We start from the raw sequence: 55298 nt of genomic DNA, 5'->3' as shown, positions 1-55298 counted from the left end.
ACGGCGAATCCGCGTACCAGAACGGTTCGGCCAGCCGCCCCGAGTCGACCTGCTCGTGCACCGCCGGGTCGGTCGCCGCGCGGGTCAGGATGTCCAACCGGCGCTCGCGCTGGTCGTCGTCCTGCGGCACCAGGAAGTCCATCGTGGCCGTGGTGACCGCCGCGTTCTCGGTGGCCGCCGCGTGCCGCTCGGTGTGGTAGCTCTCCAGCAGGTCCTCGTCGGCCTGACCGCGCAGGACCCAGGCGAGCTTCCAGGCCGCGTTCTCGGCGTCGGCGACGCCCGAGTTGAGCCCTCGCGCCCCGAACGGCGCCACCAGGTGCGCGCAGTCCCCGGCCAGCAGCACGCGCCCGACGCGCATCCGGTCGACGAGCCGCGTGTGGAAGCGGTACACCGAGCGCCAGACGACCTCGTAGGGCCGGTCGCCGATGATCGCCCGGATCCGGTGGTCGAGGGCGCCGCCGGTCTCCTCGGCCGTGAGGTCGTAGTCGTCGGGGACCTGCCAGTCGATGCGGAACTGCGAGCCCGGGCACGGGTGGATCAGCACCTGCCGCCCCGGGTTCCACGGCGGGTCGAAGTAGAAGCGGCGCTCGGCCGCCCACCCCGGCAGGTCCGCCCGGATGTCGCAGATCAGGAACAGGTCGCGGAAGGAGAACCCGCCCAGGTGCTGGCCCAGCGCTCGCCGCACGGTGTCGCCGCGCGAGCCCGCGCACGCGATCGCGTACTCGGCCTCGATCCGGCGTGGCCCGTCCCTGGTCTCGCACTCGACCACGACGCAGCCGGGCTGGGTCACGCCGGTGACGCGGTGCCCGCGGCGGACGTCGATCAGCGGCTGCGCCGCGATCAGCTCGTCGAGCACCTCCTCGACGCGCGCCTGCGAGATGTTGACGAACGGCGGCAGCGCCGACCCGCCGTCGGGCAGCTTCAGCGAGAACAGCTCCGTGTCGTGGTGGAACGTCCGGGCGGTCGTCCAGGTGAGGCCTTCTTCGGCGAGACAGCCGGCGCCGAGCGACGCCCAGACGTCCAAAGTGTCCCGTTGCTGGCAGATGGCCTTGGACCCCACGGGATCGCGCACCTCGTGCTCGTCGACGAGCACCACGGGCACGCCCCAGCGCGCGAGCAGCAGCGCGGCGGTCTGGCCGACCGGGCCGCTGCCGAGGACGGCGACCGTCATCCCTGCAGCTGGTCCCAGACTTCGCGGTCGCGCTCGGCGGTCCACACCACCGGCCGCTCGATGCCGCCCAGCTCGTCCCACAGGCGCGAGACGTCGAAGGGCAGGCAGTGCTCGAAGATCGGCCAGTGCCCGTACTGGTCGTTCAGCGCCGCGTGGGTGCGGTCGAAGGCGTCCTTGAGCGTGCCGCCGGCGTCGCGGACCGCGCCGACCTCGCGGATCATCGTGTCCAGGAAGTGCCGGGTCTGCGCGATGGCGGCGTCGACGGCCTCCCGGCCCCGGCTCACCCCGCCGCGACCGCCGATCAACGTCTCGGCGCCGAACTCGCCGACGCGGTCCAAAGTGGACGAAGCCCAGTCGCGGTGGAACGCGTCGCCGGTGTACAGCGCGGCTTCGGCTTCCACGAGATCGCCGGCGTAGAGGATCTTCCGGCGCGGCAGCCACGCGACGATGTCGCCTTCGGTGTGCCCGCGCCCGCAGTACTGGAGCACGAGGTCACCGCGGTCGCCGCCGAGGTCGATAGTGAGGCGGTCGGAGAAGGTGAGCGTCGGCCAGGTCAGGCCGGGCACCGAGTCGGCGCCCTTGGCCAGCCGCGGCATCCGGCCGAACTCGCTGGCCCAGTCCTCCTTGCCGCGCTCGGCGACCAGCGCCCGGGTGTTCTCGTGCGCGACGATCACTTCGGCGTCGAAGGCGGACGCGCCGAGCACGCGGACCGCGTGGTAGTGGCTGAGCACGAGGTAGCGGACGGGTTTGTCGGTGTGCTCACGCAGTTTCGCGAGCCATTCGGCGGCCGCGACCGGCGTGGCCAGCGCTTCGAAGCAGACGAGGAAGTCCTCGCCTTCGACGGCGCCGATGTTGGGGTCGCCCTCGGCGGTCAGCGCGTAGACGCCGTCGTCCAGGACTTCCAGGGTCTGAGCTTTTTCCGCCAGGTCGGCCGAAGAGGCGAAGGCTTTCTTCGTCACGGCGAGCGCTCCTTCTGATCGTCAAAGGTTTGACTATCTGCTCGTCAGGTTAGCCCGCCGGGCCGCCGCTGGGAACCCCTCTTCGCCTAATCTGAGGCGCATGACCGACCGACCGGCCGAAGAGCTCGACTACCTTTCGTTCGTCGACTACGCGATCGGGAAGACGAAGGCGGAGCTGCCGGACACCGACCCGGTGGCGATGCGCCTCGGCCTCACCCTGCACCGGTTGGCGGGCGCGCTGGTCTACGACTGGGAGTCGACGGTGCACCGCCCGCGCGGCCTGAGCTGGGGCGGGTTCCGCGTGCTGTTCGTGCTGTGGCTGGCGGGCCCGCTGGAGTCCCGCCACGCGGCCCGGCTGGCCGGGATGAGCCGCGCGGCGGTGTCGGCGCTGGTCAAGACGCTCGAGCGGGACGGCCTGGTGACCCGCACGCAGGTCCCCCGCGATCGCCGGGCGGTCGAGCTCGCGCTGACGGAGGCGGGCCACACGGCGGTGACGGACGCGTACCAGGCGCACAACACGCGCGAGCAGGCGTGGTCGGCGTCGCTGACCCCGGCGGAGCAGACGGTCCTGATCGGACTGCTGGAGAAGCTGACGACGGGCCCCGCCGCGGCGGCGGCCCAGCGCCTGGCCTAGCTGGCGAGCCCGGGCAGCGTGTGCCCGGTCTGCTCGGCCTTGGCGCGCAGGTACCGGACGTTGTCCCCGGTGGCGAACACCCCGGTCGGCACCTGACCCCGCACCCGGATCCCGGCTTCCTTGAGCTGCGCGGCCTTGTCGGGGTTGTTGGAGAGCAGATCGACCTCTTGGACGCCAAGCGCCCCGAGCATCTGCGCGGCGACGGTGTAGTCGCGCGCGTCTTCGGGCAGCCCGAGCGCGGCGTTGGCGGCATAGGTGTCGAGGCCGCCGTCTTGGAGGGCGTAGGCGTCGAGCTTGTTGTACAGCCCGATCCCCCGGCCTTCTTGCCGCAGGTAGAGCAGGTACCCACCAACCTCGGAGATCTTCTCGACGGCTTCGGCGAGCTGGGGTCCGCAGTCGCAGCGCGCGGACCCGAAGACGTCCCCGGTGAGACATTCGGAGTGCGGCCGCACGAGCGGCACGTCACCGGGCGTGCCGAGCACGAGGGCGAGGTGCTCACCGCCATCGGCAAGGCCCCGGAAGGTGACGGCCTCGGCGTCGACGGAGAGGCCACCGTGGAGCCGCAGGGGAATCCGCACCCGCGTCCGCACCTCAGCCGTCATGCCCTCGCCCCTGGAGTCACCCACAAGATCGACCCTACCGGAAGTTCACTTGGGAGCATTCCGCTCGGGTCCGCCGTCACAGTGGGGGCAACAGCGGAGGTCTGGTGGTTCTTCCCGGGTGGTGTGTGGGGGGTGTCGCAGGGTTGGTGGCCGGCACGCGCGGTGGTGGTTCGGACACGTATTTGCCCCGAGCCGCTCCCTAGCACTGCCACCTCGGAAGCGCCCGGTTTGGCCATGGTTCCTGGGCGGCGGCATCCTGATGTCGGCGATGATCCTGGGCGCCGCGATCATCGTCGTGTCCGGCACCGGAAGCAGCCACAGCAGTCCGCCGACGCCTGCCCCCACGTCCACCGGCGCGCCCGCGACTTCTTCGGGCTGGAGCAATCCGGCGGGGCTCTCGCGCACCGCGCTGCCCGACATGATCCGCTCACACGTTCCGGCAGTCGCCACCGTTTCGGACGTCGACCTGCTCGGTATCGCGGACTCCTACTGTTCGGCGTGGAGCCGGGAGGCCGACCCGAAGACGATCTTCCAGAAAGGTGTCGAATCCGGCTTCAGCCAGGAGGACGCGCAGCTGCTGATGTCACTCTCGACCGGTGCGCTCTGCCCCCAGTTCAACGACCGCGTCACCTACGACGCCGTCGGCTGGCACCCTGGCGGCGCCACCTCCGCTCCCCCCGCCCCGGCCGCACCGGCCACCAGCGTCGGCGAGGGCACCTACAAGGTCGGCGAGGACCTGGAGCCGGGCAGCTACAAAGCCGACTGTGTCGGCCACGGCTACTGGGCGCGGCTGCGCGACGACTCCGGCACCGACATCATCGCGAACGACCTCAAAGCCAACGGCGGCCCGATGCGCTTCACCGCGAAGAAGGGCGAATACGTCGAGATCTCCGGCGGCTGCACCTTCACCAAGATCAAGTGACAGCCGACCGGGAAAACCGGTGGCCACCCCCTCCTATCCTCGAGCCATGATCCCCGGTGCCACGGCCGCGTCCTTCCTCCTCGTCGTCATCCTCGGCGCCATGTCCCCCGGCCCCGACTTCGTCGTGGTCACCCGGACCTCGATCTCCGGAGGAAGAAGGGCCGGCATAGCCGCCGGCGCCGGGATCGCGCTCGGCGTCTTCGCCTGGGTTGTCGCCATCGCCTTCGGGGTTGCCGCCGTGCTCACCGCGTCCGCCGTGGCCTTCACCGTCGTCAAGCTCGTCGGGGCCGCTTACCTCGTCTTCCTCGGGGTCAAGGCCTGGCTGGCCGTGCGCCGCGGTGAGTACCGGGATCTCGGCGAAGCCCGGGACGTCAAGCCGCTGGACGCCGGGGCCGCCTTCCGGCAAGGCCTCTTCACCAACCTGCTCAACCCCAAGGTCGCCGTCTACTTCCTGGCGCTGCTCCCCCAGTTCCTCCCCGCCGACGGCTCCACCCTGCAGACACTGGAGCTCGCCGTCATCGCCACCCTCGGCACCGTCCTGTGGTTCGCCGCCCTCGCGCTCGTCGTCGGCGCCCTGAAGCGGTTCTTCAGGGACAGCCGGGTCCGGCGGGGCCTCGACGCCGTGCTCGGCAGCGTCCTCGTCGCCCTGGGGCTGAAGGTCGCCGCCGAGACGGCGTGACTCCGCTCAGAGGCTCTCGGACGCCAGCCGCGTGCCCTCCACCCGTGCGGTGATCTTGGCGAACGCCAGGTCGCGCGACGTCGACGTGTCGTCGGCGAACGGGGAGAACCCGCAGTCGTCGCACGTGCCGAGGCGGTCCGCCGGCAGGTGCTTCGCCGCGGCCAGCACCCGGTCGCGGACCTCCTCCGCCGTCTCCACCCGCGGGTCGATCGGGTCGATGACGCCGACGAAGACGCGCTGGTCCGCCTTGAGGTGCTCGGCGATGGTGCGCAGCACCCGGTCCGGCTCGGGTTCGCTCGCCAGCTGGACGAAGAACTTGCCCGCCTTGAGCGAGAACAGCGTCGGCAGCAGGTCCGCGTAGTCGACGTCGAGGCTGTGCGCCGAGTCCTGGTCGCCACCCGGGCAGGTATGGACGCCGATCTTCGCGCGTTCCTCCGCAGTGAACCGGTCGAGGACGGCGTTGTTGAGGTCGACGAACTGCCGCAGCAGCCCGCCGGACGGGTCGAGCTTCAGCGAAAGCCGCCCCTCGGTGAAGTCGAGCTGCACGCTGTCCGCGCCGGCTTCGAGGCTGCGGCGGATGTCCGCCTCGGCCTCGTTCACCAGGTCGGCGACGAACTGCTCCTGCGAGTACCCGTCGATGCCGTCGCCCGGGTAGATCAGCGACAGCGCGGACGCGGCGATCACGGCCTGCTTGACCGGCTTGTCCGTGAGCGCCTTCGCGCGCGTCAGGTAGGCGTCGGCGTGGGTGGCGTAGCGGAACGGGCCCGCCGTCAGCCGCGGCAGCTGCCGGGTGTGCCCGTCGGCGAAGGGGATGACGACGCCGTCCGGCGCCAGCGCGGTCAGCCCGGCCAGCGGGTACGTCGCGAAGCTCGGCTTGCTCTGCTCACCGTCCGACAGCACCGGCGAGCCGGTCTCCTCGAACCGGCCGATCGTGTCGGCGAGCGCCCGGCTCTCCAGCTCGGCCAGCGCGGCGGCGTCGAGGCGCCCGGCCGCGAACGCGCCGAGCCCTTCGACGAGGTAGTCCGGCCGCGGAATGCTGCCGATCGGTTCGGTGGGCAGGGTCATCGATGTTCCTCCGGTTGTGCGAAGGGAGCCGTCACCGGCCGCGTGCGGAAGGGAACGTAACGTGTCCCCCGGCGGTCACTGAGCGCCGATCACCCGGTCGGCGCAACGAAAAAGCACGAAATGAGAAGGCGTTCGGCGGTTCGCCGGAGGGACGATTGGGTATTCGCTCTGCGATACGGCGGGTACGGCGCCGAAGGAGTACCCCGATGCTCAGTCACCACGATCGCACCGAGCTGGAGAAGATCGAGCGGAGCCTCGAGCTCACCGATCCCGGGCTGGCCGCCGCCCTCCGCGACGGCAAGCGCCCGAAGTCGCGCGCGCTGCGGAGCACGCTGCTGATCGCCGTCGACGTCATCGCCGTGACCCTGCTGGTCCTGGGGCTGATCCTGCCCGACCCGGGGGTCACGCTCTGCGGGATCCTCGCGCTGACCGGCACGGTCTGGACCCACGTGGCGCGGCACAAGATCTGAGGCAGACTGGGCCCGTGAAGTGGGTCCTGCACGTCGACCTCGACCAGTTCATCGCCGCGGTCGAGATCGCCCGCCACCCCGAGCTGGCCGGCAAGCCGGTGGTCGTCGGCGGCAACGGCGACCCCACCGAGCGCGCGGTCGTCGCGACCGCGTCGTACGAGGCCCGCGAGTTCGGGATCCAGTCCGGCATGCCGCTGCGGATCGCCGCGAAACGCTGTCCCGACGCGGTTTTCCTGCCCTCGGACCAGCCCGCGTACCTCGAGGTGTCCGAGCACGTGATGGCCGTGGTGCGGGAGTTCCCGGTCGTGGTGCAGGTGCTCGGCTGGGACGAGGCGTTCGTCGGGGCGGACACCGAAGACCCCGAAGCCCTGGCCGCCGAGATCCGGGCCGCCGTCGCGCGCGAAACCGGGCTGTCGTGCGCGGTCGGCATCGGGGACAACAAGCTGCGGGCCAAGCTCGCCACCGGGTTCGGCAAGCCGGGCGGGATCTACCGGCTCACGCAGGAGAACTGGTGGGCCGTGATGGCGCAGCGCCCCACCGACGCGCTGTGGGGCATCGGCGGCAAGACGGCGAAGAAGCTGGCGGAGGCGGGCGTCCACACGGTCCTCGACCTGGCGGGCGCGGACCCGGCGGCGCTGGCGGCTCGGTTCGGCCCCAAGACCGGTCCCTGGCTGCGCCTGCTCGGCGGCGGCATCAGCGACGCCGACGTCAGCGCGACGCCCTACGTCGCTCGCTCGCGCAGCCGGGAGACGACGTTCCAGCGCGACCTGGCGGACCCGGCGGAGATGGCGGCGGAGGTGTCGGCGCTGGCCCGGCGCGTCGCCGAGGACGTGCTGGCGGAGGGCCGCCCGGCGGCGCGGGTCGCGGTGAAGGTCCGGTTCGTGCCGTTCCTGACCCACACGCACAGCATCACGCTGCCGGAGCCGACGTCGGACGCGGCGGAGATCGACCGGGCGGCGCGCGAGGTGCTGGGCATGTTCGAGCTGACCCGCGCGGTGCGGCTGCTCGGAGTGCGGGCGGAGTTCCCCCGCGAAGACGGCTAAAGCGCGTCCGGCAGGGGCAGCGGCCGGTCCGGGTCCAGCGCCACCCCACCGGCCTGGAGCGTGTGGTCCAGCATCGCCCAGATCGTGCCGGTCAGCTGGGCCGTCAGCTGGGCCAGGGAAAGCGTGCCGGGGTGGTCCAGCCAGCGGGTCGTCGCCGATTCGACGTAGCCGACCAGGCCGAACGCGATCGTGTCCGCCGGCGCGGGGTCGAGGCCGAACGCTGTCAGGTAACCCGTGAACAAGGCGCTCAGGTGGCGGGCGATCGCGCCGCGGACGTCCGTGCTCGCCTCCGGGCGGCCCGGCAGCGTGCGGACCAGGTACCGGTGCAGGTGGGCGTGCTCGGTCAGCCAGCGCAGGTGGGTCGAGATGACCGTCGCGATCATCTCGTTCGGCGAGCCCTCCGGGTGCCACAGCGGCGCCAGCTCCGCCGTCACCAGCTCGGCCGCCCGTTCCGCGATCGCCCGCTGGAGGTCCGCCGCGCCGTCGAAGTGGCGGTAGAGCCGGGTGCGGGCGACGCCGGCGCGCTCGGCGATCTGCTCGGTCGAGACGTCCGGGCCGTGTTCGGCGATGGCGGCGAGCGCGGCGTCGACGAACTCGGCGCGCCGCCGTTCCTGCTGGCCCGCCCAGCGCGCCGCCCGCCCGTCGACCTTGGTCACGGCGAAAGCCTACTCACCGGTCGCAAGGCGGTGTACGCTCCCGAAGTAGCTAGTACAACGTGTACCCCTTACTTTCCGGAGGTCGCCATGGGCGTCGAGGCCCAGGACCGGGACGTCACCGCCGCTCGCCTGCTCAAGAGCTCCGCGAAGAACTCCTACGACCCGTACGTCGACATCGACTGGGCCGCGCCGCTCGCCGACGGCAAGGCGTACATGCCCCTGGAGCGCGTCTCCCTCTACGGCACCGAGCTCTGGGAAAAGCTGACGCCGGAGCAGCGGATCGAGCTGTCCAAGCACGAGATCGCCAGCATCATGAGCGTCGGCCTGTGGTTCGAGATCGTCCTCATGCAGCTGCTCGCCCGCTACGTCTTCGACCTCGACGCGCGCACCGAGCACGCGCAGTACGCGATGACCGAGATCGGCGACGAGACCCGCCACTCGGTGATGTTCGCCCGCACCGCCGACCGGCTCGGCGTCCCCCGCTACGGCGTCCCGAAGGTTGTGCACCGCGCCGCGAAGGTGTTCGGCGCGACCGCGGCCGGCCCGTCGATGTTCGCCAGCGTGCTGGTCGCCGAGGAGACCACCGACCGGCTGCAGCGCTCGATGATGGACGACGACGGCATCCAGCCGCTGATCCGCTCGGTCAACCGCATTCACGTCGTCGAGGAGGCCCGGCACGTCCGGTTCGCCAAGGAAGAGGTGCTGCGCGAGACGCCGAAGCTGTCGAAGGCGGCGCTGCAGCGGCACCGGATGCGGACCGCGCTGGTCGCCTTCGGCGTCATCGACAGCATGGTCGACCCGCGGATCTACCGCAGCGTCGGGATCGCTCCCCGCGAAGGCCGGGCCGCGGCGCTCGCCAACCCCCACTTCCACGAGACGCGGCGCTGGATGGCGGAGAAGATCGTGCCGTTCCTGCGCGAGGCGGGGCTGATCGGCGGCCGGTCGGAAGGCATCTGGCGGCGCGCCCACCTCGTCTGAGAAAACACCTTCCCGAGACGGCCCGGAGTGCGCCACTATGCCCCGGTGACCGAGGGCCTCTCGCAGGAATTCCCCGGCGGACCGCCGCCGCCACAGCCGCCGCAGTACCCGGCACCCCGGCCGCCGCTCGCGCGGCCCATGATCGCCGGCCTCCTCGGCGTGCTCGTGGGCGCGTTCCTGGTCGGTGTGCCGTGGCTGGTGCTGAGCCTCTGGGGCGACACGCCGAGCGGCCGCTCGCTGACCGCGCCGGCGAACCTCGGCGGGCTCGGCCGGGCCCAGGACGCGATCGCGAAGGTCGACGCCCAGCGCGGCAAGCCCCAGATCGACCGCATCGACAAGACCGACCGGGAGACCGGCGCCCGCGTGTCGGCGGCCTACGGCGGCGCGGCCGCGGTGGTCCAGGACTACCAGGACGACCGGCTGCTGCGGTCCTTCCAGCTGATCGCCGTGCGCGCGTCCTCGCCGGAGCTGTTCGCCCCGTTCGAGGACGTCCAGGCCCTCGGCGTGGCCAAGCCGAGCACCGAGCTGGTGCGCGTCGGCGACGTCGCGTGCCTGCTGCACAACGACCCGGCCGCGCCCGGCTCCACCCCGGACCCGGACCGCTCCTTCGTGCTGAGCTGCCAGCGCACCGGTCCCGGCCTGACCGTCACGGTGCGGAGCCTGGCCACCGAAGGCAACCGCGATCCCCAGGAGCTCGCCGGGATCGTCGAGCAGGCGTGGAAGGAGCTCGGGTGATCACCCTCCGGACCGCCCGCGCCGACGACGAACCCGCGCTGGCGACGCTCGACCGACGCACCTGGACGACGGCGGTCTCCCCCGCTCCCGCGCCCCCACCCGGCACCCCGTTCTTCGACGACGGCGACGACCCCGAAGACTTCCTCGTCGCCGAGCACGACGGCGTGGTCGCCGGTTACGTCCGCCTCGCCGCCGGGTTCCCCATCGCCGCCCACGACCACGTCCGGGTCATCGGCGGGCTCGCCGTCGACCCGGACCGGCGCCGGCTCGGCATCGCCCGCCGGCTCGTCGACGCCGCCGTGGCCGAAGCGCGGCAGCGCGGCGCACGCAAGGTGACGCTGCGCGTGCTCGGTCACAACACCGCCGCCCGCCGTGTCTACGAGAGCTGCGGCTTCGTCGTGGAAGGCGTGCTGCGCGGAGAGTTCCGCGTCGATGGAGCCGACGTCGACGACGTGCTCATGGCCGTCCGGCTCGCTTGACAGCTTCGCGGCGGCTTTGCCATCCTGGTTCCGGGTCGAGAGGCGCTGCGACGGAACTCTTTCCGCCACGCTCGGCCCGGACCACGACTCCAAGGGCGCCTCCCGCGAGGGAGGTGCCCTTCTTTTGGTTGCCGGGGACATCCGTGCCGCCTCCCGAGCGTTCCGCAAACGAGCTCCGGAGTGCACCGAGACATGAGCGAGAAACTGCAGACCCGAAACGGCCTCGACTTCGCCGTCGCCGACCTCGCGCTGGCCGAGGCCGGGCGCACCCAGCTGCGGCTGGCCGAGCACGAGATGCCCGGCCTGATGGCGATCCGCGAGGAGTACGCCGCCGCGCAGCCGCTGCGTGGCGCCCGCATCGCCGGCTCGCTGCACATGACCGTGCAGACCGCCGTGCTCATCGAAACCCTCGTCGCGCTCGGCGCCGAGGTGCGCTGGGTGTCCTGCAACATCTTCTCCACCCAGGACGAGGCCGCCGCCGCGGTCGTCGTCGGGCCGGCGGGCTCGGTCGACGCGCCGGCCGGCACCTCGGTCTTCGCGTGGAAGGGCGAGACGCTCGAGGAGTACTGGTGGTGCACCGACCGGCTCTTCGCCTTCCCCGGCGGCCAGGCGCCGAACATGATCCTCGACGACGGCGGCGACGCCACCTTGCTCGTGCACAAGGGCGTCGAGTTCGAGGCCGCGGGCGCGGTGCCGCAACCGTCCGAAGAGGACCCGGAGGAGTACCGGATCATCCTCGAGACCCTGCGCGCCAGCCTGGGCCGTGACGGCGACCGCTTCACCCGGATGGCCAAGGAGATCCGCGGCGTCACCGAGGAGACGACCAACGGCGTCAAGCGGCTCTACAAGCTCGCCAAGGACGGCGAGCTGCTCTTCCCCGCGATGAACGTCAACGACTCCGTGACGAAGTCCAAGTTCGACAACAAGTACGGCATCCGGCACTCCCTTGTGGACGGACTCAACCGCGCCACGGACGTGATGATCGGCGGCAAGCGCGTGGTCGTCTGCGGCTACGGCGACGTCGGCAAGGGCGCGGTCGAGGCGCTGCGCGGCCAGGGCGCCCGGGTCTCGGTCACCGAGATCGACCCGATCTGCGCGCTCCAGGCGGCGATGGACGGGCTCGACGTCGTCGAGCTCGACGACGTCGTGGCCCACGGTGACATCTTCATCACCACCACCGGGAACTTCGGCATCATCTCCGCGGACCAGATGAGCCGGATGAAGCACAACGCGATCGTCGCCAACGTCGGGCATTTCGACAACGAGATCGACATGGCCGGCCTGGCGAAGCTGCCCGGCGTGGTCAAGAAGGAGATCAAGCCGCAGGTGCACGAGTGGACCTTCGCCGACGGCCACGCCATCATCGTGCTCTCCGAAGGCCGCCTGATGAACCTCGGCAACGCGACCGGCCACCCGTCGTTCGTGATGTCGAACTCGTTCACCAACCAGGCCATCGCGCAGATCGAGCTGTTCGCCAAGCCCGGCGAGTACGCCACCGACGTCCACCGGCTGCCCAAGCACCTCGACGAGAAGGTGGCCCGGCTGCACCTGGCGGCCCTCGGCGTGAAGCTCACCAAGCTCACGAAGGAGCAGGCCGACTACATCGGCGTCGACGTCGAAGGTCCGTACAAGCTCGATCACTACCGGTACTGATCCGAGATTGCTCCGTTTGACGCAGTTTGCCGCACCGGGAAAGTGGCCATCCTCCCCGTGACAGCGCATCCGCCCGGCCGGCATGCCGGACGGGTCCCATGCGAAGGAGTGTGTGTCAAAGTGATCGTTCTCGGTGTAATTCTCCTCATCATCGGGTTCATCGTGGGAATCCCGGTGCTTTACACCATCGGCATCATTCTCGCGGTGGCCGGCGTGGCACTGGCCATCCTGGGCGGCACCGGCCGTCGGATCGGTGGGCGTGCGCACTGGTACTGATCCACTAGCCCGCTAGTGGCCAACGGCCTGGCACGGCGTCAGCAGCAATGCTCGCCGCGCCAGGCCGTTCGGCCTTCTTTCACCGCCACGGCGGCGATGGCGAGGGCGACCAGCGGGTCGGCCCACCACCAGCCCAGCGCGGCGTTGAGCAGCAACCCGGCCAGCAGGACCGCGGAAAGGTAAGTGCAGAGCAAAGTCTGCCGCGAATCCGCGACCGCGCTGGCCGATCCCAATTCCCGCCCCGCCCGTCGTTGTGCGGCGGACAAGGCGGGCATCACCGCGAGCGAAACCGCCGCGAGCACGATTCCCGTGCGGGAGCTTTCCGGTGCGACACCGGAAAAGAACGTGCCGACGGCTTCGGCCGTCACGTAGGCCGCGAGCGCGAAGAACGACAACGCGATCGCCCGCAGCGCCCGCCGTTCACGAGCTTCCGGGTCACGACCCGAGAACTGCCACGCGACCGCGAGCGCCGAGGCGACCTCGATCACCGAGTCCAGCCCGAAGCCGATCAGCGCGCCCGAGGACGCCTCGGTCCCGGCCGCCAGCGCGACGACCGCCTCGACGACGTTGTAGGTGATGGTCGCCGCCACGAGCAGCCGGACGCGGCGCACGAGCACCGCCCGGCGGTCCGGCGGGACCGGGACCGGCGCGCAGCAGCCGTCCGCACAGGCGCCGGTCATGCCGGCTCGCATTCGTCGCGTGGTTCGACCGCCAGCACGACCTGGACGAGCTCGCGCAGCGCACGGGCCAAGTGGGCATCGGCGATCTCGTAACGCACCTGACGGCCCTCGTAGCCGGCCACGACGAGCCCGCAGCCCCGCAGGCACGACAGGTGGTTCGAGACGTTGGAGCGGCTCAGCCCGAGTTCGGTCGCGAGCCGTCCGGGATAGGCGGGTCCGTCGAGCAGCGCGGTCAGGATCCGGCAGCGGGTCGGGTCCGCGAGCGCCCGGCCGATCCGGGCCAGCGCCGACTCACGCGTCTCACAGGTCACCATGGGCTGAACTGTACAGCAGTGGCTGACCTACTGAGTGCGGGCACGAAAAAGGGTCCTCCGGCTCCGAGGGGGAGGGAGAGCCGAAGGACCCCCGTAAGTGTTAGCACATCGCCAAGCCCGTGTACACAGCTGCATACACGATCGTGTTACGTCCATACCCCGATAGACACCGTGAAGGCCTCCCCGGCCGAGGACGGGAAGGCCTTCACGGATCCTGGCGGGAGGCTCAGGAAGCTTTTTGCAGCACGGGTTTTCCGGGCGCCGCGGCGCAGGCGCACCCGGTGCCGAGCGCTTGGCAGTCGACGATCAGGCCGTGCCGGACCCGGTCACCGTCCGAACAGGTCGCGTCGGTGCACTCGGTGAACCCGCCTTCCGGGTGCACCACCAGCGTGCCGTGGCAGTGGTCGATGCCCGCATCGCACGAAGCGCATTCCATCTTCCCTTGGTACCACCGGGAAGCACGCGGAGGCGGGACGGCGACGGCGGCGTGTCGCCACCACCACCCGTCCGGGGCTCAGGCCGACTTCGGCGCCCGCTTGCGCGCGGCCGGCTTCTTCGCCGCCGGCTTCGCGTCCTCATCGGACGCTTCGGCGTCTTCCGAAGTGGACTGCCGCGACTTCTTCGCCGCGTCGACGCTCGCCTGCAGCGCCGCCATCAGGTCGACGACGTCGGCCTTGGCGGTGACCGCCGCGGGCTTGGTCGTCTCGTCGCCCGCCACCTTGGCCTCGATCATCTCCTCGAGGGCCTCGCGGTAGTGGTCCTTGTACTTCTCCGGCTCGAACACCGGCTCGGCGAGCGAGTCGATCAGCGACCCGGCCATGGTCAGCTCCTGCGGCCGGATCTGCGGCGGGTCGTCGCGCAGGAACGGGAAGTCGGGCTCGCGGACCTCGTCCGGCCACAGCATCGTCGTCATCACCAGCACGTCGGCGTGCACCCGCAGCACCGCCATGCTCTCCCGCTGCCGCACGGCGACCTTCGCGATGGCCACCTGGCTCGACTTGTGCAGTGCGTCCCGCAGCACGAGGTAGGGCTTCACCGCGTTCTTCTGCGGCTCCAGGTAGTAGGTCCGGTCGTACTGGATCGGGTCGATCGACTCCAGCGGCACGAACTCCAGCACGTCGATCGTGCGCTGGGTGGGCAGCGGCAGGTCGGCCATCTCGGTGTCGGTGATGACGACCATCTCGCCGTCGGGCAGCTCGTAGCCCTTGGCGATCTCGGCGTAGGGCACCTCGGCGCCGTCGATCGTGCAGAACCGCTTGTACTGGATGCGGCCGCCGTCGGCCTCGTGCACCTGGCGCAGCGAGACGTTCTTGTTCTCGGTGGCCGCGTACAACTGGATCGGGATGCTGACCAGCCCGAACGACACCGAGCCCTTCCACATCGCCCGCATGCCACGTACCTCCGGGTCGCCTTCACGCTACGTGACCACCGTAGCCCGAAACGTCCCCCGGCGACAGTCTGATCTAGACCTCTGCCAGGTACTTCTCCGCCAGCACGGGGTCCATGAACCAGTTCTCGAAGTCCGTCGGATCGGTGAAGCCGTTCGCGAACCGCCTGGCCACGGCCGGCTTCTCCGCCGCCGCGCCGAGGATCTGGAGCACGTGCGGGGGCGGCGGCTGGAGCAGCGCGTTCGTCCATTCGGTGACGTGCCGGGCATACGCCCAGTAGCGCTCGAACGTGGCCGTCATCCACGCCGCGTCGAACGGCCGCTCCCCGTGCTCGAGGATCGCGTCCAAGTAGGTCGCCGCGCAGTGGCTCGCGTTGTTCGAGCCCTGGCCGGTGATCGGGTCGTTCGCCACGACGACGTCGGCCATGCCGAGCACGATCGCGCCGGCCGGCAGGGCGCCGACGGGGTTGCGGACCACCGGGGTGTACCCGCCGGAGAGGGTCGCCTTCGCGTCGGTCAGCTCGGCGTCGCGGCTGCGCTCGTACTCCCACGGCACGAACCGCTTCATCAGGTCGAGGATGCGCGCGAAGTGGTCGGCCGGGCCCGGGTGGTCGTCGAAGCAGTCGAGCGGGCCGCCGGGGATGCCTTCGAAGAACAGGATGTCGCAGTTCCCGGACACGGTGTAGGCCGGGATCATGAACAGCTCGCCGACCCCGGGGACGATGTTGAAGCGCACCGCCATCTTGTCCGGGTGCTCCGGGCGCGGACGCACACCGTGGGCGTAGGCCAGCGAAAGCGCGCGCATCGGCTTCGTGTACGGCGACCGCTCGGGGATCCGGTCGAACAGCTGGACCAGCTCGCCCTTGCCGGCCGAGATGATCACCAGGTCGTAGAGCCGGGCCAGGGCGTCCAGTTCGGACGTCATCACGCCGTGGATGACGAGCTTGCCGCCGCGGTCCTCGAACAGCTCGAGCCAGCCGGCCATCTTGACCCGCTGGTCGACCGACTGCGCGATGTGGTCCAGCTCGGCGAACCAGTCGAGCGCGCGGTCGCCGTCGGGCGTCGCGACGGACACGCCGAGGCCCTCGACGTTCACGGTCTCGGCTTCCCACTGGTTGATGCCGAGATCCCGTTCGTGCTGCAGCGCGTCGTGGAACATGCACTGCGTCGACATCACGCGCCCGTACCGGATCTCCTCCGGCGTCCGCGCGGACATCACCGTGACGTCGTAGTCCTTCGCCAGCAGCCCGAGGGCCAGCTGCAACCCGGACTGCCCGGCGCCCACGATCAGGACCTTGCGCATGAAGCTCTTCTCTCCTCGGTCAGGCCTGGGGAACGCTGCCGGCCAGCTCACGCGGGCCGGACAGCACGGCGAGCGACAGCGTGTGGCTGACCAGCTCGGTGAGGGTGGCGATGGTCGACGCGCGGTCGCGGGCGTCGCAGGTGACCAGCGGGACGCTCGGGTCGAGCGCGAGCGCGTCACGCACCTCTTCGAGGTCGTGCACCGGCATGCCCTCGAACTGGTTGACCGCCACGACGAACGGCAGCTCCGAGTCGTTCTCGAAGTAGTTGATCGCCGCGAACGACTCGTCGATCCGGCTGGTGTCGACCAGCACGACCGCGCCGAGCGCGCCCCGGCTCAGGTCGTCCCAGAGGAACCAGAACCGCGCCTGCCCCGGCGTGCCGAACAGGTACAGCAGCAGGTCCGGGCGCAACGTGATCCGGCCGAAGTCCATCGCGACGGTCGTGGTCGACTTGCCGCCGGGCGGGATCTCGTCGACGCCTTCGCCGGCTTCGGTCATCCACGCCTCGTTGCTCATCGGGGGCACCTCCGAGACCGCCCCGACGAACGTCGTCTTGCCGACACCGAAGCCCCCGGCGACGACGATCTTCGCGGAGATCGTCAGCAGATCGCCCTCAGGCGGGGAGCCGCTTGAGCCCATCAAGGATCCTCTCGAGGACGTTGGTGTCGTGGTGGTAGGCGTGCGCGGTCGGGTGGACGAACACCGCGCCCTGGGTGGCGAGGTCGCCGATGAGCACCCGCACCACCCCCAGCGGCAGGTCCAGCCCGACCGACAGCTCGGCGATCGAGCACCGCACGCGGGCGCGTTCGTAGAGCGAGCGCGACTCCGGCATGAGCGTGTCGCTCAGCGACGGGTCGTACCGCGGCACCGACACCAGCGTCTCCACCAGCAGCTGGTGGCGGGTGCTGGTGCGGCCGCCGGTGAGCGCGTACGCGCGGATCCGGCGGCTCCGCCGCGGCAACGGGGTGTCCGATTTGGACACGGGGCTACCTTCCTTGTCGGCCACGCCATCACACCCTGGGGCGGCGCGCGGTGAGCACCTGGCGCAGTTCGGCGCGCACCTCGGGGGTGAGCGCGTGGCCGGCGTTGGTGATGAACTGGGTCATCTCGTAGGCGACCACCTTCATGTCCGCCTCATTCGAGGTCAGCACCGCGAGCCCGGCACCGGAACCGATGCCCATGAACAGGAAGTAGCCGTGGGTGAGCCGGATGATGATCTGCTCGCAGGCGCCCTTCCCGAACAGCGCCGCGCTGTTGCCGGCCAGGGAGAGCAGGCCGCTGGCGATCGCCGCGAGCTGCTCGGCCTCGGCCTCGCCGACCGAGTCCGAGGCGGTGAGGGGGAAGCCGTCCACGCTCATGATCAGCGCGTGGCTGACGCCGTGGACCTTGCGCACGAAGTCGTCGAGCAGCCAGGCGAAGTTCGCCGGCGTCGGGTGGGTGGCGCTCACGAGGGGGATCCTCCGGGCGTCTCGTCGTGCGGGGAGTGGTTCTCGGCCCGCGCGGCCGCCTCGCCATCGGCGAACGCGCCGAGGTCCGCGAGCAGCTGCTCGTGGCCGGAGCCGGAGGTTTCGGGAGCCGGCGGTGGCGGTGGTGGTTCGGGAGCGGCGCCGCGGATGCTGCCGGGCACCCGGCGCGGGAGGCCGTTGGCCGTGGTGCCGCCGGTGACCTGGCGGGCGGCGCGGGGCCGGGGGCTGGGCTTGCGCGGCATCGGCGTGACCGGCTCCTCTCGCGGGAAGGCGCCCGGACGCCGGCGCGGGAGCCCGCCGACGGCGACCGGCTCGTCGGCGGCCGGCGCCTCGACCGGCTCGGCGGTCACGGTGCGAGTGCCCGACCAGGCGTTTTCCGAGAGCTCGGTGACGACGCCGGTGGGCAGCAGCACGGTGGCGACCGTGCCGTGCGGGCTGCGGCGGTCGAGGCGGACCGTGACGTCGTGCCGCGCGGCGAGGCGGGCGACCACGGCCAGGCCCATGTGCCGCGCCGCGGCGTCGTCGAGGTCGCCGCCGGCGGCGAGGCGGGCGTTGAGGCCGTCGACGCGGTCGGCGGGGATGCCGATGCCCTCGTCCTCGATCCGGACGAGCACGCTGCCCTGTTCGGTCAGGTGCGCGCTGACGTGCACCGGCGAGCTCGGGGACGACTGGTTGGCGGCGTTGTCGAACAGCTCCGCGAGCACCCGGCCCAGGTCTTCCGCGGCGAAGCCGACGACACCGAGGTTCACCACGCGCCCGATGGTGATCCGGGCGTAGTGGTCGATCGAGGACATCGCCTCGCGCATGAGGTCCAGCACCGACGTGGCGCGGGCGGCGTCGTCGGCGGTGTCCTGCCCGGCCAGCACCCGCAGGTTCTCCGCGTTGCGCCGCAGCCGGGTCGCGAGGTGGTCGAGCTGGTAGAGCTCGGCGAGGCGGTGGTGGTCCTCCTCCCCCGCCTCGAGCTCTTCCAAGCGGGCCAGCAGCTGGTCGACCAGGTTGAGGTCACGCAGGGCGACACTGGCGCAGATCTCCGCGAGCACGGCCTCGTCGGCGGGCGGCGCGGGCGCGGGCTCCGGGGGCAGCTGCGTGAGCGCCGGGCCGGCGACGGGCGCGGGCTCGCCGAGCGGGTGCTTCGGCGGCGCGGTGAGGTACTGCGCGGCCGCGACCCGCGAGCGGTCCAGCAGGACGCGTGATCGATCCAGGAGTTCCCGGGCCCGGCTCGCCATGTGGTCCCACTTCTTTCCTGCTCAGGTTTCGGACTCGGTGCAACGTGCCGACCCCCGGCGGCGACGTCGGACATGCAAGCAGAAAGGCTTGTTACGTGTCCACAACCCGTCCCCGGATGATCGCGGGGAGTGAGCTACGATTCCCGGCGTCGCGCCTGGTGAGCGCAGTGGACTAGGCCGTTCGGCTCAATTTTGCAAATTGCGTGCCGCAACAGAGCGCACACGCCTCCCGATACCGCAGGTCGCCCGGGTCCGCACGACGGATTCCGACGACTGTCCGATTCGCCCTAATTTTTGCGGGCCGCGCACTTTTTTGCGTGCCCCGCAACTTTTTCGCTACACTCGGTCCGTGCCACCGGAAGAACCACCGAAGCTCACGCTCCGGGAACGCAAGAAACGCGAGGCCCGCCGGGCGCTCGCGCAGGCCGCCGTGCGGCTCGCGCTGGACCGCGGCCTGGAGAACGTACGCGTCGAAGACATCGCCACCGAGGTGGGCGTCTCTCCCCGCACCTTCAACAACTACTTCTCCAGCAAGGAGCAGGCGGTCTGCTCGGTCGTCGTCGACCGCCACGAGGGGATGCGCGAGGCCCTGCTCGCCCGGCCCGAGGGCGAACCGCTCTGGGAGTCGGTCAAGCAGGCCCTGATCGAGCAATATTCACGTGAAGGCGAGCCGGATCGCGAGTACGTTACGCGGTTCCGGGAGCTGATGGGCCAGCTCATGCTGCGCGGCGAGTTCCTCAACGCCCACGCGGCGGTCGAACGCGTCCTCGCCGAGACCATCGCGAAGCGGGCGGGCGGGGCGGACCGGCTGCTGTGCTGGCTGATGGCCTCGTCGGTGGAAAGCGCCGTCCGCGTCGCCTTCGTCAACTGGTTCATGAGCGACGACGAGCCGTTCCTGCCGACCCTGGAACGGCTGCTCGACGAGCTGGCCACGGGGTTGCCCACCCTGACCGGCGGCACCACCCCGAATCCCGCACCGAACACCACCACACTGGGGGAACCGAGTTGCTAGTCAAGCTCCTGCGCAGTCACCTGCGTCCGTACCGGAGCGCGTTGTGGGCGGTCGTGCTGCTGCAGCTGGTGCAGACGATCGCGATGCTCTACCTGCCGACGCTGAACGCCGACATCGTCGACAACGGCCTGATCAAGGGCGACATGGGCTACATCCTGCGCGTCGGCGCGGTGATGCTCGCCGTGACGCTCGCCCAGATCGTCGGCTCGATCGGCGCGGTGTACTTCGGCGCCCGCACGGCGATGGCGATCGGCCGTGACATCCGCGCCGGCGTCTTCCACCGCGTGCAGGACTTCTCCGCGCGCGAGGTCGGCCAGTTCGGCACGCCGTCGCTGATCACCCGGACCACCAACGACGTCCAGCAGATCCAGATGCTGGTGGTCATGACGCTGACGCTGATGGTGTCGGCGCCGATCATGTGCGTCGGCGGCATCGTCCTCGCCCTCAACCTCGACGTGCCGCTGTCGTCGCTGCTGCTGGTGATCGTGCCGGTGCTGGCGATCTCGGTCAGCACGATCATCGCCAAGATGCGCCCGGCGTTCCGGCTGATGCAGGTCCGCATCGACCGGATCAACCAGATCCTGCGCGAGCAGATCATGGGCATCCGCGTGATCCGCGCGTTCGTCCGCGACACCCACGAGCGCCGCCGCTTCGACGTCGCCAACGACGAGCTGCTCACCGTGTCCCTGCGGGTCGGGCGGCTGATGGCGTGGATGTGGCCGCTCGTCACGCTGGTGACGAACGTGTCCAGCGTCGCGGTGCTCTGGTTCGGCGGTCAGCGCATCGACTCCGGCAGCATGCAGATCGGCGCCATGACGGCGTTCCTGTCCTACCTGCTGCAGATCCTGATGTCGGTCATGATGGCCACCTTCATGTTCATGATGGTGCCGCGCGCCGAAGTCAGCGCCGAGCGGATCAGCGAGGTGCTCGACACGGAGTCGAGCGTCCGCCCGCCGGTGACGCCGATCCGGCCCGGCGCGGTGCGCGGGCACCTGGACCTGTCCGGGGTGGAGTTCCGCTACCCCGGCGCGGAAAGGCCGGTGCTGCAGGACATCTCGCTGATCGGGCGGCCCGGGGAGACCACCGCCGTCATCGGGTCGACGGGCACCGGGAAGACCACGCTGCTCAACCTGATCCCCCGGCTGATGGACGCCACGGCCGGCACGGTGAAGATCGACGGTGTCGACGTGCGCGACCTCGACCCCGCGGCGCTCGCCGACGCCGTCGGGATCGTGCCCCAGAAGCCGTACCTGTTCGCCGGCACGGTGGCGAGCAACCTGCGGTACGGCAACCCGGACGCGACCGACGAACAGCTGTGGCGCGCGCTGGAAGTGGCGCAGGGCAAGGACTTCGTCGAGGCGATGTCCGAAGGTCTGGACGCGCCGATCGCCCAGGGCGGCACGAACGTCTCGGGTGGCCAGCGGCAGCGGCTCGCGATCGCCCGGATGCTGGTGCACAAGCCGGAGATCTACCTGTTCGACGACTCGTTCTCGGCCCTGGACTACGCGACCGACGCGGCGCTGCGCCGCGCGCTGGAGTCGGAGACCGCCGACGCGACGGTGGTCATCGTCGCCCAGCGCGTCAGCACCATCCGCAACGCCGACCGCATCATCGTCCTCGACGAGGGCCGCGTCGTCGGCACCGGCACCCACCACGAACTCTTCGACGGCAACGAAACCTACCGGGAGATCGTGCTGTCCCAGCTCACCGAACAGGAGGCGGCGTGAGCACCACGAACGCATCCGCCGACGCCGCCGTCACCGAAGCCGGGGAACGGCCGACCGCCGCGCGCAACCGCAACGCCGGAGGCGCCTCCGTCGGTCCCGGCCGGGTCATGGGCGGCGGGCCGGCGGAAAAGGCCCTCGACTTCAAGGGTTCCCTCAAGCGGCTGTTCCGGCTGCTGCGCCCGCAGCGCGCCGCGCTCGCCGGGGTCGGCGTCTTCGGCGCGGTGAGCGTCGCGCTGACCGTGATCGGGCCGAAGATCCTCGGCCAGGCCACCGACACCATCCTCGCCGGCGTGCTCGGCAAGCAGGTGCCGCCGGGGGTCACCAAGGAGCAGATCGTCGACGGGCTGCGGGCCCGCGGCGACGGCACGCTCGCCGACATCTACAGCCGCGTCGACCTCGTGCCCGGCGTCGGCGTCGACTTCGCCAAGGTCGCCCAGATCCTCATGGTCGTGCTGGCGCTGTTCGTCATCGCGTCGTTCTTCGTGCTGATCCAGGCCCGGCTGACCACGACGCTCGTGCAGCGCGCGGTGTACCAGCTGCGGGAAGAGGTCGAGGCGAAGTTCGCGCGGCTGCCGCTGAAGTACTTCGACCGCCAGCCGCGCGGCGAGGTGCTGTCCCGCGTCACCAACGACATCGACAACCTGGCGCAGTCACTGCAGCAGACGCTCTCGCAGATCGTCTCGTCGCTGCTGACGGTCGTCGGCGTGCTCGTCATGATGTTCCTGATCTCGCCGCTGCTGGCGCTGATCGCGTTGCTGACCGTGCCGCTTTCGGCGTTCGTGGCGGCGAAGGTCGGGAAGCGGGCCCAGCCGAACTTCATCAAGCAGTGGGCGACGACCGGCAAGCTCAACGCGCACGTCGAGGAGATGTACACCGGCCACTCGCTGGTCAAGGTGTTCGGCCGCCGCGACGAGTCCGCGGCGCTGTTCGACAAGCAGAACGAGACGCTGTACCAGGCGAGCTTCAAGGCGCAGTTCATCTCCGGGATGATCCAGCCGGCGATGATGTTCATCGGCAACCTGAGCTACGTGCTGGTCGCGGTGATCGGCGCGCTGCGCGTCGCGTCGGGCAGCCTGACCCTCGGCGAGGTGCAGGCGTTCATCCAGTACTCGCGCCAGTTCAGCCAGCCGGTCACGCAGATCGCCAGCATGGCGAACCTGCTGCAGTCCGGGGTCGCGTCGGCGGAGCGGGTGTTCGCGCTGCTGGACGCCGAGGAGCAGGCGCCGGAGCCGGCCGACCCGGCCCGGCCGGCGCAGGTCCGCGGGCGCGTCGAGTTCCAGGACGTCTCGTTCCGGTACACGCCGGACAAGCCGCTGATCGACGACCTGTCGCTGAGCGTGGAGCCGGGCCAGACGGTGGCGATCGTCGGCCCGACCGGCGCGGGCAAGACGACGCTGGTCAACCTCCTGATGCGGTTCTACGAGCTCGACGGCGGCCGGATCACCCTCGACGGCGTCGACATCGCGAAGATGAACCGTGAGGAGCTGCGCGACCAGACGGGCATGGTCCTGCAGGACGCGTGGCTGTTCGGCGGCACGATCGCGGAGAACATCGCCTACGGCGCGGACAACCCGAGCCATGAGGAGATCGTCGAAGCGGCAAAGGCGACGCACGTGGACCGGTTCGTCCGCACGCTGCCGGACGGCTACGAAACAGTGCTGGACGACGAGGGCGGCACGGTCAGCGCGGGCGAGAAGCAGCTGATCACCGTGGCCCGGGCGTTCCTGGCCAAGCCGGTGATCCTGATCCTCGACGAGGCGACGAGCTCGGTGGACACCCGCACGGAGGTCCTCATCCAGCGGGCGATGAACTCCCTGCGCACCGGCCGCACGAGCTTCGTGATCGCGCACCGCCTGTCGACGATCCGCGACGCCGACGTGATCCTGGTGATGGAGCACGGCCGGATCGTGGAACAGGGCGACCACGAAACGCTGCTGCACAGCGGCGGCGCGTACGCGCGGCTGTACGCGGCGCAGTTCGCGGAAGCCATGGCCGAGACGGACTGACCTCGTCGCCCCGGTACCCTGGACGCTCGTCGAGCGGAAGGGGCACCGGGGCGGCGATGGCGGACAAGCTCACCGAGTACCGCGGCAAACGCGGCAAGGACCGCACCCCCGAACCCTGGCCCGACGGGCCACCCACCCCCGGGGACGACGACCTCTTCGTCATCCAGGAACACCACGCCACCCGGCTGCACTGGGACTTCCGGCTCGAGCGCGACGGCGTGCTCGTGTCGTGGGCCGTGCCCAAGGGCCTGCCGCTCGCGCCCGGGGTCAACCGGCTCGCCGTGCACACCGAAGACCACCCCATGGAGTACCTCACCTTCGAGGGCGAGATCCCGGCGGGCGAGTACGGCGGTGGCCGGATGACCGTGTGGGACACCGGGAAGTACGAGACGCTGCACTGGAACGACCACAAGGTCGAGGTCGTCTTCCACGGCGAGCGGGCGCGCGGCAAGTACGTCTTCCTCAACCGCCACAACCCCGAGGACGACCGCGACTGGATGCTCCGGCGCGTCGACCCGGCCGAGCCCGGGCACGAGGACGCGCCGGAGTTCCTCGAGCCGATGACAGCCATCCCGGGTGCGCTGCCCCCGGACGACGACGAGTGGGCCTACGAGTTCGCCTGGGGTGGCCTGCGCACCATGCTGCTCGTCTCCGGCGGGCACGTCACCGCGCACGACGGCACCGGCGCCGACGTCACCGGCCGCTATCCCGAGCTGCACAAGCTCGGCGAAGAGCTGGGCTCGACCGAAGTGCTGCTGGACGGCGAAGTCGTGGTGGTGAAGAACGGCAAGCCCCACCCCGAAGGCCTCGAAGAGCGCAGGCGGGCCGATGGCGCCGCCGCGAAACGGCTCAAGGTGCACTGCCCCGTCTTCTACTTCGCCTCGGACGTGCTGCACCTCGACGGGAAGCCGACGCTCGGGCTGCCCTACACCGAACGCCGCGAGCTGCTGGCCGGCCTGGCCGTGGCCGACCGGCACTGGCAGGTGCCCAGCCACTTCCTGGGCGGCGGCGAGGACGTCCTCGGCGCGAGCCGGCAGCACGGGCTGCCCGGCGTCGTCGCCAAGCGGGCGGATTCGCCCTACCGGCCGGGCGACGACTCGGGTGACTGGCTGTTCATCGCGAACTGAGGGCCACGCCCGCCACGACGACCACCGCGCCGGCGACGACATTGCCCACCAGCGCCGCCGTCGACGGTGTGGTTTCCCCGGCGTGGCGCAGCAACCACGGCGAGACCGCCGCCCACGCGCCGAGCACGGGCACGACCCAGCCGAGCAGCCGCACCCGGCGCGTCGCGGCGCGGGCGATCGCCACCGCGATCAGGACCAGCCCGACGACGGTGTCGCTCAGGGCGAGCACCGCCGCCCCGCCGAAGCCGGCGATCCAGGGCGCGAGCACGAGGTAGAGACCGGCCAGCAGGACGAATCCCGCCGCGGCGCCGAGCACCGCGGTGCGGCCGGCCGGTGCGCTGGGAGAAGACATCTTCGCGGATACCCGGCCGGCGTGGCCGGTAACCGGGCCTGCCCGCAGCCCTCGAGGCGGGCAGGCGCCGGTCCGTCAGCAGCCGCAGGTGTAGTACGTGATGTCCCAATGGTTGCCCTCGTCGCAGTAGAGGTTGCCGGAGCCGGCCTTCCACTGCGGGTAGCCGTCACCACGAAGGCCGATGTAGCTGAAGCTGTTCTTGATGTAGGCGTCGATGCAGCTGTTGTGCGAGATGTCGACCTTGTAGCCGTTGTAGTGGCTGTAGGTGCCCGAGGCGTGCCCCACCTCGGTGCCGCCGGTGATGTTGATGGCGCAGCCGCTCGCCCGCTTGAGCGTGATCACGCCGGTGACCGTGGTCTGGTTGATCTGCTCGTACGACGTGCAGGTCGAGTTCGACCTGGTCGTGCAGCCCCCGCTCGACGAGTGCGTGACCCCGGCGGCCGACAGCTGCGACGCCGCGGCCGACTGGCTGAGCTTGGTGACCTCGACACTCGCCGACGCGGTGCCGATGGTCGCGAACACCACCGTCGCGGCCGAAGCGGTCAGCCCCGCCGCCACGCGCGCGAGCATCCGTTGTCCCGGCATGCCTTGTCTCCTTCTCCTGCGACGATCCGACGTCGGCAGCCAAAACGGGCGGGCCATAACTTCGCCAAACACGGTGCCCGGCAGTAGGGGCCGGGGCGAGGTCAGGCCCTGATCTTCGTCAAGACTTCACGAGTCCGGTCGCGGACCGGGGAATCACTGGTCGTGGCGGTCAGCTCGCGCAGGGCCCGCAGCTCCCAGAGCGGAAACCCGAGCTCCCGGAACAGCTCGGCCGACGTCCGCAGCAGCCGCACCGCCTCGGGCCCGCCGCCTTCGGCCGCCTGCGTCCGGCCGAGGCTGAGCAGGGCGTACCCGGCGCCGCGGCGGTCGTGCAGCTCTCGGAAGACCCCCATCGCGGCGAGCAGGTGCGTTCGCGCGCCCGCCGGGTCGCCGGCGCGGCGGCGGGCTTCGGCCAGGCTGCGGTGGGTGTAGGCGGCGGCGTGCCGGTGGCCGATCTGCTCGAACAGCGCCAGCGAACGCGTCAGGCAGCGCTCGCCGTCGCCGAGCTCCCCCGCCTCGGTGTGCAGGTCGCCGAGGCTGCGCAGGACGTGCGCCTCCCAATGGAGCTCCCGGGTCCGGACGGCGCCGCCGAGCGCGCCGGTGAGCAGGTCGGCCGCCTGGTCGCAGCCACCGTGCCGGCGCAGGACGTCGGCGTAGCGCTTCGCGGCCTGGTCGTGCCCGCGGCCGTCGTCGGACTCGCGGGCCAGCAGCATGCTCACCTCGAAGCTCTGGACGGCCCGCCGCACGTCGCCGACGTCTTCGGCGAGTGACCCGAGCTGCGCCGCCGCGGCCGCCTGCCCGCGCCGGTCTCCGCACTCGCGCAGCAGGTCGAGGGCTTCGCGCAGTTCGGCTTCCGCCGCGGCGGGGTCACCGCCGTCGAGGTGGACGTCGGCGAGCGCGGCGAGCACCGCGCCGGTGCCCCGCGGGTCACCGAGGCGCCGGAAGCGGGCTTCGGCCATCGCGAAGTAGGTCCGCGCCTGACTCGCGCGGCCGTGCTGCCAGTGCACCGAACCGAGGTTGTGGAGCTTCGCGGCTTCGGCCCGGGGATCTTGCCGCCGCCGGGCCGCGACGAGCCCGAGCACCGACACCGAGCGCGCGGCGTGCCCGAGCCAGGGAGTGCCCGCGAGTTCGGTGCAGGCGTCGGCGAGCCGTTCGGTGAGCTGGTGCCAGCCGTGCGCCCCGGCGACCCGCACGGCGGCGGCGAGGAACACGATGTCCTCGGCTTCCGGACGGACGCGAGCCGACCGGGCGTGGTCCAGGGCCGCCTCGCAAGCCCGGCGCAAGGCGACCGCGTCGGTCGCCGGCGGCGGGTTCTCCCCCACCACGAGCCGGACGAACGGCGGCACCGCCCACCGCGTCCCGGCCGGTTCCAGCACGTGCCCCCCGACGAGGGCATCCAGCCGGGCACGCGCTTGCGCCACCGGCCGGTCCAGCACCGCCGCCACGCACCAGTCCGGCACCGGCGCGTCGAACGCGGCCAGCAGCCGTAGCAGGCACCGGTCCGGCGCGGGCCGTTCCCGCAGCGCCGACGTGACCACTGCCCGCACGCTCAGGTCACCGGCCCGGAACTCGTCGAGCCGGTCCGCGAGCCGGTCCGCGAGGTCCGCCACGCGCCGGTCCGGCCGGGCCGCGAGCTTGACCCCGGCGATCCGGACGGCCAGCGCCAACCCCGCGCACCGGCCGAGAAGGTGTTGCGTCGCTTCGGGTTCCGCACGCAGCCGCGACTCCCCCGCGATCGCCGCGAGCAGCGCCCAGGCGTCCGCTGTGGACAGTCGCGGCACCTCGAGCGGCCGGGCGCCGCACAAGCCGGGCAGCTCGCGGCGCGTGGTCACCAGCGTGGCGCAGCCGGGCCCGCTCGGGAGCAGCGCGCGCACCTGCGCCTCGGAGCCGGCGTCTTCGAGCAGCACCAGCAGCCGCCGGTCGGCGGTGTAGCTCTGCCAGAGTCCCGGCAGGCCCGCGCGGTCGGCCAGCTCGGCGGGCGTGGCGCCGAGCAGGCGCAGGAAGCCAGTCAGCACGGTCGCCGGATCGGTCGCCGCGCCCAGCGACGCGGTCAGCTGGCCATCCGGGAACCGGCGGCGGGCCCGCCACGCGGCCTGGACCGCCAGCGCGGACTTCCCGGCCCCGGCCGCCCCGTGCAGCACGACCGGCGCCGGGCCGCGCAGCGCGCGACCGAGTTCGGCGAGCTCGGCCACGCGGCCGGTGAAGTCGGGCACCGCGGGCGGCAGCTGCGCGGGCGGCCCCGGCGTCGTCCACTCCGTCCCGGCGATCCGCCGGTAGACGGCGACCAGATCGTCGCCCGGCCACACGCCCGCCTCTTCCCACAACGCCCGCCGCGTCCGGCGGAGGACCTCCAGCGCGGACTCGCGCCGGCCCACGGCGCCGAGCGCGGACGCGAGCCGGGCGGCGAACCGCTCGTCGGCCGGCCGGGCCGCGACGACCGGGGCGAGCCGCTCGACCACGGCCCGGCCGTCGCCGTCGGCCAGTTCGAGCTCGACCAGCTGCAACAGCGCCGCCGAACGCCGATCCTCCAGCCACAGCTTGTGCGCCTCCAGCAGCGGGCCGCCGGCGACGTCGGCGAACGCGTCACCGCGCCAGCAGGCCAGCGCCCGTTCGAGCGCGCGGCGGCGCTGGGCGCGGTCGTCGGCGCCCGCGGACAGCAACGTCAGGAAGTCGTCGGCGTCCAGCTCCCCCGGCTCGACGGCCAGCGTGTACCCGCGTGGCCCCGACCGCAGGCGCTGCCCGGCCTCGGCGGCGCCGAGACCGGGCGAGAGCGTCTTGCGTAGCTTGGACACGGTGACCTGCACGATCGCCGCGGCGCTCGACGGCGCGCCGTCCGGCCACAGCTCGTCGACCAGGGTGTCGCGGCCGACGCACTGGCCTGCCTTCGCGAGCAGGACGGCGAGCAGCCGCCGCGGCTGGGCGGCCGACGGCAGCCCGACGGTGGCCGTCATCGGGCCGAGCACCTGGAACCGCACGGCTACACCCCACCCGCGAGATCACCTGATCGAGCGAGCTGAATCTAACCGTCCGGCGCCGGGCTGGTCCGTCGATCACCCGGATGGCCGACGACGTTGGTTCAGGCGTTTGCCAACAGTTTGCCCAGGAGCTCCGGGTGATCGGCCAGCCCGGCCCGCAGGGTGTGCTCGCGCAGCGGTTTGAGGTCGCCGTAGGGCTGGTTCGCCCAGTCCAGGCGGCCCTGCGGCGGCTCCGGGTCGTACTCGATGACGAACTGGATGTTCGTCGCGACCTGCCGTCCGGCCAGCCGTTCCACCAGGTGCAACGCGAGGTCGATGCCCGCGGAGACACCCGCCGCGGTGATCACCCCGCCGTCTTCGACCCAGCGCTCGGCGACCGGCGTCGCACCGAGGCCGGTCAGCAGGTCGCGGAACATCCAGTGCGTCGTCGCCCGCTTGCCTTCGAGCAGCCCGGCCGCGCCGAGGACCATCGAGCCGGTGCAGACCGACGTCACCAGCTCGGCGCCGGCGGCCGCGGCACGCAGCCAGGCGAGCAGGCGCTCGTCCGCCATCGCGCGCAGCGTCGGCACGGTGCCGCCCGGCACCAGCACCGCGTACGGCGCCGGCACTTCGTCGAAGGTGTGGCTCGGCGCGACGCTCAGCGGCGTGTCGGTGCCGATGGTGTCCTTCGTGGCGCCCACGACGACGGTCCGGTAACCCGGGTCGATCTGCGCCAAAGCGCTCAGCACCTGGAGCGGGCCCACCAGGTCCAGCGGCGTCAGGCCCGGGTAGACGACGAAGGCGAGGGTCTTCTGCTCAGCGGTCATGGGCTCGACCTTGGCGGCCGGCCCGGGCCGGCGTGACGTGGATGTCCGAAATCCTGCGAACCGCGTCCGAAGGCCGGTCCGGCTGCTAGCGTGCGATCATGGCAGGCTCACCCAGACGGGTCACGATCGTCGGCTTTCCCGACGTCGAGCTGCTGGACGTCGCCTGCCCCGCCGACGTCCTCGACGCCGCCAACCGCCACGGCGCGCGCCCGCCGTACGAAATCCGGCTCGCCACCGTCGACGGCCAGGCCATCCGCACCTGCTCCGGGCTGACCCTGCAGCCGCACCTGCGGCTCGACCAGGTGGCGGGCGAGCTCGACACGCTGGTCGTCGCGGGTGGCTGGGGCTCCGCGACGGCGGCGTCGGACGAGCGAGTGCTGGCCCACATCCGGCGGCTGGCGCAGACGAGCCGCCGGGTGGCGTCGGTCTGCACGGGCGCGGAGGTGCTGGCCGCGGCGGGCCTGCTCAACGGCCGCCGCGCGACGACCCACTGGCGCTGGGCGGCGCGGCTCGCGGAGAGCTACCCGGCCGTCACGGTGGACCCGGTGCCGCTCTACATCCAGCACGGCAACGTCTACACCGCGGCCGGGGTGACCAGCGGGCTCGACCTGACGATGGCGCTGGTGGAGGCCGACCACGGGCCGACGCTCGCCCGCGAGGTGGCCCGGTCCCTCGTGACGTACCTGCAGCGGCCCGGCAACCAGGCCCAGGTGAGCCTGTTCCTGGCCGGCCCGCCGCCGGAGCACCGCGAGGTCCGCGACCTGACGGCGTACATCGCCGAGCACCTCGACGCCGACCTGGGCACACCCGCGCTGGCGACCCGCGCCGGCCTCAGCACCCGCCAGCTCACCCGCCTGTTCGACGCCCACCTCGGCACCACACCGGGCAAGTACGTCCGCACGGTCCGCACCGAGCACGCGGCACGCCTGCTGTCGGGCACGGACCTCCCCCTGGCGACGATTGCCCGCCGCTGCGGCTTCGGTTCGACGGAGACGTTGCGCCAGGCCTTCCTCGACCACTTCGACACCCCGCCGTCGGCCTACCGGCGCGTCCACGTCCGCCAGTCCTACGGCTGACGCCGTGTCGACCCCGCAATCACGCGTGTCGACCCGCTGATCACGCGTGTCGACCTCCGGAGCACGCGAACTGCCGTGCGAGTTCGGTCGACACACGTGTCTGGAGGGTCGACACGCGTGATTGGCGGGACGACACGACGCATCCGGACGAACCGGGCCGTCGGCGGCCCCTCGCGGAGTGACGGGATCCCCGCTGTCAGGATGTGCGCGTGGACCGCCCCGACACCGATGACGACGCAACCGGCCCGATTCGCCGGATCACGGACGAGGTGTCCCCTTCGCCGGCGCGCGGTGTGCCCGGAACGCCGGGTACGCCCCGGAAGCCGGCTCGTCGCACGCCTCCCGATGGCGCGCGCCGCGCCGCCGACCCCGCTCGCCGTCGCACCGACACCGGACCGCAGCGCATCCCGGGCAACGGGGCTTCGCGCGCCAACGGTGACAAGCGGGCCGACACCGGAACCCAGCGGGCCGCTCGCCGTGGCGACACCGGGCCGCAGCGGACCGCCGAACCCGCGGCTCGCGCCAACCCGGCCGACCCCGAACCCCGCCGCCGCCCCGCTCGCGCGGCCAAGCCAGCCGACGAACCCGCCGGCCACGGTCATGGGCACGGTCACGGACACGGCCCCGCCGCCCCGGCGTCGAAACGGGTCCGGCTGCTGCTGATCTGGCTGCTGGCCCCGCTCGCGCTGGCCACGGTCGTCGGCATGATCGTGCTCTACCCCTGGGGCAAGCCGGACCCGACGAGCGTGGTCCCCCAGGGCCAGCCCGTGGCCGCGAACATCACCGCGACGAACACCGGCCCCTGCCTCGCCCAAGGGCAGGTCCAGGTCGGCGACCAGTCCGACCCGAACGCGAAGCCCTGCCTGACCGTCGACCTCACCATGACCGACGGCCCGGCCGGCGGGAAGCAGCTGAAGCTGACCGTCCCGATCGAGCCCAGCACGCCGCGGTTCGCCGCGGGTGACGCCGTCGTGCTCGCCTACAACGGCGGGAACGCCGGCGACCCGGCGAGCTTCCAGCTGGTCGACTTCCAGCGCGGCACGCCGCTGCTCGTGCTGGCCGCGCTGTTCGCCATCGCCGTCCTGGTGCTCGGCCGCTGGCAGGGCCTGGCCGCGCTCGTCGCGCTCGCCTTGTCGTTCGTCGTGATCGCGCTGTTCATCCTCCCGGCCATCCTCGCCGGGGAGAACCCGCTGGTCGTCGCCATCGCCGGCGCCGGGGCGATCATGTTCATCGCGCTCTACCTGACCCACGGGCTGTCGGCGAGAACGTCCGCGGCCGTGCTCGGGACGCTCGTCAGCCTCGCCCTGATCGGCGTCCTGTCGGCGATCTTCTCCGCCGCCGCCTCGCTGACCGGGCTCGACGACAGCACCTCGACGTTGATCGGCTCGCTCGGCCACGGCATCGACGCGCGCGGGCTGCTGCTCGCCGGCGTCGTGATCGGCGCCCTCGGTGTGCTCGACGACGTCACGGTCACCCAGACCAGCGCCGTCTGGGAGCTGCGCCGCGCCAACCCGGACCTGAGCTGGCAGGAGCTCTACCGCTCGGGCCTGCGCATCGGCCGCGACCACGTCGGCTCGGCCGTGAACACGCTCGTGATGGCCTACGCCGGGGCCGCGCTGCCGGTGCTGCTGTACTCGTCGATCTCCGGCGTCGGGCTCGGCTCGCTGCTCGGCAGCGAGGAGATCGCGCAGGAGATCATCCGGACGCTCGCGGGCAGCGTCGGCATCGTCGCGGCCGTCCCGGTCACGACGATCCTGGCCGCGTTGATCGCTTCGCGGGAACCCGCGACGCACCTCAGCAGCACCACGAAACCCGTTCCGTCCCACCCGTGACCCGACGCGCGGAAGCGGCGGGAACGCGGTAGGAAGACTGCACCGAGCCGGGAGGTGCCATGTTCGTGCTGGACGGACCGCGGTGCCTCGTCCGGGGCGCGCTGCGGGTGATCACCGGCACCGTCCAGGCCTTCGAATCGCTGCCCCGCGTCGCCGCTGCTCTCGACGACGTCCACGCCTCGCTGCGCCGGCTGCGCGAGGACGACCTCAATCGAGAGTCGCCACGAACCGGCTGACGGCCTCCATCGTGAACCGCTGCACGTACTTGCCGGACGGCGCCACCGACGCCAGCCGGTAGAGCGGGCGGTCGGCCACCCCCGAGCCGCGGGCCTCGGCCCTGAGCTCGGCGACCAGCAGCTCCCCGAACACCAGGCCGTTCGCCTCGGTGTTGTTCATCAGCGCGTTCGCGAGCTTCCGCAGCTGCAGGACGCCCAGCTCGCGGCCGCCGGTGCCGGAGAACACCGCGAGGTCGACCTTCGCGACCTTCCGCCGCTGGCCGGCGTTGACCAGCAGGCTCACCGTGCGGCTGCCCCGGACGTCGCCGACCACGAGGTCGAGGCGGGTGGCCGCGACCAGGTCGACCCGGCGCAGGCCCCAGGTGCGCACGATCAGCGTCGAGCCCTCCAGCCAGACGCGGCGGCGGATGCTGACCGCCATGACGTAGAGCAGCGGCAGGGCGATCACGAGCGCGACCACCAGCCCGGTGACCGTGCCGCCGATCAGGCCGGCGACACCGCCGAAGGCCGCGGCGACGATGACCACGCCGACCAGTCCCGAGATGCCACGCCGGCGACGGCCCTTCGGGTCCTCCTCGAACAGCGCCAGCCGCTCGGTGGTCTCCTCGGCCATGCTCACGCCCCCGTCCCGGCGAGGAACGGGTTGCCCGCGCGTTCCCGGCCGATCGTCGTCGCCGGGCCGTGGCCCGGCAGCACCACCGTGTCGTCCGGCAGGTCCGCCAGCAGCGCCCGCACCGCCCCGGCGTCGGCGCCGCGGCCGACCGAGCCGGCGAACAGCGTGTCACCGGTCAGGGCGAGCCGCCCGCCCTCGGCCGTCTCGAGACCCAGCACCACCGAGCCCGGGGTGTGCCCGGGCACGTGCCGGACGTCGAGGGCCAGCCCGGCGAACGTGCCCGCCTCGAGCGGGACGCTGTCGCCGTCGTAGCGCGGGGCGTCGCCGGGGTGCAGGTGCACCGGGACGCCGTGCTCGGCGGCCAGCGACGCGGCCGAAGCGACGTGGTCGGCGTGCCCGTGGGTGGCCACGAGCGCCGCCGGGACCAGCCGGTGCTCGGCGAGCGCGGCGGCCAGCGGAGCGGCCACCTCCTGCCCCGGATCCACCACGACGCACGGCCCGCCGGCGGCCTCCGCCAGCAGGTAGCAGTTGGCCTGCAGCGGGCCGCTGCCGAACCCGACGACGAGCACCGAACCCCTCCCGGACATCCGCGCCGGATGGCGCCGATCACGATCGGGTTGAGACTAGCGGGCCCTGTACATGGTCCTCACAGGCTGTGCCCATACACTGCCGCTACCTCAGACGTGTGACACGAGCGGAAACCTGGAGGGTACGGGGTGGCGACCAACCAGCAGCGCCGCGAAGCTGCGAAGCGCAAGCTCGAGCGACAGCTCGATCGCCGGAAAGAGCAGCAGAAGCGGCGCCGGCGGATCGGAGCTGGTGTGGTCGGCGTGGCCGTGCTCGTCGTGGCCGGCGTCGTGGTGTGGATCGTGAGCGCCAACGGTGGCGACAGCACGGACACCGCGGCCTCTTCCTCGGCCGCCCCGCCGCCGACCGATCTCCAGATCCCGACGCAGCGCACCGCGCTGCCGAAGCGGACGACGGCGCTGCCGAACCCGACGACGTGCGACTTCAAGACCGACACGACGGGCAAGGCGCCGAAGAAGGTGAACCTGCCCGACGGCAAGAACGTCGCCTCGACCGGCACGGTGAACGTGACGCTGAAGAGCACTGCGGGCGACATCCCGCTGACGCTCGACCGGGCGCTCGCGCCCTGCGCGGTGCAGAGCTTCCTCAGCCTCGCCAAGCAGAACTTCTACAACGACACCATGTGCCACCGGCTCGGCACCGAAGGCCTGCAGATGCTGCAGTGCGGTGACCCGGCGGCCACCGGCGACCCGACGCAGGACGGTCAGGGCGGCCCCGGCTACACGATGCCGGACGAGGCGTTCCCGGAGATCAAGTACGGCCGCGGCATCCTCGCCATGGCGAAGACGTCCGCCCCGAACTCCGGCGGCAGCCAGTTCTTCATGGTCTACGGCAACGCCGACGGCCTCCCGGCGGACTACTCGGTGTTCGGCAGCATCAGCGACGAGGGCCTGAAGGTGCTCGACGCGGTCGCCAAGGCGGGCATCGCGAACCCGAACCCGCAGGACGGCACCGGGGCGCCCACCAAGCAGGTGAAGTTCACGGGCGTGACCGTCCAGTAGTGGCGGCGCGTTTCGAGCTGAACGGGGACCCGCTCGGCCCGGGCGCCCTCGTCGCGGCGATGACCTCCTACGGTCACTTCACCGCGATGCAGGTCCGGGACGGGCGGGTCCGCGGGCTCGCCCACCACCTCGACCGGCTGGTCACGAGCACCCGCCTGCTGTTCGACGCCGATCTCGACCCCGACTTCGTCCGGTTCTGCGTCCGGCGGGCGCTCGGGGACGAACCCGCGCTTTCCCTGCGGGTCATGGTGCTCACGCGCTCGCTGGCCGAGCCGATGACGCCGGAGATCCTGGTCCGCACGCTCCCGCCGCACCCGGTCGACCCGGCGCCGCTGCGCCTGGGCACCGTGCGGTACGAGCGGGATCTGCCGCGGGTGAAGCACCTGGGCACGTTCGGCCTGATCCACCACTCCCGCCAGGCGCGGCTGGCCGGGTTCGACGACGCGCTCTTCGTCGACCACGCCGGCCGCATCAGCGAGGCGTCGATCTGGAACGCCGGGTTCCTCGACGGCGACACGGTGGTCTGGCCGGACGCCGAAGTGCTGCCCGGGATCACGATGCTGGTGCAGCGGGAAGCGTTGCGGCGCCTGGGTGTCGCGCAGGAGACCCGTGAAGTCCGCCCGGCCGACCTGGGCGGTTACGACGCGATGTTCCTGACGAACTCCGAGACTCCGGGCCGCGGGGTGGTCTCGGTCGACGACTTCGTGCTGCCGCCCGCGGACCGCGCGGTGGAGCTGCTCGCGTCGGCCTACGAAACCGTGCCCTGGGACAAGATCTAGCTCCGAAAACGGCTGAGGTCGCCGACCGTCCGGGCCCCTGACCGCGCCACGATCCAGCAGCACATCCGGTGCCGGGCCGGTCGGCTCGTGCGCCCGCATGCCCCGCCGCACGACGCCCTGCCCCGGACAAGATCTGAACCACGTCCGCACCCGCCCCGTGTACCAGGGCGACACCGGAACCCGCGGGGGTCACCGGGGAGAGGGTGCCGACGATGGTCGAGAACCGGGTTGCCGCGCTGCGTCGCGTGCTCGGGCGGGCCGGCCAGGCCGGCGCCGCCGGTGTCCTCTTCGCCGTGCTCGTCGGCGGGCCCGCGCTCGCGCAGGACACCCCGGCGCCACCGCCGCCGGTGAAGTACTACATCGTTCCGCACGCCGACAACCCCGACGACATCACGCTGTTCAAGATCGCCGAACGCGCGCTCGGCGACGGCAACCGCTTCCCCGAGATCTTCCGGCTCAACCAGGGCCGGCCGCGGCCCGACGGGACGCCGTTCACCGACGCCACGCAGATCGAGCCCGGCCAGGTGCTGCAGCTGCCCGAGGACGCGAAGGACCCGGCCGTGCAGTTCGGCCCGCTGCCGCCGATGCCCGCGACCGCGCCACCGGCGCCGGTCGCGGAGCCCGCCCGGGAGGCCTCCGGGCTCGGCGTCGGGCTCGCGTCGGCCGTCAGCGGCACCGGGGGCCTGCTGACCGGCCTCATCGCCGGGCTCTGGTGGCGGCGCCGGCCGCGGCTCGTGCCGCCCCCGCCGTTCGCACCGGAAGGCCCCGAAGCCGACGACGGCTCCGGCTCGGTCAGCGGGACGCTGCCGATCCCGCTGGTGCCCGAGCTGCTGCGGCAGGAGCCCATCACCGCCGAACACTCGATCATCGTGCTCGACACGGCCGAGACCCAGGTGATCGCCGCCGTCCGGCCCGGCTCGCGGTTCCACTTCCGGCTCGGCGGGAAGCCGGACTTCGCCGACGACTCCACCGTGCTCGTCGTCGACCAGGACGACCCGCGCCCCTGAGTACCGGCCGCGTCACTCTGCGCTGAACGGCTCAACCGGCCGCCGAACTCTGGCGCCGGCCCACCCGTGCCGCAATAGTCGAACGATGACCAGCGATCTCCCCCAGGCGCTGTGGATCGGCGGCGCCCCCTGGACCGGCAAGTCCACCGTCGCCCGGCTGCTGGCGACCCGGCACGGGCTCACCACCTACCACCACGACGACCGCACCTCGCCCGACGACGTCCCGGCGGGTGACGAGCTGGCCGCGGTGCTGCGGCAGCGGTTCGAGCGGGCCCTGGCCGACCTGCGCGCGCTGGACTCCCCGCGGCCGATCGTCGCCGAGGGCTGGGGGCTGCGGCCGGAGCTCGTCGCGCCGCTGGTGGACTCGCCGAGCCGGATGGTCGTGCTGGTGCCGACCGAGCTGTTCCGCCAGCACCAGCTGCGGCACCGGCCCGACGAGCCGGCGATCCCGCGGCAGCGCACCCGGCTGACCCGCGACCGGATGCTCGCCGCGCAGGCCGTGCGGTCGGCGCGGGAGCTGGGCATCCGCGTCATCGAGATCGACGGCCGGCTCGACCCGGCCGGAGTGACCGACGTCGTCGCCGAGCACTTCCACGTCTACCTGGACGCCTGAGCCGCCGGTGAAGCCCTTCACCGCGGGGCTCGCGCTCGCCCTGGCCACTACGCTTGTCACCACGATGCCCGCCGATGCCGCCGACCGCTGGACCATCAGCCTGACCGGTGCGGTGACCGCCGCGGTCGCCCGCACCGGCGACGGCGGCCTGACCTTCGAAGTCACCCGGGGCGCGACGACCGTGCTCGCCCCGGCCCCGCTGGGCTTGCGCACGAAGGCCGCCGACCTGACCAGGGGCCTGCGGCTCGTCCGCCGCACCGAACGGGTCGTCGACGAGCACTACGCGATGACCACCGGCAAGCGCCTGCGGCGGCACGCAAGGGCCGCGGAGACGACGTTGTCCTTCCTCGGGGACCACGGCACCCGCCTCGAGGTCGTCGTGCGTGCGGCGGCCGACGGTGTCGCCTACCGCTACGTCCTGCCGGCCGGCGGGACGATCACCGGCGAGGCGTCGTCGTTCACACCGCCTGCGTCCGCGCCGGCCTGGCTGCTGCCCTACTCCCCCAACTACGAGAAGGTCCGCGTCGAGACCACCGCGAGCGGTGCCCCGGCGGGCGACTACGGCTTCCCGTCGCTGTTCGACACCGGCGGCGGGAGCTACACGCTGCTCACCGAGTCCGATGTGGACGGACGGTACTCCGGTGCCCGGCTGACCCACCGGGCCGGGACACCGGGCTACGCGATCAAGCTCGCCGACGCGACCGTCGCCGGCCGCGGCCCGTTCGCGACGCCCTGGCGGGTCGCGATCACCGGCGACCTGGCGACGGTCACGGAGTCCACTTTGGTCGACGACCTCGCCCCGCCGTCGAAGCTCGAGGACACCTCGTGGGTCCGGCCGGGCAAGGTGGCCTGGTCGTGGCTGTCCGAACACGACAGTCCCGCCGATCCGGCGCGGCAGCGGCAGTACGCGGACTTCGCGGCGCGCAACGGCTGGCCGTACCTGCTCATCGACGAGGGCTGGGCCGCGTCCTGGGTGCCGGACGTCATCCGCTACGCCCGTGCCCGCGGCGTCGAGGTGATCCTCTGGTTCCGCTGGACCGACCTCGACTCGGCCGCCGAGCGCGCGAAGTGGCTGCCGCTGGTCAAGGCGTGGGGCGCGGCCGGGATCAAGGTCGACTTCATGGACTCCGACACGCAGGCGCGGTTCGGGTTCTACGACGACGTGGCGGCGGCGACCGCCCGGCAGCGGCTGATGCTCAACTTCCACGGCGCGACCATCCCGCGTGGCTTCCAGCGGACCTGGCCGCACGTGCTGAGCTTCGAGGCCGTGCGCGGCGCGGAGCAGTTCAAGACGCGGGCCGCGACGAACACGATGTTCCCCTTCACCCGCAACGTCGTCGGCAGCATGGACTACACGCCGACCGCGTTCGTGGTGTCCGATCGGGACACCACCGACGCGCACGAGGTGGCGACGTTCTTCGTCTACGAGTCGGGCTGGCAGCACGGCGCGGACAAGCCGGAGAACTACGAGGCCCGCCCGGAAGCCCTGCACACGCTGAACCAGCTGCCGACGGTGTGGGACGAGACCCGGCTGCTGGCCGGGCGGCCGGGCCGCGAAGCGGTGTTCGCGCGCCGCTCCGGCGAACGCTGGTTCGTCGGCGGCATCTCCGCGAGCCCGGCGAAGACCATCGACGTGCCGCTGGAGTTCCTGGGCCACGGTCTCTGGCTCGCCGACACCCTCCGCGACGGCCCGTCCGGGCTGCTGCGGGAGCAGTCGACGGTGCCGGCGGACGGGCGGCTGAGGGTGCCGGTGGCGAACAACGGCGGGTTCGTCACGCTCCTCACCCGGCGGTGAGACCGGCCGGCCTCAGCGGTGGGTGAAGTTCGGCGGGCGCCGCTCGAGGAACGCCGCGACGCCCTCCGCGTAGTCCACGCCGTGCAGGGCGTCCGACCGGATCTCCTCGACCTCGGCGTCCGACGTCTCCTGGCCGGCGACGATCTTCTCGATGATCCGGTTCATCCCGCGGATCGACGCCTGCGAGCGCGAGCAGAGGGTGGAGACGAACTCCAGCGTCGAGGTCTCCAGCTCGTCGACTCCGAAGACGTCGTTGAGCAGCCCGATCTCGCGAGCCCGGGCCGCCGTGATGAGCTCGCCCGAAAGCAGGAAGTACTTCGCGTGCGCCGGCCCGACGAGCGAGACCAGCTGGCGGGTCGAGTCGAAGTGGTAGACGATGCCGAGCTTCGCCGGGGTGATCCCGAACCGGGACCCCTCGGCCGCGAAGCGGAAGTCGCAGGCGACCGACACCTGGCAGCCGCCGCCGATGCAGTTGCCCTGGATCATCGCCACCGACGGCTTGCGCATCGCGGTCAGCGCCGCCACCGCGCCCTCGACCGCCTTGTCGTAGCTCGCCGCGCCCTCGGCCGTCGTGCGCAGCTCGCCGAACTCGCTGATGTCCGCGCCCGCCGAGAAGTGCTTCCCGGCGCCCGCGATGACCAGCACCTTCAGCGCCGGGTCGGCCTCCACCTCGGCCACGACGTCCGGGAGCGCCGACCACATGCCGTAGGTGATCGCGTTCATCTTCTCCGGCCGGGTCAAGGTGAGCCGGGCGACTTCGCCGTCGCGCGTCAGGTCGAATCCGTCGGTCATGGTTCGCACCCTAACCGCTCGCCCTCAGCGAAAACTGCGGTGTGTGACACGGTCGGGTGGCTGGGCGAGGGGCCTGCGGTCGTGCTGCCGCACGCCGCCATCGGGGACCGGCGGAGGTGGGACGCCCAGTTCACCGCGCTCGCCGCCACGCACCGGGTGCTCCGCTACGGCTTCGGGGAGACCGGGGACGAGCCCGGCGAGTACGCCCACCACGAGAATCTGCCGGCCCTGCTCGATGCCCGGGGATCGAGCAGGGCGAGCAGGTGTACCGACCCGCTCCACAGTGGACGGAACGACTCCCGGACACCCGGCACCGGCCGGCGGAGATCACGACGCCGGCCACCTGCCGTCGCTGGAACGGCCCGGCGAAGTCGGCGCCCTGCTGCGAAGGTTCCTCAGGTGAAGATCTTCTGCACCTGGTCGGAGATCTTCGCGACCAGTTCGGAGCACTGCACCACCCCGCCCAGCAGCCCCTTGACCTTCTCCCAGCGGCTGCGCACCACGGCCGGCTCGGCGGCGTCACCCGCGCGCAGGTCGCCGGCCAGGTCGGTCAGCGCGTCCTCCAGCACCTCCTGCTTCGCGAGGTCCTTCCCGCGCACCTCGGCCGTCAGCCGCTCGACCAGCTCCAGCAGCGAAGTGACCGCGGCGTCGGCGGACCCGCCTTCGACGCCGGTCTGGGTGATCCGGCCCGAGTTGTCGCGGCCGATGCTGACCTTGTTCGTGATCCGGTGTCCCATCAGGCCTCCGTTCCGGCCTCTCGGCCGGCCGTCCGTGACGGGCGCGTGCGCAGCCCGGTCTGGGTGATCGGGGCGCGGTTGTCGCCGCCGATGGTGATGTCGTTGGTGATGACGACCGCCGCCTGCTCGTCGAACTTCGCCGTCGAGAACCCGGCGTCGCGCAGCAGCCCGCCGATCGACGGCAGGAGCCGGCTCCCGATGATCTTCTCGTAGCGTTCGATGTCGACGAGCTGGAAGTAGTCGGTGAAGAGGTTCACCGACGCCAGCTCGCGCAGGGTGCTCGCGGCGCCGTAGCGCTCCGGGTCGAGGACGCCGGCCTCGCGCTTGGGCGGCCGGATCCACGACACCAGGTGCGCGATCCGGCCGGGCAGGCTCGCCGGCAGCTCCAGCCAGGCGAGCAGCCCCTGCCCGAACGGGCGCAGGGATTCCGGCCGCATCTTGTCCACGGCGCGGTACTCGGCCCGGATCGGCGGCAGCATGAACGGCGTCCACTCGACGTACAGCGTCGTGTCGTCCACCGCCACGTGCAGGAACGTCGTGAGCACCAGGTCCCGGTCCCAGGTCTCGACCTGGAAGCACAGGTAGTACCGCGCCCACTCCTTCGGCTCCCGCCGGATCCGTTCGACGTCGGCGTCGGCCAGCCGCGTGTGCGGCGGGAACGCGACGTCCGGCAGGTAGGCGGCGATCTCGGGCTCCCCCAGGTGGTCGACGAGCTCGGCGGCCGGGGTGAAGACCGCCTCGGTCACGGTCAGCCCGCCCAGCCGGCGGTCCGGGGACAGCGCGGCCGACTCGCGGAGCTCGCCGATCGCCCGGCGGATCTCTTCGTACAACGTCTCGGTGGTGAGCTCGCGGCGGTCGGCGCCGTCGTCGTCGACGCGCTCCAGCGGAACCGCCATCGACCAGGCGTCGCGCCGGAAACCCGCGCCCACGAACGGTTTGTAGCCCCGGTACACGACGAGCGGGGCGCCGGGTGTCCCGGTGAGCTCGTCCTCTCGGCGGTAGCGGCCGAGCTGTGCGCGGAAGTCTTCGGTGAACAGGCCGGAAAGACTGCCGGTGTCGGGAGCCGGCGGGGCGTAGCGCCGGAAGCGCGTCGTCAGCAGGTTCCACAGCGACCAGCGCTCGAACGTCACGACCATCAGCACGATCACGGCGAGCACGATGCCGAGCACGTACCGGGCGGTGCCGTCGCCGTCCGGCGAGCCGTCGAACTCGACGTCGTCGGCGTAGCGCGACGAATAACTGCTGCCGGACCCGAAGATCTCGTCCCCGAAGGTCAGCAACAGCCAGACGGCCACGACGGCGATGGCCAGCAGGGCGAGCGTCCGCGGGCTGAACGTCCGTTCGGTCCCGGTCGCGTTCCGGCCGGCCCGCGCGAGGACGAGCACGACGGACAGCACGATCCAGCCGTAGAGCAGCGGGTTGTCCCACGACAGCCCGATGACGACCGCCATCAGCGCCACCAGCAGCACGTCGTAGTTCTTCCGGCGCGCCCGCGCCCGCACCGCTTCGGTGAGCACGCGGCCGGCGTCGAGCCCGGGTGACGGCGGCACCGGCCGGGTCGGCTCGACGAGGAACTCGGTGATCGCCCGCGTGCTGTAGCGGGGGTCGAGGTAGGCGGCCGCGCAGAGGTAGCGCGTGGTGTCGTCGGTGGAGCCCGGGGACATGCTCGCTCCCTCGCTGGTGCGGGAACCGCGGCAGTGCAAGTTGCCGACCGTAGCATGCACATCCGGGCCGGATGACGGCATTTCGGGCACCGGCCACGCTATCGGTCGAGCCGGCCGACCACGTCCTCGTTCCACGCCCCGATGGCCGCCCTCTGCTCGGGCGTGAGCCGGTCGAAGACGAGCCGGCGGAGGTTGCCGCCGTGCGCGTGGATCGCGGCCCGCGCGGCGCGACGGCCTTCCGCGGTCAGCTCGATCCCGGTGCGCCGGCCGCCGGCGCCGTCCTCGATCCGCGCGACCAGGCCGCGGTTTTCCATGCGGGTCAGCAGGTGCGAGACGCGGCTCTTCTCCCAGTCGAGCGCGTCGGCCAGCTCGCCGACGCGCATCGGCTCCCCCAGCCGCACCAGCCGCACCAGCACGCTGAACTCGGCCTTGGAAATGCCGCAGTCACGCTGCAGGCCGCGGTCGAGCTCGCGGACCAGCAGCCGCTGCGCACGCATCCAGGTGTCCCAGAACTCCCACTCCGCCGGCTCCAGCATGGGCGTAGCATACAGAGTTGACACGTCAACTCCTTGGAGGGAAGCCGATGAAGACACTCGTGCGCGGCGGCATGGTGGTCAGCATGGATCCGGCCGTCGGGGTGCTCCCCCGCGGTGACGTCCTCATCGAGGACGGCCGGATCGCCGCCGTCGGCGCCGGTCTCGAGGCCGACGCCGAGATCGTCGAGGCGACGGGGAAGATCGTGCTGCCCGGGTTCGTCGACACCCACCGGCACACCTGGCAGACGGCGTTCCGCGGCCTCGGCGCGGACTGGACGTTCGACCAGTACCGCGTCGCCGCGCACGGCACGCTCAAGCCGCACTACCGGCCGGAGGACGTCTACCTCGGCAACCTCCTCGGCCGGCTCGAAGCCCTGAACTCCGGCGTCACGACCATGCTCGACTGGTTCCACTGCGCCCTCCACCCGGAGAACGCCGACGCCGCAATCGCCGGGCTGCGCGACGCACCCGGCCACTCGATCTTCTGCTACGGCGCCGACGGGCCGGACATCACGCCGGAGATCCGGCGGGTGCGGGCCCTGCTGCCGGGCGAGGACATGGCGTTGGGCCTGCGCGGCCCGGTGATGTCCACAATGGACGAGACGGCCACCGATGTGGCGCTGGCGCGGGAACTCGGGCTGCCGGTGAGCGTGCACGTCCACGGCACCGGCGGGTGGCGCCACGGCGACCGGCCGATCGCCGGCATGCGAGAGCGCGGGCTGCTCGACGAGCGCACCACCGTCGTGCACGGCAACGACCTGTCCGACGACCAGCTCCTGATGCTGGCCGACGCGGGGTGTTCGGTGTCGGTCAGCCCGGACGTCGAGCTGAAGATGGGCTTCGCGCCGCCGGTGACCGGCCGGGCGCTCGCCGCCGGTCTGCGCCCGACGCTGTCGGTCGACGACTGCCTGTCCGCCGGCGGCGACCTGTTCGGCGCCATGCGCACGGCGCTGGCCGCCGAGCGCGGCGGCGTCACGGCTCGCGACGTCCTCGAGTTCGCCACTGTGGACGGTGCCAGGGCCCTGGGGCGCACCACCGGCCGGCTGACCATCGGCCACGACGCCGATCTGGTCCTGCTCGACGCCGAGGACCTCTCGGTCTTCCCCGTCGCCGACCCGGTCCGCACCATCGTCAGCGCCGGTCACCCCGGGCTGGTGGACAGCGTCTTCGTCGCCGGGAAAGCGGTCAAGCGGGCCGGCCGCCTGCTCGACGTCGACCTGCCGCCGTTGCGCGCGCGGCTCCTGGAGTCACGCGAGCGGATCGCGGCGGCCGCGGGGGTCTCCTGGACGGCCTAGGACGCCGACGTCACGCGGTAGACGTCGTAGACGCCCTCCACGCCGCGGACCACCTTGAGGACGTGGCCGAGGTGCTTCGGGTCGCCCATCTCGAACGAGAAGCGGCTGACCGCGACGCGGTCGCGCGACGTGGTGACCGAAGCCGAGAGGATGTTGACCTTCTCGTCGGCCAGCACCTTCGTGACGTCCGAGAGGAGCCGGTGCCGGTCGAGCGCCTCGACCTGGATGGCCACCAGGAAGACCGACGACGCCGAGGGCGCCCACTCGACCTCGACCAGCCGCTCGGGCTGGGACTGCAGGTCGCCGGCGTTGGTGCAGTCCGTGCGGTGCACCGAGACGCCGCCACCGCGGGTCACGAAGCCGAGGATCTCGTCGCCCGGCACCGGGGTGCAGCAGCGGGCGAGCTTCGCCCAGACGTCGCTGGCGCCCTTGACCACCACGCCGACGTCGTTGGAGCCGCGGCGCCGGGTGACGGTGGACGGCGTCGCGCGCTCGGCGAGCTCCTCTTCCGCCGCATCGACGCCGCCGATGAGCGCGACCAGCCTTTGCACGACGTGCTTCGCGCTCGTGTGGCCTTCGCCGACCGCCGCGTACAGCGACGAGATGTCGCCGTGGCGCAGCTCGGTGGCGACCGAGCCCATCGACTCCGCGGAGACCAGGCGCTGGATCGGCAGGCCGACCTTGCGGATCTCCTTGGTGATGGCTTCCTTGCCGCCCTCGATCGCCTCGTCACGGCGTTCCTTGGCGAACCACTGCCGGATCTTCGCCCGCGCCTTCGGCGAGCCGGCGAACTGCAGCCAGTCGCGCGAGGGCCCGGCATTCTCCGCCTTGGACGTGAAGATCTCGACGACTTCGCCGTTTTCGAGCTTGCGTTCCAGCGCGACCAGGCGGCCGTTGACACGGGCGCCGATGCAGCGGTGGCCGACCTCGGTGTGCACGGCGTAGGCGAAGTCGACCGGCGTCGAGTCGACCGGCAGCGTGATGACGTCGCCCTTGGGCGTGAACACGAAGATCTCGCGCGCGGCCAGCTCGTAGCGCAGCGACTCGAGGAAGTCACCCGGGTCCGCCGCCTCGCGCTGCCAGTCGAGGAGCTGGCGCATCCACGCCATCTCGTCGACGTCCATGGCGTTGCCGTTGTGCGTGCCCTTGGTTTCCTTGTAGCGCCAGTGCGCGGCGATGCCGTACTCGGCGGTGCGGTGCATCTCGTAGGTGCGGATCTGCACCTCGAGGGGCTTGCCGTCCGGGCCGATCACGGTGGTGTGCAGCGACTGGTAGACGCCGAAGCGCGGCTGCGCGATGTAGTCCTTGAACCGGCCCGGAACCGGCTGCCACAGGGCGTGCACCACACCCATCGCGGCGTAGCAGTCGCGGACGTCCTCGACCAGGATCCGCACGCCGACCAGGTCGTGGATGTCGTCCAGGTCGCGGCCGCGGACGATCATCTTCTGGTGGATCGAGTAGTAGTGCTTCGGCCGGCCCTCGACCTTCGCGGTGATCCGCGACGAAACGAGGTTGCTGGTCAGGTCGGTGATGACGGAGCGCAGGTAGATGTCGCGCGAGGGCGCGCGGTCGGCGACCAGGCGCACGATCTCGTCGTACTTCTTGGGCTGCAGGATGGCGAACGCGAGGTCCTCCAGCTCCCACTTCACCGTGGCCATGCCGAGCCGGTGCGCGAGCGGGGCGAGGACTTCGAGCGTCTCGCGGGCCTTGCGGGCCTGCTTCTCCGGCGGCAGGAAGCGCATGGTGCGCATGTTGTGCAGCCGGTCGGCGAGCTTGATGACCAGGACGCGGGGGTCCTTGGCCATCGCGATGACCATCTTGCGGATGGTCTCGGCCTCGGCGGAGGTGCCGAGCTTGACCTTGTCCAGCTTCGTGACGCCGTCGACCAGCTCGGCGACCTTCTCGCCGAAGTCGGCCTTCAGGCTCTCGACGGCGTAGCCGGTGTCTTCGACCGTGTCGTGCAGCAGGGCGGCGACGAGCGTGGTGGTGTCCATGCCCAGCTCGGCGAGGATGGTCGCGACGGCCAGCGGGTGCGTGATGTACGGGTCGCCGGACTTGCGCCGCTGGTTGCGGTGCAGCTCCTCGGCGACGTCGTAGGCGCGCTGGAGCAGCCCGAGGTCGGCGTTGGGGTGCAGCTCGCGGTGGATGACGGCCAGGGGTTCGAGGACCTGCTTGACCGGGGCGGCGCGCTGCGCGGTGATCCGCCGGGCGAGACGCGCCCGGACCCGCCGGGTCGCGGACGGGCTCGGCGCCGCGCCGTTCGGCTTCGGCGGCGCGGGCTGTGCCGCCGCCTGCCCGTTCTGCGGGGCGCCCTCTTTGGCGGGCACCGCGGCGTCGAGCTCCTGGCTCACCCGCACCTCCTGCTGCTTCGTGCGGCCGTTCGAACCACCAGGGTAGCCGCTACGCCTCGCGGCCATCCGGGGTGCGCCCGTTCAGGGTGACGACAAGCCCCCGACCAGCCACTTCTCCCCTGCCGCAGTCGTCGTGAGTGGTTAGGGCGGTTAGAACCGCCCTAACCACTCACGAGGAGCTGCGGCAGGGCACTCAGCAGGACTGGAGGGCGTGGACCTTCCGGTCTCCCAGGACCTCGCGGCCGCCCAGGGCCGCCAGCTCCAGGACCACCGAGACGCTGTCGACGACCGCGCCCGCGTCTTCCAGGAGCTTGCCCGTCGCCGCGACCGTGCCGCCCGTCGCGAGGACGTCGTCGAGGATCGCGATGCGCCGGCCGGGTTTGACCACGCCGGCCGGCAGCTCGACCGTCGCCGTGCCGTACTCCAGCGCGTAGTCCACCCGGCCCGCCACCTGCGGCAGCTTGCCGGGCTTGCGGATCAGCACCACGCCGAGGCCGCGGGCGTACCCGACGGCCGCGGCGAGGAGGAACCCGCGGGCCTCCACGCCGGCGAGCGCCTCGACTCCAGGGTCGAGGGTGCCCGCCAGCGCGTCGGTCACCGCTTTGAACGCGCCCGCGTCCGCGAACAGCGGACTCAGGTCGCGGAACAGCACGCCGGGCTCCGGGAAGTCCGGCACCTCGGCGATCAGGCCGAGGGCGTCGTCCAGCTGCACGTCAGCGCTTCCGCTTGCCCGAAGGCTTGCCCTGCGGGCGCTGCTTCTGGATCCGGGCGGGCACGCTGGCCGCGGCCGCGTACGCCTTCTCCTTGCGCAGCTCCTTGGCCAGGGCGTCGTCGTCCGAGGCGTCGAAGTCCTCGCCCGCGGCCGCCTTGCGCTCCTGGTTGACCCGGCGCTGCCGGACCCGCTCGGCCTGCTGCACGTACTTCGGGTCGCGCATCTTGAAGTCGACCAGCAGCGGCGTCGCCAGCGCGACCGAGGACAGCACGCCGACCAGGGTGCCGGTCAGCTGCACCAGCGCCAGGTCCTGCAGCGTGCCCGAGCCGAGCAGGATGTACCCGACGATCAGCAGGCCCAGGATCGGCAGCAGCGCGATGAACGCCGTGTTGAACGACCGCATCAGGGTCTGGTTGAGCGCCAGGTTCGCGGCTTCGCCGTACGTGCGGCGGGTCAGCCCGAGCAGGCCACGCGTGTTCTCGCGGACCTTGTCGAACACCACCACCGTGTCGTACAGCGAGAACCCGAGGATCGTCAGCAGGCCGATCACGGTCGCCGGGGTGACCTCGAAGCCGACCAGCGAGTACACACCGGCCGTGACCAGGATGTCGTGCAGCAGCGAGATCAACGCGGCCGCGGCCATCCGCGGGTCGAAGTAGACGGCCAGGAAGATGACCACCGCGACGAGGAAGACGATGAGCGCGATCAACGCCTTCTGCGAGATCTCGCCACCCCACGACGCGCTCACCGCGCTGTCACTGATGGCCTGGACGCTCGGCTGGCCGTTGGTGCCCTTCGGGCCCAGGTCGGTGAACAGGCCCTGCTTGACCTTCGCGACGTCGGCCGCGTCCAGCGTGTCGGTGCGGATCTGGATGGTCGACGCGTTGCCCGTGCCGACCTTCTGCGTCTCCGCCGCCGGACGGCCGAGGGCCTTCTGGAACGACTCCTTGGCCTGCTCCTCGGTGATCACGCCGTGGATGCCGTTGGCCGGCATCTGGATCTGCGTGCCGCCCTCGAACTCGATGCCGATGTTGAAGCCGCGGAAGACCATCGAGGCGAGGCACACCAGCACCAGCGCCCCGAAGAAGAGGTACCAGCGCTTGCGCTTGCCGACGACGTCGAACGCGCCGGTGCCGACGTAGAGCCGGTGGAAGATGCTTTCCTTCTTGCCGGGCTTCGCCGCGACCTTGACGTCGCCGTCGGCGTCCGTGCCCAGTTCTTCGACGCCCACGTCAGGCCTCCTTCACGTTCGCGCGGCCGACCGAGGTCGACTTCTTACGCTGCGAACCCACTTGCTGCACGGCGCCGAGGCCCAGGTTCCTCGGATTGGACAGGAACTTCGACTTCGACGTGGACACCATGGCCACCAGCGGGTGCGTCACGAGGTACACGACCACGAGGTCGAGGACCGTGGACATGCCGAGGGTGAACGCGAAGCCCTGGACGTCGCCGACCGCGATGACGTACAGGATCGCCGCGGCCAGGAAGCTCACGCCGTCCGAGGCCAGGATGGTGCGCCGGGCGCGGACCCAGCCGCGCGGCACCGCGGACCGGAATGTCCGTCCTTCCCGGATCTCGTCCTTCAGTCGTTCGAAGTAGATGACGAACGAGTCGGCCGTGATACCGATGGCGATGATCAGGCCGGCGATGCCCGCGAGGTCCAGCGTGTAGCCGATCCAGCGGCCCAGCAGCACAAGGACCGCGAACACCAGCGCACCGGACAGGGCCAGCGAGAGGATCGTGAGCACGCCGAGCAGGCGGTAGTAGAACAGGCAGTAGACGAACACGACCAGCAGGCCGATGCCGCCGGCGATGAGGCCGGCCTGCAGCGAGGCGTAGCCCAGGGTCGCCGACACGGTGGTCGCGTCCGACGAGGCGAACGACAGCGGCAGCGAGCCGTACTTCAGGATGTCCGAGAGGTCCTTCGCCTCGGCCTGCGTGAACTTGCCGGTGATCTGGGTGTTGCCGTCGAGGATGGCCACCTGGATGTTCGGCGCCGAGACGACCTGCGTGTCGAGCACGAAGGCGGCCTGCTGGTTGACGTTCTTCGACGTGAAGTCCGCCCAGATCTTGGTGCCCTCGCTCTTGAAGCTGAGGTTGACCACCCACTGGCCGTTCTGCGTGTTGAACGTCGAGTTCGCGTCCGAGATCTCGGTGCCCGGCAGGAACTCCGGCTCCAGCAGGTACTTGTACGTGTCGTGGTCACCGCAGGCGACCAGCGGCAGCTTCGGGTCGTCGTTGCCCTCGAGCGGGTCGTTGGCGTTGGGCGCGCAGGTCAGCGCCGCCATCGCCTTGGTGACGAGCTCCTGGTTCGGCTGGCCGTCGGCGCCGATCAGGTCCTTGTTCTGGCGCAGCGCCTTCGCGGCCTGGATCTCCTGCGCGGTCTTCGCGTCGACCGAGCCGTCCGAGGGAGCCGGGGCCTGGCTCGACGGCGGCGGCGTGGTGCTGCTGCTCGGCGGGGCCGGCGTGGTGCTCTGCTGCTGCGCGGGCGCGGCGGCGGCGCCACCGCCACCACCGGCGACCGGGCTGGACGGCGGCGCGCTCGAGGTGGCGGCCGGGGCCGAGCTGCTCGGCGCGCCCGAGGTCGGGGCGCCGGAGGTCGGCGTGTTCGTAGCCGGCGGCGGGTTCGTCTGCGGGGGCACCACCGGCTGGGTCGCGGCGCTGACGACCTTCCGGAAGCCCAGCTTGGCGGTCTTGCCCAGGTTCTTCGCCTGGTCGCCCTGCTCGCCGGGGACGGTGATGACGACGTTGTTGCCGTCGAGGAGGACCTCGGTGCCGCCGACGCCGATCCCGTTGACGCGCCGCTCGATGATCTGGCGCGCCTGGTTCAGGGACTCGCGGGTGGGCTGGCCGCCGTCGGGGGTGCGGGCGGTGAGCGTGACCCGGGTGCCGCCTTGCAGGTCGATACCCAGCTTCGGGGTCGGCTTGTGGTTGCCGGTGAGGAACACCAGCGCGTACAGCACGATCACGATCAGGGCGAAGAAGGCGAGATAGCGTCCCGGGCGGAGATGCCCGGCCGATGATGCCACGGTGCTTCGGTCTCCTCGGACTGGGTTGCCCCACTAAGCGGTGCCCGCCCGGAGGGTTACCGGGAGGGGCTGTGTGCGATTCACTCCCGGGCACGGGTATGACGGCGGACACGCACGCAGCACCGAGACACTACTCGGTGCTGCGTGAGCCCGGCGTGCGAGGCCACACCGACTTTCGTCGGGCGTTTCCGCGGCCCACCCAGGGTGCCGCGAGGGCTACTTCTTGCCGTGCTCCAGCGGCGGGGCCACCTGCGCGGTGGTCTGCGGCTCGTCGTCCTTGACGCCGGCGTCCGAGGCGATGATCGACTCTTCGGCGGGGGCCTCGGCCTCGTCCGCGGTGTCCTCGTCGGTCTCGACGACCGGCTCGACCTTTTCGCGGACCGCCAGGCGCAGCCAGGTGGTGACGACGCCGGGGGCGATCTCGATGTCGATCGTGTTGTCACCGGAGGCGTCGGCAACGGTGCCGTAGAGACCCGAGGTGGTCATCACGCGGTCACCGGGGGCGATGCTGTTCTGCAGCTCCTGTTGCGCCGCCTGCTGCTTCTTCTGCTTGCGAGTGCTCATCACCAGCGGCACGGCGAGGACGAGCACGAGCAGCAGGGGCAGCAATAGCTGTTGCATGATTCTCCGTTCGACGGACACCGGGCCCAGCCGAAATGTCCGGTTTTTGGGTATGTGCTCCTGTCAAGTGTGCCAGGTACCAGCGCGGACGCCAGCACCCACCCGCCGGTACGAGCCGCTCAGTCCTGCTCGAACGGCGACGGCCCGCCCTGGTCCGGGCGCCCCGGGAGGTCCGCGGGCGGCACCATGCCGAGGTGTTCCCACGCCGCCGCGGTCGCGACCCGGCCGCGCGGGGTGCGGGCGAGCATACCGGCGCGCACGAGGTAGGGCTCACACACCTCTTCCACGGTGGTCGCCTCCTCCCCCACGGCCACCGCGAGCGTCGAAATACCGACCGGGCCACCACCGAACGACCTGGTCAGCGCGGTGAGCACGGCCCGGTCGAGCCGGTCGAGGCCCAGCTCGTCGACGTCGTAGACGGCCAGCGCGGCGCGGGCCACTTCGAGGGTCACCTTGCCGTCGGCGCGGACCTCGGCGTAGTCGCGCACGCGCCGCAGCAGCCGGTTCGCGATCCGGGGCGTGCCGCGCGAGCGGCCGGCGATCTCCTGACAGCCGTCGCGGTCGATCGGGATGTCGAGGATCGTGGCCGCGCGGCGGACGACCAGCTCCAGCTCGGTGTCGGTGTAGAACTCCATCTGGCCGGTGAAGCCGAACCGGTCGCGCAGCGGCCCGGTCAGCGAGCCGGACCGCGTGGTGGCCCCGACCAGCGTGAACGGCGCGATCTCCAGCGGGATGCTGGTGGCGCCCGGTCCCTTGCCGACCACGACGTCGACGCGGAAGTCCTCCATCGCCAGGTACAGCATCTCCTCGGCGGGGCGGGCGATCCGGTGGATCTCGTCGATGAACAGGACGTCCCCGGGCGCGAGGTTGGACAGCATCGCGGCGAGGTCGCCGGCCCGTTCCAGCGCCGGGCCGGAGGTGATCCGGATGGCCGCGCCCAGCTCGGCGGCGACGATCATCGCCATCGACGTCTTGCCCAGCCCGGGCGGGCCGGACAGCAGGATGTGGTCGGGCGGCACCCCGCGGCGGCGGGCGCTCTCCAGCACCAGCTCCAGCTGCTCGCGCACGCGCGGCTGGCCGACGAACTCGTCGAGCTTGCGGGGCCGCAGCGTGCCCTCGACGGTGTCTTCGCCGGTCTGGGCCCACGCCGAGAGGGCTTCCTCTTCCTCCACGGCTTCATACTCCACGGCCGCGCCTACCGCTTCCGGCCGAGGGTGGTCAGCGCGGCACGCAGCACGCTGGACGTCGTGTGGCCGTCACCGTCGGCGAGCACCTTGTCGACGGCCTGCTCGGCCTGCTTGGCCGGGAAGCCGAGCCCGGCCAGCGCCTCGACGACCTCCGCACGCAGGGCGCCGGGCGCGGTGACCGCGGGCGCGCCGTCGGCGCCGCCGAGCGCGGTGACCTTGTCGCGCAGTTCGAGGGTGAGCCGCTCGGCGCCCTTGCGGCCGATGCCGGGCACCGAGGTGAGCACGGTGATGTTGCCTTCCACCAGCGCGGCCCGCAGCTTGTCCGGGTCGAGCACGGCGAGGGTGGCCAGCGCGAGCCGCGGCCCGATGCCGGACACCGTCTGCAGCAGGCCGAACAGCTCCCGCGCGTCGACGTCGGCGAAGCCGAACAGCGTCAGCGAGTCCTCACGCACGACCAGCGCGGTGTGCAGCCGGACCTCCTCGCCGCGGCGCAGGGTGGCCAGGGTCGCCGGGGTGGCCTGCACGGCGAAGCCGACCCCGCCGACCTCGACCACGACGTGGTCCAGCCCGACCGACAGGACTTCTCCGCGTACCGACGAGATCATCGTGCTGCTCCAGGGTTCTTGGCTTGTTTCGCCGCCGCGGCGAGGCGGGCTTTGTGCGTGCGGGCCATCTCGGCCGCGCGTGCTTCGGCCTCGGCGAGCCGGGCCCGCATCGGCTCCCGCCAGAGGTGGCAGATGGCCAGCGCGAGGGCGTCGGCGGCGTCGGCGGGGTGCGGCGCGACCTCGAGGTTCAGCAGGCGCATCACCATGGCCGTGACCTGGGCCTTGTCGGCTCGGCCCGACCCGCTGACCGCGGCCTTGACCTCGCTCGGGGTGTGGAAGACGACGGGCAGCCCGCGCCGCGCGGCCGCCAGCGCGACGACCCCGCCGGCCTGCGCGGTGCCCATCGCGGTCCGGACGTTGTGCTGGGCGAAGACGCGCTCCACCGCCACGGCGGCCGGCTTGTACTTGTCCAGCCAGCGCTCGACTTCGTCGGAGATGCCGAGCAGCCGGTGGGCCAGGTCCGCGTCGGGCGGCGTCCGGACCACGTCGACGGCGACGCACCGCACGGCCCGGCCCTTGCCGCCGTCGACCACGCCCAGGCCGCACCTGGTCAGACCGGGGTCGACCCCGAGCACGCGCACCCGTTCTTCCTTCCGCCGCGAACATCAGTTCGAGCTACGAGGCTACTGGGCGCCGCTCCGGCAGGATGGGTGACATGCCGGAGCCGTCGGATTTCGTCACCCACCTGGGCCTGGCGCCCTTACCGGTCGAGGGCGGGCAGTGGACGCAGAGCTGGCGCTCGGCCGCCGGGTCCGCGATCTACTACCTGCTCGTCGCGCCCGAGCGCTCCGCGCCGCACCGGCTGGACCGCGTCGAGGTCTGGGTGCACCACGCGGGCGCGCCGGCGTCGATGCTGCTGCTGCATCCGGACGGCTCGGTCGAGCGGCCGGTGCTGGGCACGGACGTGGCCGCCGGGCAGCGGCCGCAGGTCGTCGTGCCCGCCGGGACCTGGCAGGCGGCCGTCACACTCGGCGGGTGGAGCCTGCTGGGGACGGTCGTGGTGCCGCCCTACACGGACGACTGCGTCGAGTTCGCGCCCGCGTCGGAGCTGGCGGCCACCTATCCGGAAGCGGCCGCCGACCTGCGGAAGTTCTGAGCCCTTCCTAGGGCCCGTCGACGCCGGGGGTCCAGCTTTCCGGGGCGCCGCTGTCGGTGAGGACCTGCTGCCACTGCGCGAAGCCCTCGGGGGCGTCCGGGTGCCAGGGGAACTTGCCTTCAGGCGTCGCGACGATCAGCTGCAGCGCCGGGAAGTCGCCGTCGGGGTAGATGAGGAACGCCGAGCCGAAGAACGCGGGGTAGTGCCCCTTGTTGACCCGCTCGAGGACCACGGGGACGCCCTCGAAGAAGTCGTCGTAACGCCGGCCGACCTCGAAGATCTCGCCGTTGGCCGCGCGGTCGACGTAGGCGTCGAGCAGGACGGGGCCCATCTGCTCGGGCAGGCCGACCACCACGGCCTCGGGCACGTTGTGCAGCGCCCACGCACAGGCGGTGAAGCAGTAGTTGGCGCCTTCGTCGTCCCCGGCGACCGTGATGACGGCGTTGCCGCGGTCCTTCGCCTGCTCCTCGATCCACGCGATGAGGCGCAGGTCTTCTTCGGAGAGATCGGCGGTGATGTCGGCGGAGGCGGGGGTCGTCGAGGTCACGGCGCACATTCTGCCTGACGGACCCGGCCGAACACAGGGCCCGGGCCGGAAAGTTTCCGGCCCGGGCCCAAAAGTGTTGCGCGGCAAGGAAAAAATCAGCCGACTTCGGCGAGCACCTCGTCCGAGACGTCGAAGTTCGCGTACACGTTCTGGACGTCGTCGCAGTCTTCGAGGGCGTCGATCAGCTTGAAGACCTTCTTCGCGCCGTCGGCGTCCAGGGGGACGCTGACCGTCGGGAGGAAGGTGAGCTCCGCCGACTCGTACTCGAAGCCGGCCTCCTGCAGTGCCTTGCGCACCGGGACCAGGTCGCCGCCCTCGGAGACGATCTCGAAGCTCTCGTCGAGGTCGTTGACCTCCTCGGCGCCCGCGTCGAGGACCGCCATGAGGACGTCGTCCTCGGCGGCGTCGGCCTTCGGCATGAGCACGACGCCCTTGCGGTTGAACATGTAGGCGACCGAGCCCGGGTCGGCCAGCGAGCCGCCGTTGCGGGTGAGCGCGGTGCGGACCTCCATCGCGGCGCGGTTCTTGTTGTCGGTGAGGCACTCGATCAGGACCGCCACGCCGTTGGGGCCGTAGCCCTCGTACGTGATGTTCTGCCAGTCGGCGCCACCGGCTTCTTCACCGGCGCCGCGCTTGCGGGCGCGCTCGATGTTGTCCTGCGGGACCGAGTTCTTCTTCGCCTTCTGGATGGCGTCGTAGAGCGTGGGGTTGCCATCCGGGTCGCCACCACCGGTGCCCGTGCGGGCGGCCACCTCGATGTTCTTGATCAACCGCGCGAAGAGCTTGCCGCGCTTCGCGTCGAGGTTGGCCTTCTTGTGCTTCGTGGTGGCCCACTTGGAGTGGCCGCTCATCTCTCCTCCATCTGTTCCGTACCCCGGCCGGGCACCGCGTCTCAGGCAGCCTTCCGCGCGAGGTCGACGAACAGCCGGTGCACCCGCACGTCGGGCGTCAGCTCCGGGTGGAACGCGGTCGCCAGCACCGCCCCTTGCCGGACCGCGACGATCCTAGCGGTGTCGTCGGGCACTCCGCTGACGGTCGCCAGCACCTCGACGCCGTCGCCCGCCTTCTCGACCCACGGGGCCCGGATGAAGACCGCGTGCACCGGCCCGCCGTCCACCTCGGCGAAGTCGAGGTCCGCCTCGAAGGAGTCGACCTGCCTGCCGAAGGCGTTGCGCCGCACGACGACGTCGAGCCCGCCGAGCTGCTGCTGGTCGGGCCGCCCGTCGAGGGTCTGCCGCGCCAGCAGGATCATCCCGGCGCACGAGCCGAAGGCGGGCATGCCCTCGGCGATCCGCGCTTT

59 protein-coding genes and 1 riboswitch (2 of these 60 cut by a window edge) are annotated in these 55298 nt (G+C 71.7%); of the genes, 24 read left to right on the top strand and 35 right to left on the bottom strand.

The features are described 5' to 3' along the window. On the bottom strand, positions 1 to 1171 hold the 5' portion of the coding sequence (locus M8542_RS41500) for an FAD-dependent monooxygenase (protein WP_257925870.1). The gene continues 365 nt to the left of window position 1, outside the view; the window shows 1171 of its 1536 coding nt (coding positions 1–1171); it begins with the start codon at positions 1169 to 1171; the stop codon falls past the left edge of the window. Next, complete coding sequence (locus M8542_RS41495) at positions 1168 to 2130, bottom strand: MBL fold metallo-hydrolase (protein ID WP_257925869.1); 963 nt, start codon at positions 2128 to 2130, stop codon at positions 1168 to 1170. The genes M8542_RS41500 and M8542_RS41495 overlap by 4 nt, the downstream gene beginning before the upstream one ends. Positions 2131 to 2230: 100 nt before the next feature. Here M8542_RS41495 and M8542_RS41490 point away from each other — a divergent pair, with 100 nt between their 5' ends. Then, the gene (locus M8542_RS41490; protein ID WP_257925868.1) at positions 2231 to 2764 is read left to right on the top strand and encodes a MarR family winged helix-turn-helix transcriptional regulator; all 534 of its coding nucleotides are present in this window, start codon (positions 2231 to 2233) and stop codon (positions 2762 to 2764) included. Here the strand turns inward: M8542_RS41490 and M8542_RS41485 are convergent. After that, positions 2761 to 3366, bottom strand: a complete 606-nt coding sequence (locus M8542_RS41485; RefSeq protein ID WP_257925889.1) for a GTP cyclohydrolase II — start codon at positions 3364 to 3366, stop codon at positions 2761 to 2763. The two genes, M8542_RS41490 and M8542_RS41485, sit on opposite strands and share 4 nt — an antisense overlap. 259 nt (positions 3367 to 3625) lie before the next feature. Between M8542_RS41485 and M8542_RS41480 the strand changes: the two genes are divergently transcribed. Beyond that, positions 3626 to 4288, top strand: coding sequence for an Rv1352/Rv1906c domain-containing protein (locus M8542_RS41480; RefSeq protein WP_257925867.1), 663 nt, complete (start codon positions 3626 to 3628; stop codon positions 4286 to 4288). Between the two features lie 46 nt (positions 4289 to 4334). Continuing rightward, on the top strand, positions 4335 to 4967 hold the full coding sequence (locus M8542_RS41475; protein WP_257925866.1) for a LysE family translocator: 633 nt from the start codon (positions 4335 to 4337) through the stop codon (positions 4965 to 4967). 6 nt (positions 4968 to 4973) lie between these two features. Here M8542_RS41475 and M8542_RS41470 read toward each other — a convergent pair whose 3' ends face one another. Continuing rightward, the gene (locus tag M8542_RS41470; RefSeq protein WP_257925865.1) at positions 4974 to 6032 is read right to left on the bottom strand and encodes a cobalamin-independent methionine synthase II family protein; all 1059 of its coding nucleotides are present in this window, start codon (positions 6030 to 6032) and stop codon (positions 4974 to 4976) included. A gap of 206 nt (positions 6033 to 6238) precedes the next feature. On the opposite strand from M8542_RS41470, the gene M8542_RS41465 reads away from it, so the two are divergent. Together M8542_RS41465 and M8542_RS41460 are read left to right on the top strand one after the other, a co-directional pair. Continuing rightward, complete coding sequence (locus M8542_RS41465; protein WP_257925864.1) at positions 6239 to 6502, top strand: DUF3040 domain-containing protein; 264 nt, start codon at positions 6239 to 6241, stop codon at positions 6500 to 6502. Between the two features lie 14 nt (positions 6503 to 6516). Then, positions 6517 to 7545 (top strand): DNA polymerase IV, encoded by a 1029-nt coding sequence (locus M8542_RS41460; protein ID WP_257925863.1) that lies wholly within the window; start codon positions 6517 to 6519, stop codon positions 7543 to 7545. Here M8542_RS41460 and M8542_RS41455 read toward each other — a convergent pair. Beyond that, the gene (locus M8542_RS41455; protein WP_257925862.1) at positions 7542 to 8201 is read right to left on the bottom strand and encodes a TetR/AcrR family transcriptional regulator; all 660 of its coding nucleotides are present in this window, start codon (positions 8199 to 8201) and stop codon (positions 7542 to 7544) included. The two genes, M8542_RS41460 and M8542_RS41455, sit on opposite strands and share 4 nt — an antisense overlap. A gap of 87 nt (positions 8202 to 8288) precedes the next feature. Between M8542_RS41455 and M8542_RS41450 the strand changes: the two genes are divergently transcribed. From M8542_RS41450 to M8542_RS41430, 5 genes are all read left to right on the top strand, one after another. Next, positions 8289 to 9179, top strand: a complete 891-nt coding sequence (locus M8542_RS41450; protein ID WP_257925861.1) for an AurF N-oxygenase family protein — start codon at positions 8289 to 8291, stop codon at positions 9177 to 9179. A 45-nt stretch (positions 9180 to 9224) separates the two neighbouring features. Beyond that, the gene (locus M8542_RS41445; protein WP_257925860.1) at positions 9225 to 9914 is read left to right on the top strand and encodes a hypothetical protein; all 690 of its coding nucleotides are present in this window, start codon (positions 9225 to 9227) and stop codon (positions 9912 to 9914) included. Continuing rightward, positions 9911 to 10393 (top strand): GNAT family N-acetyltransferase, encoded by a 483-nt coding sequence (locus M8542_RS41440; protein WP_257925859.1) that lies wholly within the window; start codon positions 9911 to 9913, stop codon positions 10391 to 10393. Before M8542_RS41445 ends, M8542_RS41440 begins: the two co-directional genes overlap by 4 nt. Before the next feature lie 31 nt (positions 10394 to 10424). Beyond that, positions 10425 to 10501: riboswitch (S-adenosyl-L-homocysteine riboswitch) on the top strand. Between the two features lie 84 nt (positions 10502 to 10585). Next, on the top strand, positions 10586 to 12046 hold the full coding sequence (ahcY, locus tag M8542_RS41435) for an adenosylhomocysteinase (protein ID WP_257925858.1): 1461 nt from the start codon (positions 10586 to 10588) through the stop codon (positions 12044 to 12046). Positions 12047 to 12166: 120 nt separating this feature from the next. Further along, entirely contained in the window at positions 12167 to 12322 is a 156-nt protein-coding gene (locus tag M8542_RS41430; protein WP_086678182.1) for a hypothetical protein, read from the top strand. A 38-nt stretch (positions 12323 to 12360) separates the two neighbouring features. Here M8542_RS41430 and M8542_RS41425 read toward each other — a convergent pair whose 3' ends face one another. The 9 genes from M8542_RS41425 to M8542_RS41385 form a co-directional block, all read right to left on the bottom strand. Continuing rightward, positions 12361 to 13002 (bottom strand): cation efflux transmembrane domain-containing protein, encoded by a 642-nt coding sequence (locus tag M8542_RS41425; protein ID WP_257925857.1) that lies wholly within the window; start codon positions 13000 to 13002, stop codon positions 12361 to 12363. After that, complete coding sequence (cmtR, locus tag M8542_RS41420) at positions 12999 to 13316, bottom strand: Cd(II)/Pb(II)-sensing metalloregulatory transcriptional regulator CmtR (RefSeq protein ID WP_257925856.1); 318 nt, start codon at positions 13314 to 13316, stop codon at positions 12999 to 13001. Before cmtR ends, M8542_RS41425 begins: the two co-directional genes overlap by 4 nt. 226 nt (positions 13317 to 13542) lie before the next feature. Beyond that, positions 13543 to 13752 carry a hypothetical protein gene (locus tag M8542_RS41415; protein ID WP_257925855.1) on the bottom strand — a complete coding sequence of 70 codons (210 nt, stop codon included), beginning with the start codon at positions 13750 to 13752 and terminating at the stop codon, positions 13543 to 13545. A 78-nt stretch (positions 13753 to 13830) separates the two neighbouring features. Then, positions 13831 to 14706 carry a non-homologous end joining protein Ku gene (gene ku / locus M8542_RS41410; RefSeq protein WP_257925854.1) on the bottom strand — a complete coding sequence of 292 codons (876 nt, stop codon included), beginning with the start codon at positions 14704 to 14706 and terminating at the stop codon, positions 13831 to 13833. A gap of 73 nt (positions 14707 to 14779) precedes the next feature. Further along, entirely contained in the window at positions 14780 to 16006 is a 1227-nt protein-coding gene (locus tag M8542_RS41405; protein ID WP_257925853.1) for a styrene monooxygenase/indole monooxygenase family protein, read from the bottom strand. A 19-nt stretch (positions 16007 to 16025) separates the two neighbouring features. Next, a complete protein-coding gene (locus M8542_RS41400; RefSeq protein ID WP_257925852.1) occupies positions 16026 to 16646 on the bottom strand; it encodes a GTP-binding protein in 621 nt (206 codons plus the stop codon). Beyond that, on the bottom strand, positions 16621 to 16989 hold the full coding sequence (locus M8542_RS41395) for a DUF742 domain-containing protein (protein ID WP_257925851.1): 369 nt from the start codon (positions 16987 to 16989) through the stop codon (positions 16621 to 16623). The genes M8542_RS41400 and M8542_RS41395 overlap by 26 nt, the downstream gene beginning before the upstream one ends. A gap of 28 nt (positions 16990 to 17017) precedes the next feature. Then, on the bottom strand, positions 17018 to 17455 hold the full coding sequence (locus M8542_RS41390) for a roadblock/LC7 domain-containing protein (protein ID WP_257925850.1): 438 nt from the start codon (positions 17453 to 17455) through the stop codon (positions 17018 to 17020). Further along, complete coding sequence (locus M8542_RS41385) at positions 17452 to 18699, bottom strand: sensor histidine kinase (RefSeq protein WP_257925849.1); 1248 nt, start codon at positions 18697 to 18699, stop codon at positions 17452 to 17454. The genes M8542_RS41390 and M8542_RS41385 overlap by 4 nt, the downstream gene beginning before the upstream one ends. 349 nt (positions 18700 to 19048) lie before the next feature. On the opposite strand from M8542_RS41385, the gene M8542_RS41380 reads away from it, so the two are divergent. The 4 genes from M8542_RS41380 (at position 19049) to M8542_RS41365 (ending at position 24571) form a co-directional block, all read left to right on the top strand. Then, positions 19049 to 19711, top strand: a complete 663-nt coding sequence (locus M8542_RS41380; protein ID WP_257925848.1) for a TetR/AcrR family transcriptional regulator — start codon at positions 19049 to 19051, stop codon at positions 19709 to 19711. After that, positions 19705 to 21438, top strand: a complete 1734-nt coding sequence (locus M8542_RS41375) for an ABC transporter ATP-binding protein (RefSeq protein WP_257925847.1) — start codon at positions 19705 to 19707, stop codon at positions 21436 to 21438. Before M8542_RS41380 ends, M8542_RS41375 begins: the two co-directional genes overlap by 7 nt. A gap of 107 nt (positions 21439 to 21545) precedes the next feature. Beyond that, positions 21546 to 23444: an ABC transporter ATP-binding protein gene (locus tag M8542_RS41370; RefSeq protein ID WP_257925888.1), complete on the top strand. Its 1899-nt coding sequence runs from the start codon at positions 21546 to 21548 to the stop codon at positions 23442 to 23444. A gap of 56 nt (positions 23445 to 23500) precedes the next feature. Next, positions 23501 to 24571, top strand: a complete 1071-nt coding sequence (locus M8542_RS41365) for a DNA polymerase ligase N-terminal domain-containing protein (protein WP_257925846.1) — start codon at positions 23501 to 23503, stop codon at positions 24569 to 24571. Here M8542_RS41365 and M8542_RS41360 read toward each other — a convergent pair. From M8542_RS41360 to M8542_RS41345, 4 genes are all read right to left on the bottom strand, one after another. Next, positions 24558 to 24923 carry an SPW repeat domain-containing protein gene (locus tag M8542_RS41360; RefSeq protein WP_257925845.1) on the bottom strand — a complete coding sequence of 122 codons (366 nt, stop codon included), beginning with the start codon at positions 24921 to 24923 and terminating at the stop codon, positions 24558 to 24560. The two genes, M8542_RS41365 and M8542_RS41360, sit on opposite strands and share 14 nt — an antisense overlap. Before the next feature lie 75 nt (positions 24924 to 24998). Further along, positions 24999 to 25508: a hypothetical protein gene (locus M8542_RS41355; protein ID WP_257925844.1), complete on the bottom strand. Its 510-nt coding sequence runs from the start codon at positions 25506 to 25508 to the stop codon at positions 24999 to 25001. A 101-nt stretch (positions 25509 to 25609) separates the two neighbouring features. Beyond that, positions 25610 to 28480 carry an AfsR/SARP family transcriptional regulator gene (locus tag M8542_RS41350; RefSeq protein ID WP_257925843.1) on the bottom strand — a complete coding sequence of 957 codons (2871 nt, stop codon included), beginning with the start codon at positions 28478 to 28480 and terminating at the stop codon, positions 25610 to 25612. A 101-nt stretch (positions 28481 to 28581) separates the two neighbouring features. Next, complete coding sequence (locus M8542_RS41345; protein WP_257925842.1) at positions 28582 to 29286, bottom strand: DJ-1/PfpI family protein; 705 nt, start codon at positions 29284 to 29286, stop codon at positions 28582 to 28584. Between the two features lie 98 nt (positions 29287 to 29384). On the opposite strand from M8542_RS41345, the gene M8542_RS41340 reads away from it, so the two are divergent. From M8542_RS41340 to M8542_RS41330, 3 genes are all read left to right on the top strand, one after another. Beyond that, on the top strand, positions 29385 to 30362 hold the full coding sequence (locus M8542_RS41340) for a GlxA family transcriptional regulator (RefSeq protein ID WP_257925841.1): 978 nt from the start codon (positions 29385 to 29387) through the stop codon (positions 30360 to 30362). A 209-nt stretch (positions 30363 to 30571) separates the two neighbouring features. Beyond that, a complete protein-coding gene (locus tag M8542_RS41335; protein ID WP_257925840.1) occupies positions 30572 to 32194 on the top strand; it encodes a YibE/F family protein in 1623 nt (540 codons plus the stop codon). A 59-nt stretch (positions 32195 to 32253) separates the two neighbouring features. Beyond that, a complete protein-coding gene (locus M8542_RS41330) occupies positions 32254 to 32430 on the top strand; it encodes a hypothetical protein (RefSeq protein WP_257925839.1) in 177 nt (58 codons plus the stop codon). Here M8542_RS41330 and M8542_RS41325 read toward each other — a convergent pair. Continuing rightward, positions 32402 to 33043: a hypothetical protein gene (locus tag M8542_RS41325; protein ID WP_257925838.1), complete on the bottom strand. Its 642-nt coding sequence runs from the start codon at positions 33041 to 33043 to the stop codon at positions 32402 to 32404. The two genes, M8542_RS41330 and M8542_RS41325, sit on opposite strands and share 29 nt — an antisense overlap. A 2-nt stretch (positions 33044 to 33045) precedes the next feature. After that, positions 33046 to 33612 carry an MBL fold metallo-hydrolase gene (locus M8542_RS41320; RefSeq protein WP_257925887.1) on the bottom strand — a complete coding sequence of 189 codons (567 nt, stop codon included), beginning with the start codon at positions 33610 to 33612 and terminating at the stop codon, positions 33046 to 33048. Between the two features lie 147 nt (positions 33613 to 33759). Here M8542_RS41320 and M8542_RS41315 point away from each other — a divergent pair, with 147 nt between their 5' ends. From M8542_RS41315 to M8542_RS41295, 5 genes are all read left to right on the top strand, one after another. Further along, entirely contained in the window at positions 33760 to 34632 is an 873-nt protein-coding gene (locus M8542_RS41315) for a peptidylprolyl isomerase (RefSeq protein WP_257925837.1), read from the top strand. Then, complete coding sequence (locus M8542_RS41310) at positions 34632 to 35411, top strand: aminotransferase class IV (RefSeq protein ID WP_257925836.1); 780 nt, start codon at positions 34632 to 34634, stop codon at positions 35409 to 35411. Before M8542_RS41315 ends, M8542_RS41310 begins: the two co-directional genes overlap by 1 nt. A 212-nt stretch (positions 35412 to 35623) precedes the next feature. Beyond that, the gene (locus M8542_RS41305) at positions 35624 to 36418 is read left to right on the top strand and encodes a hypothetical protein (RefSeq protein WP_257925835.1); all 795 of its coding nucleotides are present in this window, start codon (positions 35624 to 35626) and stop codon (positions 36416 to 36418) included. A gap of 85 nt (positions 36419 to 36503) precedes the next feature. Then, positions 36504 to 37031: a P-loop NTPase family protein gene (locus tag M8542_RS41300; RefSeq protein WP_257925834.1), complete on the top strand. Its 528-nt coding sequence runs from the start codon at positions 36504 to 36506 to the stop codon at positions 37029 to 37031. 64 nt (positions 37032 to 37095) lie between these two features. Continuing rightward, positions 37096 to 38826 (top strand): glycoside hydrolase family 97 protein, encoded by a 1731-nt coding sequence (locus tag M8542_RS41295; RefSeq protein ID WP_257925833.1) that lies wholly within the window; start codon positions 37096 to 37098, stop codon positions 38824 to 38826. A gap of 12 nt (positions 38827 to 38838) precedes the next feature. On the opposite strand, the gene M8542_RS41290 is transcribed toward M8542_RS41295, so the two are convergent. The 4 genes from M8542_RS41290 to M8542_RS41275 form a co-directional block, all read right to left on the bottom strand. Then, positions 38839 to 39618, bottom strand: a complete 780-nt coding sequence (locus tag M8542_RS41290; protein ID WP_257925832.1) for an enoyl-CoA hydratase-related protein — start codon at positions 39616 to 39618, stop codon at positions 38839 to 38841. Between the two features lie 395 nt (positions 39619 to 40013). Then, positions 40014 to 40355, bottom strand: a complete 342-nt coding sequence (locus M8542_RS41285; RefSeq protein WP_257925831.1) for a hypothetical protein — start codon at positions 40353 to 40355, stop codon at positions 40014 to 40016. Next, on the bottom strand, positions 40355 to 42019 hold the full coding sequence (locus M8542_RS41280) for an AbeC-like domain-containing protein (protein WP_257925830.1): 1665 nt from the start codon (positions 42017 to 42019) through the stop codon (positions 40355 to 40357). Before M8542_RS41280 ends, M8542_RS41285 begins: the two co-directional genes overlap by 1 nt. Positions 42020 to 42117: 98 nt before the next feature. Further along, complete coding sequence (locus M8542_RS41275) at positions 42118 to 42555, bottom strand: MarR family winged helix-turn-helix transcriptional regulator (RefSeq protein ID WP_257925829.1); 438 nt, start codon at positions 42553 to 42555, stop codon at positions 42118 to 42120. Positions 42556 to 42602: 47 nt separating this feature from the next. Here M8542_RS41275 and M8542_RS41270 point away from each other — a divergent pair, with 47 nt between their 5' ends. Beyond that, positions 42603 to 43850, top strand: a complete 1248-nt coding sequence (locus M8542_RS41270) for an amidohydrolase family protein (protein WP_257925828.1) — start codon at positions 42603 to 42605, stop codon at positions 43848 to 43850. Here M8542_RS41270 and M8542_RS41265 read toward each other — a convergent pair. The 8 genes from M8542_RS41265 to ruvC all read right to left on the bottom strand — a co-directional run bounded on the left by M8542_RS41265 (position 43847) and on the right by ruvC (position 52936). Beyond that, positions 43847 to 46201 (bottom strand): RelA/SpoT family protein, encoded by a 2355-nt coding sequence (locus M8542_RS41265; RefSeq protein ID WP_257925827.1) that lies wholly within the window; start codon positions 46199 to 46201, stop codon positions 43847 to 43849. The two genes, M8542_RS41270 and M8542_RS41265, sit on opposite strands and share 4 nt — an antisense overlap. Positions 46202 to 46394: 193 nt before the next feature. Beyond that, positions 46395 to 46913: an adenine phosphoribosyltransferase gene (locus M8542_RS41260; protein WP_257925826.1), complete on the bottom strand. Its 519-nt coding sequence runs from the start codon at positions 46911 to 46913 to the stop codon at positions 46395 to 46397. 1 nt (position 46914) lies between these two features. Further along, the gene (gene secF / locus M8542_RS41255; protein WP_257925825.1) at positions 46915 to 48144 is read right to left on the bottom strand and encodes a protein translocase subunit SecF; all 1230 of its coding nucleotides are present in this window, start codon (positions 48142 to 48144) and stop codon (positions 46915 to 46917) included. Between the two features lies 1 nt (position 48145). Further along, positions 48146 to 49942 (bottom strand): protein translocase subunit SecD, encoded by a 1797-nt coding sequence (gene secD, locus M8542_RS41250; RefSeq protein ID WP_257925824.1) that lies wholly within the window; start codon positions 49940 to 49942, stop codon positions 48146 to 48148. 216 nt (positions 49943 to 50158) lie between these two features. Next, positions 50159 to 50563 carry a preprotein translocase subunit YajC gene (gene yajC / locus M8542_RS41245; protein ID WP_257925823.1) on the bottom strand — a complete coding sequence of 135 codons (405 nt, stop codon included), beginning with the start codon at positions 50561 to 50563 and terminating at the stop codon, positions 50159 to 50161. A 119-nt stretch (positions 50564 to 50682) separates the two neighbouring features. Further along, positions 50683 to 51750, bottom strand: a complete 1068-nt coding sequence (gene ruvB / locus M8542_RS41240; RefSeq protein WP_257925822.1) for a Holliday junction branch migration DNA helicase RuvB — start codon at positions 51748 to 51750, stop codon at positions 50683 to 50685. Positions 51751 to 51758: 8 nt separating this feature from the next. Continuing rightward, the gene (gene ruvA, locus M8542_RS41235) at positions 51759 to 52355 is read right to left on the bottom strand and encodes a Holliday junction branch migration protein RuvA (RefSeq protein ID WP_257925821.1); all 597 of its coding nucleotides are present in this window, start codon (positions 52353 to 52355) and stop codon (positions 51759 to 51761) included. Next, complete coding sequence (ruvC, locus tag M8542_RS41230) at positions 52352 to 52936, bottom strand: crossover junction endodeoxyribonuclease RuvC (protein WP_257925820.1); 585 nt, start codon at positions 52934 to 52936, stop codon at positions 52352 to 52354. The genes ruvA and ruvC overlap by 4 nt, the downstream gene beginning before the upstream one ends. Positions 52937 to 53010: 74 nt before the next feature. Here ruvC and M8542_RS41225 point away from each other — a divergent pair, with 74 nt between their 5' ends. Next, positions 53011 to 53451 (top strand): cupin domain-containing protein, encoded by a 441-nt coding sequence (locus M8542_RS41225; RefSeq protein WP_257925819.1) that lies wholly within the window; start codon positions 53011 to 53013, stop codon positions 53449 to 53451. A gap of 7 nt (positions 53452 to 53458) precedes the next feature. Here M8542_RS41225 and M8542_RS41220 read toward each other — a convergent pair whose 3' ends face one another. The 3 genes from M8542_RS41220 to pdxT form a co-directional block, all read right to left on the bottom strand. Further along, a complete protein-coding gene (locus M8542_RS41220; protein ID WP_257925818.1) occupies positions 53459 to 54007 on the bottom strand; it encodes a DUF4262 domain-containing protein in 549 nt (182 codons plus the stop codon). 86 nt (positions 54008 to 54093) lie between these two features. Then, positions 54094 to 54849 (bottom strand): YebC/PmpR family DNA-binding transcriptional regulator, encoded by a 756-nt coding sequence (locus M8542_RS41215; protein ID WP_257925817.1) that lies wholly within the window; start codon positions 54847 to 54849, stop codon positions 54094 to 54096. A 41-nt stretch (positions 54850 to 54890) separates the two neighbouring features. Next, positions 54891 to 55298: the 3' portion of a pyridoxal 5'-phosphate synthase glutaminase subunit PdxT gene (gene pdxT, locus M8542_RS41210; RefSeq protein WP_257925816.1), read on the bottom strand. 204 nt of this gene lie beyond the right edge of the window; 408 of the gene's 612 nt are visible here — the last part of the coding sequence; its start codon lies off the right edge, out of view — the gene reads right to left on this strand; it ends in the stop codon at positions 54891 to 54893.

It is taken from the genome of Amycolatopsis iheyensis, from assembly GCF_024703995.1.
Classification (GTDB): domain Bacteria; phylum Actinomycetota; class Actinomycetes; order Mycobacteriales; family Pseudonocardiaceae; genus Amycolatopsis; species Amycolatopsis iheyensis.
The sequence above is the reverse complement of the archived record's forward strand: the minus strand, read 5'-3'. Positions and strand labels throughout refer to the sequence as shown.

Coding starts and splice junctions, on each gene's coding strand:
- M8542_RS41415 (WP_257925855.1), bottom strand. CDS start 13,752: ATGGAATGCGCTTCGTGCGATGCGGGCATCGACCACTGCCACGGCACG.
- M8542_RS41370 (WP_257925888.1), top strand. CDS start 21,546: ATGGGCGGCGGGCCGGCGGAAAAGGCCCTCGACTTCAAGGGTTCCCTC.
- ahcY (WP_257925858.1), top strand. CDS start 10,586: ATGAGCGAGAAACTGCAGACCCGAAACGGCCTCGACTTCGCCGTCGCC.
- M8542_RS41330 (WP_257925839.1), top strand. CDS start 32,254: ATGTTCGTGCTGGACGGACCGCGGTGCCTCGTCCGGGGCGCGCTGCGG.
- M8542_RS41450 (WP_257925861.1), top strand. CDS start 8,289: ATGGGCGTCGAGGCCCAGGACCGGGACGTCACCGCCGCTCGCCTGCTC.
- M8542_RS41465 (WP_257925864.1), top strand. CDS start 6,239: ATGCTCAGTCACCACGATCGCACCGAGCTGGAGAAGATCGAGCGGAGC.
- M8542_RS41270 (WP_257925828.1), top strand. CDS start 42,603: ATGAAGACACTCGTGCGCGGCGGCATGGTGGTCAGCATGGATCCGGCC.
- M8542_RS41480 (WP_257925867.1), top strand. CDS start 3,626: ATGTCGGCGATGATCCTGGGCGCCGCGATCATCGTCGTGTCCGGCACC.
- M8542_RS41425 (WP_257925857.1), bottom strand. CDS start 13,002: ATGACCGGCGCCTGTGCGGACGGCTGCTGCGCGCCGGTCCCGGTCCCG.
- M8542_RS41300 (WP_257925834.1), top strand. CDS start 36,504: ATGACCAGCGATCTCCCCCAGGCGCTGTGGATCGGCGGCGCCCCCTGG.
- M8542_RS41405 (WP_257925853.1), bottom strand. CDS start 16,006: ATGCGCAAGGTCCTGATCGTGGGCGCCGGGCAGTCCGGGTTGCAGCTG.
- M8542_RS41385 (WP_257925849.1), bottom strand. CDS start 18,699: ATGGCGAGCCGGGCCCGGGAACTCCTGGATCGATCACGCGTCCTGCTG.
- M8542_RS41275 (WP_257925829.1), bottom strand. CDS start 42,555: ATGCTGGAGCCGGCGGAGTGGGAGTTCTGGGACACCTGGATGCGTGCG.
- M8542_RS41490 (WP_257925868.1), top strand. CDS start 2,231: ATGACCGACCGACCGGCCGAAGAGCTCGACTACCTTTCGTTCGTCGAC.
- M8542_RS41485 (WP_257925889.1), bottom strand. CDS start 3,366: ATGACGGCTGAGGTGCGGACGCGGGTGCGGATTCCCCTGCGGCTCCAC.
- M8542_RS41325 (WP_257925838.1), bottom strand. CDS start 33,043: ATGGCCGAGGAGACCACCGAGCGGCTGGCGCTGTTCGAGGAGGACCCG.
- M8542_RS41340 (WP_257925841.1), top strand. CDS start 29,385: ATGGCAGGCTCACCCAGACGGGTCACGATCGTCGGCTTTCCCGACGTC.
- M8542_RS41475 (WP_257925866.1), top strand. CDS start 4,335: ATGATCCCCGGTGCCACGGCCGCGTCCTTCCTCCTCGTCGTCATCCTC.
- ku (WP_257925854.1), bottom strand. CDS start 14,706: ATGCGGGCGATGTGGAAGGGCTCGGTGTCGTTCGGGCTGGTCAGCATC.
- M8542_RS41285 (WP_257925831.1), bottom strand. CDS start 40,355: ATGGGACACCGGATCACGAACAAGGTCAGCATCGGCCGCGACAACTCG.
- M8542_RS41215 (WP_257925817.1), bottom strand. CDS start 54,849: ATGAGCGGCCACTCCAAGTGGGCCACCACGAAGCACAAGAAGGCCAAC.
- M8542_RS41355 (WP_257925844.1), bottom strand. CDS start 25,508: ATGCCGGGACAACGGATGCTCGCGCGCGTGGCGGCGGGGCTGACCGCT.
- M8542_RS41305 (WP_257925835.1), top strand. CDS start 35,624: ATGGTCGAGAACCGGGTTGCCGCGCTGCGTCGCGTGCTCGGGCGGGCC.
- M8542_RS41365 (WP_257925846.1), top strand. CDS start 23,501: ATGGCGGACAAGCTCACCGAGTACCGCGGCAAACGCGGCAAGGACCGC.
- M8542_RS41360 (WP_257925845.1), bottom strand. CDS start 24,923: ATGTCTTCTCCCAGCGCACCGGCCGGCCGCACCGCGGTGCTCGGCGCC.
- M8542_RS41470 (WP_257925865.1), bottom strand. CDS start 6,032: ATGACCCTGCCCACCGAACCGATCGGCAGCATTCCGCGGCCGGACTAC.
- M8542_RS41345 (WP_257925842.1), bottom strand. CDS start 29,286: ATGACCGCTGAGCAGAAGACCCTCGCCTTCGTCGTCTACCCGGGCCTG.
- M8542_RS41220 (WP_257925818.1), bottom strand. CDS start 54,007: ATGTGCGCCGTGACCTCGACGACCCCCGCCTCCGCCGACATCACCGCC.
- ruvA (WP_257925821.1), bottom strand. CDS start 52,355: ATGATCTCGTCGGTACGCGGAGAAGTCCTGTCGGTCGGGCTGGACCAC.
- yajC (WP_257925823.1), bottom strand. CDS start 50,563: ATGCAACAGCTATTGCTGCCCCTGCTGCTCGTGCTCGTCCTCGCCGTG.
- M8542_RS41280 (WP_257925830.1), bottom strand. CDS start 42,019: ATGTCCCCGGGCTCCACCGACGACACCACGCGCTACCTCTGCGCGGCC.
- cmtR (WP_257925856.1), bottom strand. CDS start 13,316: ATGGTGACCTGTGAGACGCGTGAGTCGGCGCTGGCCCGGATCGGCCGG.
- M8542_RS41295 (WP_257925833.1), top strand. CDS start 37,096: ATGCCCGCCGATGCCGCCGACCGCTGGACCATCAGCCTGACCGGTGCG.
- M8542_RS41225 (WP_257925819.1), top strand. CDS start 53,011: ATGCCGGAGCCGTCGGATTTCGTCACCCACCTGGGCCTGGCGCCCTTA.
- M8542_RS41400 (WP_257925852.1), bottom strand. CDS start 16,646: ATGGGCTCAAGCGGCTCCCCGCCTGAGGGCGATCTGCTGACGATCTCC.
- M8542_RS41290 (WP_257925832.1), bottom strand. CDS start 39,618: ATGACCGACGGATTCGACCTGACGCGCGACGGCGAAGTCGCCCGGCTC.